42 protein-coding genes and 1 pseudogene (1 of these 43 running past the window's edge) are annotated in these 57671 nt (G+C 38.2%); 25 read left to right on the forward strand and 18 right to left on the reverse strand.

Annotated features, from left to right (window positions below; genetic code table 11):
* Positions 1-105: 105 nt before the first annotated feature.
* The 5 genes from BP97_RS0116000 to BP97_RS0116020 form a co-directional block, all read right to left on the reverse strand.
* Positions 106-405, reverse strand: coding sequence for a DUF960 family protein (locus BP97_RS0116000; RefSeq protein ID WP_028550000.1), 300 nt, complete (start codon positions 403-405; stop codon positions 106-108).
* A gap of 69 nt (positions 406-474) precedes the next feature.
* Positions 475-1212, reverse strand: coding sequence for a Rad52/Rad22 family DNA repair protein (locus BP97_RS0116005; protein WP_028550001.1), 738 nt, complete (start codon positions 1210-1212; stop codon positions 475-477).
* Positions 1202-2182 (reverse strand): YqaJ viral recombinase family nuclease, encoded by a 981-nt coding sequence (locus tag BP97_RS36490; protein ID WP_036745979.1) that lies wholly within the window; start codon positions 2180-2182, stop codon positions 1202-1204. Before BP97_RS36490 ends, BP97_RS0116005 begins: the two co-directional genes overlap by 11 nt.
* Positions 2183-2223: 41 nt before the next feature.
* Positions 2224-2832, reverse strand: a complete 609-nt coding sequence (radC, locus tag BP97_RS0116015; RefSeq protein ID WP_028550002.1) for a RadC family protein — start codon at positions 2830-2832, stop codon at positions 2224-2226.
* A gap of 61 nt (positions 2833-2893) precedes the next feature.
* On the reverse strand, positions 2894-3829 hold the full coding sequence (locus BP97_RS0116020) for a DUF932 domain-containing protein (RefSeq protein WP_028550003.1): 936 nt from the start codon (positions 3827-3829) through the stop codon (positions 2894-2896).
* A gap of 879 nt (positions 3830-4708) precedes the next feature.
* Here BP97_RS0116020 and BP97_RS0116030 point away from each other — a divergent pair.
* The 9 genes from BP97_RS0116030 to drmB all read left to right on the forward strand — a co-directional run bounded on the left by BP97_RS0116030 (position 4709) and on the right by drmB (position 22080).
* Positions 4709-5641: a hypothetical protein gene (locus BP97_RS0116030; RefSeq protein WP_028550005.1), complete on the forward strand. Its 933-nt coding sequence runs from the start codon at positions 4709-4711 to the stop codon at positions 5639-5641.
* A gap of 221 nt (positions 5642-5862) precedes the next feature.
* The gene (locus BP97_RS0116035; protein ID WP_028550006.1) at positions 5863-7062 is read left to right on the forward strand and encodes a DNA cytosine methyltransferase; all 1200 of its coding nucleotides are present in this window, start codon (positions 5863-5865) and stop codon (positions 7060-7062) included.
* 17 nt (positions 7063-7079) lie between these two features.
* On the forward strand, positions 7080-8135 hold the full coding sequence (locus BP97_RS0116040; protein WP_028550007.1) for a DNA cytosine methyltransferase: 1056 nt from the start codon (positions 7080-7082) through the stop codon (positions 8133-8135).
* A 2-nt stretch (positions 8136-8137) separates the two neighbouring features.
* A complete protein-coding gene (locus BP97_RS38875) occupies positions 8138-10207 on the forward strand; it encodes an McrB family protein (RefSeq protein WP_051620638.1) in 2070 nt (689 codons plus the stop codon).
* A 3-nt stretch (positions 10208-10210) separates the two neighbouring features.
* Positions 10211-12511 (forward strand): DUF2357 domain-containing protein, encoded by a 2301-nt coding sequence (locus BP97_RS0116050; RefSeq protein ID WP_028550008.1) that lies wholly within the window; start codon positions 10211-10213, stop codon positions 12509-12511.
* Positions 12512-12961: 450 nt separating this feature from the next.
* Entirely contained in the window at positions 12962-13372 is a 411-nt protein-coding gene (locus BP97_RS0116055) for a very short patch repair endonuclease (protein WP_028550009.1), read from the forward strand.
* A 567-nt stretch (positions 13373-13939) separates the two neighbouring features.
* Positions 13940-16540 carry a DrmE family protein gene (locus tag BP97_RS0116060; protein ID WP_028550010.1) on the forward strand — a complete coding sequence of 867 codons (2601 nt, stop codon included), beginning with the start codon at positions 13940-13942 and terminating at the stop codon, positions 16538-16540.
* A gap of 20 nt (positions 16541-16560) precedes the next feature.
* Positions 16561-20166, forward strand: coding sequence for a helicase-related protein (locus BP97_RS0116065; protein ID WP_028550011.1), 3606 nt, complete (start codon positions 16561-16563; stop codon positions 20164-20166).
* Between the two features lie 6 nt (positions 20167-20172).
* Positions 20173-22080, forward strand: a complete 1908-nt coding sequence (gene drmB, locus BP97_RS0116070) for a DUF1998 domain-containing protein (RefSeq protein ID WP_028550012.1) — start codon at positions 20173-20175, stop codon at positions 22078-22080.
* 99 nt (positions 22081-22179) lie between these two features.
* Here drmB and BP97_RS36500 read toward each other — a convergent pair whose 3' ends face one another.
* Both BP97_RS36500 and BP97_RS0116080 read right to left on the reverse strand, forming a co-directional pair.
* Positions 22180-22446: a colicin E3/pyocin S6 family cytotoxin gene (locus BP97_RS36500; protein ID WP_036745984.1), complete on the reverse strand. Its 267-nt coding sequence runs from the start codon at positions 22444-22446 to the stop codon at positions 22180-22182.
* Between the two features lie 491 nt (positions 22447-22937).
* Positions 22938-23822 carry a hypothetical protein gene (locus tag BP97_RS0116080; RefSeq protein WP_028550013.1) on the reverse strand — a complete coding sequence of 295 codons (885 nt, stop codon included), beginning with the start codon at positions 23820-23822 and terminating at the stop codon, positions 22938-22940.
* Between the two features lie 299 nt (positions 23823-24121).
* Here BP97_RS0116080 and BP97_RS39725 point away from each other — a divergent pair, with 299 nt between their 5' ends.
* The 12 genes from BP97_RS39725 (at position 24122) to BP97_RS38885 (ending at position 40514) form a co-directional block, all read left to right on the forward strand.
* Positions 24122-24295: an AAA family ATPase gene (locus BP97_RS39725; RefSeq protein WP_081824220.1), complete on the forward strand. Its 174-nt coding sequence runs from the start codon at positions 24122-24124 to the stop codon at positions 24293-24295.
* A 53-nt stretch (positions 24296-24348) separates the two neighbouring features.
* The gene (locus tag BP97_RS36505; protein ID WP_028550014.1) at positions 24349-24801 is read left to right on the forward strand and encodes a hypothetical protein; all 453 of its coding nucleotides are present in this window, start codon (positions 24349-24351) and stop codon (positions 24799-24801) included.
* Between the two features lie 65 nt (positions 24802-24866).
* On the forward strand, positions 24867-26753 hold the full coding sequence (locus BP97_RS0116095; RefSeq protein ID WP_028550015.1) for a DNA methyltransferase: 1887 nt from the start codon (positions 24867-24869) through the stop codon (positions 26751-26753).
* Positions 26754-27602: 849 nt separating this feature from the next.
* Entirely contained in the window at positions 27603-28889 is a 1287-nt protein-coding gene (locus BP97_RS0116105; protein ID WP_051620640.1) for an MBL fold metallo-hydrolase, read from the forward strand.
* Between the two features lie 43 nt (positions 28890-28932).
* Complete coding sequence (locus tag BP97_RS0116110; RefSeq protein ID WP_269321913.1) at positions 28933-30444, forward strand: HamA C-terminal domain-containing protein; 1512 nt, start codon at positions 28933-28935, stop codon at positions 30442-30444.
* Positions 30445-30463: 19 nt separating this feature from the next.
* Positions 30464-33019 (forward strand): DEAD/DEAH box helicase, encoded by a 2556-nt coding sequence (locus BP97_RS0116115; protein ID WP_028550019.1) that lies wholly within the window; start codon positions 30464-30466, stop codon positions 33017-33019.
* Between the two features lie 160 nt (positions 33020-33179).
* On the forward strand, positions 33180-33428 hold the full coding sequence (locus BP97_RS0116120) for a hypothetical protein (RefSeq protein ID WP_028550020.1): 249 nt from the start codon (positions 33180-33182) through the stop codon (positions 33426-33428).
* 338 nt (positions 33429-33766) lie between these two features.
* On the forward strand, positions 33767-34351 hold the full coding sequence (locus BP97_RS0116125; RefSeq protein WP_028550021.1) for a hypothetical protein: 585 nt from the start codon (positions 33767-33769) through the stop codon (positions 34349-34351).
* Between the two features lie 243 nt (positions 34352-34594).
* Positions 34595-35122: a DUF1643 domain-containing protein gene (locus tag BP97_RS38880; protein ID WP_051620641.1), complete on the forward strand. Its 528-nt coding sequence runs from the start codon at positions 34595-34597 to the stop codon at positions 35120-35122.
* A gap of 949 nt (positions 35123-36071) precedes the next feature.
* Positions 36072-37007: a sulfate adenylyltransferase subunit CysD gene (gene cysD / locus BP97_RS0116135; protein ID WP_197035475.1), complete on the forward strand. Its 936-nt coding sequence runs from the start codon at positions 36072-36074 to the stop codon at positions 37005-37007.
* Position 37008: 1 nt separating this feature from the next.
* Complete coding sequence (locus BP97_RS36515) at positions 37009-38718, forward strand: GTP-binding protein (RefSeq protein ID WP_051620642.1); 1710 nt, start codon at positions 37009-37011, stop codon at positions 38716-38718.
* An 809-nt stretch (positions 38719-39527) separates the two neighbouring features.
* Entirely contained in the window at positions 39528-40514 is a 987-nt protein-coding gene (locus tag BP97_RS38885; RefSeq protein WP_051620643.1) for an FkbM family methyltransferase, read from the forward strand.
* Between the two features lie 121 nt (positions 40515-40635).
* On the opposite strand, the gene BP97_RS0116150 is transcribed toward BP97_RS38885, so the two are convergent.
* From BP97_RS0116150 to BP97_RS0116195, 10 genes are all read right to left on the reverse strand, one after another.
* Entirely contained in the window at positions 40636-42198 is a 1563-nt protein-coding gene (locus BP97_RS0116150; protein WP_028550023.1) for a glycosyltransferase family protein, read from the reverse strand.
* A 165-nt stretch (positions 42199-42363) separates the two neighbouring features.
* Complete coding sequence (locus BP97_RS0116155) at positions 42364-43086, reverse strand: SDR family NAD(P)-dependent oxidoreductase (protein WP_028550024.1); 723 nt, start codon at positions 43084-43086, stop codon at positions 42364-42366.
* A gap of 3 nt (positions 43087-43089) precedes the next feature.
* Positions 43090-44148 (reverse strand): glycosyltransferase, encoded by a 1059-nt coding sequence (locus BP97_RS0116160; protein WP_028550025.1) that lies wholly within the window; start codon positions 44146-44148, stop codon positions 43090-43092.
* Positions 44145-45185 carry a glycosyltransferase family 2 protein gene (locus BP97_RS38890; RefSeq protein WP_051620644.1) on the reverse strand — a complete coding sequence of 347 codons (1041 nt, stop codon included), beginning with the start codon at positions 45183-45185 and terminating at the stop codon, positions 44145-44147. The genes BP97_RS0116160 and BP97_RS38890 overlap by 4 nt, the downstream gene beginning before the upstream one ends.
* Positions 45182-45895, reverse strand: a complete 714-nt coding sequence (locus tag BP97_RS0116170; RefSeq protein WP_081824225.1) for a phosphocholine cytidylyltransferase family protein — start codon at positions 45893-45895, stop codon at positions 45182-45184. Before BP97_RS0116170 ends, BP97_RS38890 begins: the two co-directional genes overlap by 4 nt.
* Positions 45896-45909: 14 nt before the next feature.
* On the reverse strand, positions 45910-47445 hold the full coding sequence (locus BP97_RS38895; protein WP_028550027.1) for a glycosyltransferase: 1536 nt from the start codon (positions 47443-47445) through the stop codon (positions 45910-45912).
* A gap of 39 nt (positions 47446-47484) precedes the next feature.
* Complete coding sequence (locus BP97_RS0116180) at positions 47485-48087, reverse strand: D-sedoheptulose-7-phosphate isomerase (protein ID WP_028550028.1); 603 nt, start codon at positions 48085-48087, stop codon at positions 47485-47487.
* A 2-nt stretch (positions 48088-48089) separates the two neighbouring features.
* Positions 48090-49400 carry an HAD-IIIA family hydrolase gene (locus BP97_RS0116185; protein ID WP_028550029.1) on the reverse strand — a complete coding sequence of 437 codons (1311 nt, stop codon included), beginning with the start codon at positions 49398-49400 and terminating at the stop codon, positions 48090-48092.
* Complete coding sequence (locus tag BP97_RS0116190; protein ID WP_028550030.1) at positions 49400-50335, reverse strand: NAD-dependent epimerase/dehydratase family protein; 936 nt, start codon at positions 50333-50335, stop codon at positions 49400-49402. The genes BP97_RS0116185 and BP97_RS0116190 overlap by 1 nt, the downstream gene beginning before the upstream one ends.
* Before the next feature lie 16 nt (positions 50336-50351).
* Positions 50352-51290 carry a GHMP family kinase ATP-binding protein gene (locus BP97_RS0116195; protein WP_197035476.1) on the reverse strand — a complete coding sequence of 313 codons (939 nt, stop codon included), beginning with the start codon at positions 51288-51290 and terminating at the stop codon, positions 50352-50354.
* Between the two features lie 337 nt (positions 51291-51627).
* On the opposite strand from BP97_RS0116195, the gene BP97_RS38900 reads away from it, so the two are divergent.
* The 3 genes and pseudogenes from BP97_RS38900 to BP97_RS39730 all read left to right on the forward strand — a co-directional run.
* A complete protein-coding gene (locus BP97_RS38900) occupies positions 51628-54159 on the forward strand; it encodes a CDP-glycerol glycerophosphotransferase family protein (protein WP_051620645.1) in 2532 nt (843 codons plus the stop codon).
* Positions 54160-54212: 53 nt separating this feature from the next.
* Complete coding sequence (locus BP97_RS36540) at positions 54213-55085, forward strand: class I SAM-dependent methyltransferase (protein WP_051620646.1); 873 nt, start codon at positions 54213-54215, stop codon at positions 55083-55085.
* A 96-nt stretch (positions 55086-55181) separates the two neighbouring features.
* A pseudogene (locus BP97_RS39730) lies at positions 55182-55577 on the forward strand (3'-5' exonuclease); the annotation flags it as partial.
* Between the two features lie 175 nt (positions 55578-55752).
* Here the strand turns inward: BP97_RS39730 and BP97_RS0116210 are convergent.
* Entirely contained in the window at positions 55753-57165 is a 1413-nt protein-coding gene (locus tag BP97_RS0116210; protein WP_028550032.1) for a sensor histidine kinase, read from the reverse strand.
* Between the two features lie 440 nt (positions 57166-57605).
* On the opposite strand from BP97_RS0116210, the gene BP97_RS36545 reads away from it, so the two are divergent.
* On the forward strand, positions 57606-57671 hold the start of the coding sequence (locus tag BP97_RS36545) for a C39 family peptidase (protein WP_081824226.1). The gene runs 720 nt beyond the window's last position; only the first 66 of its 786 coding nucleotides appear in the window; the start codon lies at positions 57606-57608; its stop codon lies beyond the right edge, outside the window.

Raw genomic sequence — 57671 nt, forward strand, 5'->3', positions numbered from 1 at the left:
ATGTTCCGCACTTAACGGAAGACCGCTATCTAGCATAGCGTCAATGTGACTAAAGCTATAATATATATTCCAATAGTAAAATCCTGCGTATGCGTTTATACCGTGCTAATATTCGTCAGCGCATAACATCGTGCAATGAATGTCATCGTCAATCACATATATCTTCTCTATTACTATTTTTTTAGCGCATATGATGTATTCTTTTTGAAAGGGAGGCTGCTCTTGTGAATGTACGATTCTTTGCTTTTGATTCCCATTCTCACAAACACATTCCAATTGAAACACTTGTAAATAATCTTTCTGGCCGACTTCCATCGTTTCGATCATGTACCAAAGGATATTTTGCAGAAAAGCGGGAACTTTGTTTTTAATGCCTTGGGTTATATATTTTGCTCCTGTAAACACTTCTCGTCACTTCCCCTCTAGAAATTGCAAACGGTCAGATTCGAGATCTGACCGTTTGTACAGTAACCCTTATGCACTTGCTGTGATTTGTCTCTCTTGTAGCCGTTTTTGCAGCAAATTCATGATTTGTTGATCGGTAACACGCTCTTGACGCTTTTTCGCGTACCATTCATCGAATCCGTCAAGACTACCTGCTAACTCCTGCCATGCCACTTTAATCTGATTTTGTATAGCTGAAGTCTTGTTCTTCAGTTTATCTGTAAGTTCTGATTTTTTATTGGTGCGATTATTTGGCGACTGCGGTTGGGAAGGGATGGTTGACTTCGATTCCCATCCTTTATCACGGTAATACTGTTCATAATTCTCTGGTACGATGATAGATTGCCGCTGTTTATCCCAAGTGATTTTTCCTTTATAGAGATCGCTTCCAACACCTATTCGGCTCGCGCATTTCTTCATGCCATCCGTAATTGCACTCTTCGTTGCATCCCCTTCGTGCATGCCTGGTTTAATTTGCTCGCTACCTGAATCAATGAAGGTAATCCATTCCTGCAATTCGCTATTAAAGAAGCTGAAACGGACATACATTTTCACACGAGAACTTTTTCCGTTTGGTTCCTGAATAATTTTTTCTGTCTCATACAATCCTTCGTACTTCCAATATCCGACACCCAGCACTTCATTTAAACGTTCTGTAATGGATTGGCCTGAGATATAGCAGCGATCTCCAAAGCTATCGTACTGGTATTCGGAATAGGGGAAAGGGGCGTTCAATTTTTGAAAGAGGCTTGTTGAATCATTCGCCATTCTTTACAGCCTCCTTCTTAATGCTGAATTGGCGGAAGTGGGTTGTTTTTAGATATTCTTGATAAACGTTAGGATTAAGCTCTTTGAGTTGTTTGCTGTCTACTCCGGTTCGGCTGCGGTTTTCCCACTTCACCTTATAAGCTCCAGCGATTCCAATTTCATGACTGCCCAATAGAGATTTAATTCGATTTTCGAATTCGGTAATGGCTGACTCCAAAACCTTGAGTTGGCGCTTATTATCGAAATATGTTTCAATGTGTATGATCTCTTCCAGTGGAATGATAGTGCCGTTCTCAGCTTCGGGATATAGTCGATTTAAAAGCTTTGTAGACGCCTCAGAGCCGTCAACAGGAGGGCAGTTACCGACAAGCACATAATGATGCCAAAAATCATAGGCTAGCCGTAGCAGTTGATTTATGAGCTCGTCGTCACGTATGACCTCGTACTCCCTATATTTGTTACCGCCAATGAGCGTAGCAAAATATCCCCAATCTAGTCCGGTGACGAACATGTACCATTGCAGCTGTACGTAATAGTAGTCGGGAATATTGCCATTGTCCCACTCCTGACGCAGGTATTCGCTTGCAGTTTTGATTTCCAGAATGCCGCGGCCGCGGTTTGGGCAAATAATCATACGGTCAAGATTACCAAGAGCCCAGCGATGTTCAGGATGGCAGTAAATGACCTTCTTCTCTGTAATTGCCCACTCAGGATGTTCGCTGGCGAATTTATCTGCAATAAGCGGTTCAAGTCGTGTTCCCCATTCCGCTGCTTCACTGAATTGATCTTCAGGGGCTTCTCCAAGCTTTTCAAGATATACATGCACCGGCGTTCGCCAGTTGGATATACCGCAGATAGCGGATAGATCGGAACCGCCGATACCATTCCGTCGATAGACGAGCCAGTGCTCGTAGGATAGATTTTCAGTTTCAACAAGAATGTCTGCATGAAGTTTTACTGCGGTTATCATGAATGCACCTCCAAAAAATAGAACGAGGGTTAATGTGTGCATCACATTAACCCTCGTTCTTTTAAACTGACGTATTGATAATGGCCGATGACGATATGATCGAGAACATCGATCCCAATTATGGTTCCAGCCTCCACTAAGCGTTTCGTAATCTCTACATCTTCTGGACTTGGATCGGGAATGCCACTGGGGTGGTTATGGACGCAGATAATGGAGGCACTACTACGCTTAATTGCCGGACGGAATACTTCTCTGGGGTGGACAATACTTGCATTAAGGCAACCAATCGACACAGTCTCCCTAGCAATAACCCCATTTTTCGAATTAAGGAACAAACAAACGAAATGCTCTTTCTTCAGGTAACGAAATTCCGGTTCAACAAGCTTGTAGACATCCTCAGGTTTACGAATTTTATATACGGGTGGATTAATTGATAATGACAATTTTTGAGCAAGCTTTAGCGCGGAGATAATTTGCCGCGCTTTCATTTGCCCAATACCTTTAATAGATATTAGCTCCTGTTCGGTCACTTCGAACAAATCTTCTGTGGTAGGAAATCGATTGAAAATTTCTTCAATAATGTAGCTTCCTTGCTTTTCACGCAGTGAATTAGCGAGTAATGATTTTAATTCGGGCTGAGTTTTTTCCATGTAACGAGCGACCTCCATAACCCATTGAATATTTGATCAGTAATCAGAATTACAGAGAGTATCAGGCTGAAGCCAAAATCAACTCATAAGCTTTGTCGAGAAGTGGATTACCCTCCATCGTGCGTAGAAACAGGTTTTCCTTATAGGATGCCGTTTCTCTGAGAGGCTTGGCATGTGTGGCAAAGTCCGATACGGCGTTGATAAATCGATACCCATTTTTACCGACCTGTTTTAAATCCGGAGCTTCGAAATATCTTGCCTGTAAATCATCACGTAGCTGCTGAACATTCTTTTCTTGAAGGTTTGTTGCATTGTCTGGCATAGGTAGGAGGAATTCAATGTACTCCTGAACCTTATGATCTGGCGTTTTGATCTTATGAAGCTTATCCACTTCGGCTCCAAGTCTATCCATATAAAGTTCAGCGTGGAGTAATGTCTTTTTTGCTTCTTCTAGCTTAGATTGAATATTACCAGTATGAATCGTCGTCCATATGCGTTTGGCACTATTAAGAGCGAGATTCAAGGTGTTTTGACAGACGATTCGAATAGGGGTCATTGCTACCTTGATGCTCCCACTTCCATCGTGACTGTTGGAGAACACCATATAAGGAGAGATATGATCCCCAGAGATAATGTAGTTTTCTGGCAACTTGGCAAGAAGCCATACTTTTTTGCCGTTTTGCAAGCTACCGGCAGTTTCAAATCGCACGCCTTCACCAAGCAATTCATCAGCGAAGGCAAATGCTTCATGGTTTTGGACAATCTTATATCTGTCCGTAACGACACCGAGCATCCGTTGGTCAGATGCTCGGATGTTTGCTTTGTAGCCTGGGACTTCAGAAAAATCTTCGGTTTGAATTGATTTTTGAATGACTGTCCAATCTAGTCCTGATGCCTTCAGTGCCTCTTCTGAACTGAGTGCGTGTTCGACTCGTTTTCCGAGTCCGTGCCAAGGCGCTTCCCTCACATAAAACATAGTTTCGACATTTGCTGGCATAATACCATCTCCCTTTGGATGAATTTATTAAACAGCCGTATCGGCGTGTTTTCAAAAGAAAGACATAAAGCAGAACAATTAATTGGTATCGGCTTTTATGTCTTTATCAAGTTAATAATATAGATTTGATTTGTAGTGCTATACGAACTGTGGGAATTTTTCCAGCAAATCAGAATTCTAAGAGATGTCTGTGTATAGTGCTTTTGAAGATACTTCTGAATAATGAAAGGAGCTAAAAATTTTGAATGCACAACAACCAATAGGATCGGCAAATGAAGCAGCTGAAAATCCCCGTTCATATCTACTATCCATTTCTATCAATGATTCACGCTGGGACAAGTTCAAGGAATTTTGCCAACTGCCATCCGATGAAAAGTAGTGGATTCCAATTGCACACTTATAAAAAATACGTTCTAAGCGGGTTTTGATTGCTATTCTGAATGATATATTGATATCATCATGGATCAGCAGGAAAGAATCATATGTTTCGGTATCGCGGTACGACAAGTGAACTATTCGACCAGAAGATAATGACGTTCATGCCTGTTCATGCAGATACCTATGAAAGTTCATACTCAACAATCGGGCAACGTAAGCATGCAAAGTCGGCTATAGAAGAAATAGTTCAACTGATTCTAGGAGATTCCAACGCGGCAGAAAGAATTAGCCTAACCTATAGAGAGTTCTTAGTGTTGCTTTTGAGTACAGTGCCGCGACAACCTTCCGATTTATGGGTTTCAAGAGAAGCTTATGTCAATGCAATGAATGTAATAGAGGCAAAGTACAGATTAGAGGTTGGAGACACGGGTTTCTTGGAATGGAGACCGACATTGCTTAGTCGTTCACCAATGCTAATAGATTACGAGGAGAGTAAATAAAATGAATTGTACCCAATGTAAAAAGGAAACGGATGAGAGATATATTATTGATGCCAAAGGAACGAATTATTGTTCGGAAGACTGCATGGATCAGTATATAGAAAAGAATGATCTCTCTTATGACCCTCATCCATATGAGGATAGATATTTAATTCTGCGACGGGCGTATGTTGATTTACTGAATCGCTGGGAGGAAACGTTAGACAATGTGAAAACCAACCTTGAACGCGAGGTTGACGATCTACTGGAAGAAATCGACGAGTTGATTGATGATCAAGCTGACTTTATTCACGCAGAAGGGGACGACGGTCCTTATGCTTGGGAAATATATCACTATACATTAAAGCTAAGAGAGCTCCAAAAGCGTATTTTTGTATGGCGGCCAAGTAGAAAAATGCTGTACTGGGTTAGTGGAAGTGATGCTAATTATGGAAGTCTGGATGAAAATCAAAAGGGAATCTACGATAAGGTATGCACAGATTTATACTTGTCCGGTTATGAAGAGTTCATTCACTATGTGATTGAACATCATCAGCACCCCTATCATTGGGGATTGAGCTATGTTTTTGATAATCCGGATATGGTCACCGAGGCGTATGAAATATTAAAGCCGTTTTGTGAAAATCACGGAGTTGATATATCAATAGTAGAATCCTATAAATGTGAAGCACATTGTGGGGATATATTAGAAGTTGATGCAGATATGCACATTAACGGTTGGTTCTACTGTTATTCCTGTAAAGAATCGGGGGATCATGGGATCTTTACGTTGCAAGAATTGGAGGCAGAGTTTCGGTTTTACGAAGAGCATGAAGAGGAACGACAAGTGGTGATCTACGAGAGAAGGGATTGGTGTGAAACTTTTAAAAGAAAAATAATACGATCATGCATAAATTTTGGGCTTGAAGTACCTTCGTGGGCTGAAAAGAGATAATGGTCTCAGTTTACGTTAATAATAGTTTTTGAGTTGAATGCGAAGTATTACTAGTAGTCATTAATGTTCTTCCCATTTTGTTTTCCTTTTTATGCGAACGTATATTTGCTATAATGGGGATATTAGTTGACAAGCAGGACTTTTTATGAGATATATAGAAATTTATATCTTGCCCATTATTCGAGTCTAAATACGATATTTCTACATAAGGAAGAAGTGAAATGACGATGAGTACACTAAAAGATCACTTGAATTATATAGATTGGCTTGGAATTCGCAAGGTTCTTAAACAACAAACCTTTGACTTTGTCGATTTTTTCGCAGGTGCAGGTGGAATGTCCTATGGGTTCCACAAGGTTGGAGAAGAGACAGGATATTTCCGTAATATTGGCGCATTCGATTTTGATAAACATGCAAATAAGACTTATGAGACAAACTATGGTGTTTCTTCACATCAATTAGATTTAGGCAACGCAGAAATATCAGATATTGTGGATATTCTAGCGGCTAAGAGAAACAAAAGCAATCCACTTATTGTAATTGGATGTGCACCTTGCCAAGGTTTCTCGTCCCATAGGAAAAAGGATCCTAGGAAAGATTCAAGAAATTCCTTGGTGGGGAGATTTGCAGAAATTGCTGTTGGGTTGAAGGCAGATTTTATAATCATGGAAAACGTACCAGATTTATTGGCCAAGAAACATTGGCACCATTTCAATGCATTTAAGACTGTTTTAGAAGCAGAGGGATATCAAGTTACATCAAGCATTGTCAATATGGCCGAGTATGGCGTCCCGCAAGAAAGACATCGAGCTGTAGTATTGGCCTCCAAACAATTTAGTCCAACAGTTCCAGCACCAGTTCTTTCAAGGGAATCGTTTAGAACTGTCAGAGATGCAATTGGAAACCTTCCTCCTTTAATAGCAGGTGAAGCAAGCAAGGATGATCCTATGCATAAAACCTCCAATCATAGGAAAGAAACAGTTGAGATTTTAAAACAAGTCCCAAAGGATGGTGGGTCTCGTCCACCTGGAGTAGGGCCTGCTTGTTTAGATAAAGTAAAAGGCTTTTATGATGTTTATGGTCGGCTTGCTTGGAATAAACCTGCAATAACAATGACCGCAAGATGTAGGACACCTTCCTGCGGCAGATTTACGCATCCAGAGCAAGACAGAGGATTGTCCATTAGGGAAGCAGCACTTCTACAGAGTTTTCCTCCAGATTTTATTTTTGAGGGTCCGTTTGATGATAAATACAAGCAGGTAGGAAATGCGGTACCACCAGTCTTCTCAACACATTTGGCAGCGCACGTACTTACTATGATGGCTGGCCAGAACCGTAATGAGGAGGAAGAAAATATTGAGCAACCATTCTTTCAATCGTATAGCAGCGTTATTGCTCACTTGAAGCAACAGAGAAATTGAATATTTTGGAGGAAGAGATGAGCAAAAATCAAACTTTTTCCGCTATTGACTTATTTTCCGGTGCTGGAGGAATGTCCCTTGGGTTCTCGATGGCGGGTTTTAACATACTGTACGCTCTTGATAATGATTCAGCCTGTATTGAAACATATAATAAGAATCTTGGTAATCACGGTCATGTTGGCGATATTTATGAAATTAATAAAACAGTAATTGAGGAAACGATTAGTCGTAAAATCGATGGCCTTGATGTAATTTTTGGGGGACCCCCTTGTCAAGGATTCAGCGTTCAAAGAAGAGGCGAGGATAACGACCCTCGTAATCAATTAGTCATGGAGTATATCCGTCTTGTCCTAGAGGTACAACCAAAATTTTTCGTTATGGAAAATGTCGCAGGTTTGCTATCAACAAGAGGGAAACCGGTTCTAAAACAATTGGAACAGCAATGTGAGAAGGCTGGTTATGTTATTCACATACAGAAATTAAATGCATTTGATTTTGGAGTCCCCCAGGTTAGAAAGCGCGTCTTTATTGTTGGGGAAAAAACCGAAGGAGTTTTTACTAAGTTCACGTTTCCAGATCATACTAGGCCTTTTACGAATACTCCATCAACTGTAAGAGAAGCAATCTCAGATTTGATGATAACAACAGATGATGAAACAATCCATAATCATAAAGCAGACAAACTTTCACCAATTAACCTTGAGCGGATAAGATCAATTACCGAAGGACAGGGCAGAGACTCACTCCCTGAACATTTACAGTTAGATTGCCACAAGAACAATAGTACACATAGGCATTTGGATGTTTATGGTAGAATGGCGTGGGACAAGCCAAGTTCAACAATAACAGCACGATTTGATAGTTTTTCCAGGGGCAGGTTTGGTCATCCGGAGTTAGATAGAACGATTACACTCAGAGAAGGTGCGCGCTTACAGACTTTCCCTGATGACTATATTTTTTATGGTACTAAGGTTCAAGCAGCAAAGCAAATTGGGAATGCTGTACCTCCTTTGCTTGCTAAAGCAATTGCCGCAAAAATAAAAGAGATATTGTTAGCGGAAGGTGACGGATAGGTATGGAACATTGGCCTAGTGGCGCTAGGGATACAACAGAGTTTCCTGCTCTAGAAATACAGGTAGCTGCAGATCTACGCGAACATTTACAAAAATTTACTCAGTTAGACGGTCATGAGTGGAATGACTACAGAGGTCAAGCAGCGGCTACAGACTGGGGAGTAGCAGACTCGAGAATTAGAACATATCGAAAAATGTATGAGAAATTCGGGCTGGTTTTCAAAGATAATGATAACAAGTTGAGACTCTCCCGGCTGGGTACAGAAATACGATCAATGGAAAGTAACTTAGAAGAAGAACGGGACAGAATATATTCTCAGGTAGCAAAGTCAGCGATAAGTATTTTATCGCGATACCAATTACGGAACCCTTCAGATAACTATGGCTTGCCAACAAGTTGTGACGTTCTTCCATGTATTTGTATTTGGAAGGCTATGTTTAATTTGGAAAATAAACTTCATTTCGAAGAAATGAATAGAGTGATTCTAAGGATAACAAAGATGGTGGACTTAGATGAGGCTATTCAAAAGGTAAAACATGCTAGGGAACAAATTACAAGTTATTCAGCAACTAGTGAGGAAATCTTACGGAGTCTACTAGGTGAACCTGTTCACACGGAACAACCATCTGCTAGGATAGCGCCTTGGTATTCTTTTGCTGGGTGGGGTGGTCTGATCATCACTCAAAATGCTGATAGCGACGGTTTTCGTCATCTCACTCCGACTTCCCTACCTTCAATAAAGGAAATAATACAGAACCCTCCGAGATACTTTGAGGCACAAAATGAAGAGGAGTGGTTTTCTTATTATATTGGAGATGCCGCGATAACCAATAATTACGATACCGACTCAATTTCCGAAATTGTGTCTGCATTTCATCAAGACCTTGCAGCCGTAGGACTTAACTATAGTGTAGAGTTTATTTCAAGATTTATTGCTAGTTGTTTAGCAAAGCCGTTTGTCATTTTCACAGGACTATCCGGTTCAGGTAAAACTAAGTTATCTCAGGCATTTGCAAGGTGGATATCAGCGAATCGATCAGATACTTCAAGTAATTTTGAGCTAGTCTCTGTAGGTGCTGATTGGACAAGCAGGGATAGCATTCTTGGATATGCCGATGCTTTGGACGGAAATAAATATGTCAGGACTCAGGCATTAAATGTTATTTTAAATGCAACTAATGATGCTATGAACCCATATTTTTTACTGCTCGACGAAATGAATTTATCACACGTGGAACGTTATTTTGCAGATATCCTTTCTGCTATTGAGTCTAATGAACAAGTATTCCTCCATAGTGATTTGGTAGCAAGAGATGGAGTGCCATCGACTCTAGAAAGGTTACCTCGGAATTTATTTATTATTGGAACAGTGAATGTCGATGAAACAACTTATATGTTTTCACCGAAGGTCCTCGATAGAGCCAATACAATTGAATTTAGAGTAAATCGTGAAGATATCAGTTTATATATGGATAATCCGAATCAGATACAAATTGAAACGTTAAATGGTAAGGGGAAAAGATTTGCAGCGGCTTTTGTAGCAGCATCGAGTTTAGATCCAGATAATGATACAATGAGCCGCAGCATGTTAAAGGAAGAAGTCCTATTATTTTTTGATATCTTGAACGAATACGGTGCTGAATTTGGTTTTAGAACTGTTAAAGAGATGGCTCGGTTTATTTATTATTTCGAATTAATATCCCCAATTGGTTCGGCGTTTGAAAAATCAGTTGATGCACAGGTATTACAGAAAATTTTGCCCAAGTTACATGGTTCAAGAAAGAAACTGGAACCATTACTTTGCGCTTTGGCAGCCATTTGCTACGAAGAGCACCTCTGGCAAATGGGTAACAGTCAAGAAATGATTCTCTCTAACGGGGAATCACTTAAAGATTTGGCTACTAAAGCAGCGTATATGGATACTTTTGATGACCATCCATTATCAGTTGATGAACATGGTAGATATATAAAGAATCCACAGGAAGCATATTTAAAATTAAGCTACGGGAAGATTGTAAGAATGCTAAAGCAATTAGAGCAAAATGGCTTCACAAGTTTTGCGGAGGCTTAGTATATGGAGACAGTCGAGGTAACTGAGGTAATATTTGAAGACGAGTCTAAACGGGCTTCTGGAAAGATGGTAATTTACGCTGAGAGAAAAAATTCATTATTCGTTTTAAACCAATCAGAAGAACGCTTATACAACGAAGAACGAGTTCAATTGGTTGAGAACGGAGTATATGAATATGAACTTCTGGACGTGCGTATAGGAATTAAAATCAGGGGAAATTCTGTAATTATTCCAAGCAAGATAACCGGTTCAATTCAAAAAGGACGTATTGAGACGGGATCATATAACGGGCTGTTCCCCCTCTTATTGGAAGATGGTCATGGGAAAGTTGTTGGTCGGACAAGTGTAGAAATAAAGTCCACAAAGATTAACTACAGAGAAGATTACCGTTCAATGTTGCAGTACATTGGTGATAAATGTAATGATTTACTTCTTGATATTAAATCACCTACTCAGTTAAAACTCGCCACTGATCCTAGTAAAGATCCCGATACGATACAACAAAGATTTGCTTTCTTAAAATCGATCATTGAGTCTAGAGAGTTTAAAGATGCAATTCGTAGGATTATTTCAACCGGTCATACATCTATGATTGATGAAAGAATAAACCAAGATATCAGGAAGAATGTCAGGCATACGTCCGATTCTATTAAACAAATCGCGCGGAATCCAAAAAGAATGCCTGTCCCAACTTCACATGGATTACACGGAGTATTGTATTCAAAGGGAGTAAGTACTCCATCAATCCCTACTTTTGTGACTGTCAATGAAAAAATAGAAGTGAATGATACTCCTGAAAACCGATTTATTAAATACTCTCTTCAAGTATACTCCGATTTCTTAAGTAAAATAGAAAAAGTGTTGTCAACAAAAAAGAGAATGGCCGATAAGAGGCTATTATCTGAAGTGAAAAGCCTTAACGAGTATCTTTATGAAACTTTGTCGGCCGATTTTTTTAGGGGTCTACAAGAGCCAACCTACATTCCATATGGCAGTACTGTTCTACAGAGAAAAGCAGGATATCGTGAGTTAATGCAAGCATGGATCAGGTTTCAACTAGCGACAAAACTTATATGGGAAGGTGGCGAAGACGTTTTTAATTCAGGAAAGCGTGATTTGCCACTACTATATGAGTACTGGTTATTCTTTCAACTGCTGAGTTTAGTGTCAAAAAAGTTTAAATTAAGTGAACCGCCTGTAAATAGATTGATAGAAGTTTCGGCTGACGGTTTGTATATGAAACTAAAGTCAGGAAAACAATTAGTTATTGACGGACTATGGGATAATAAAGGTCGAAAACTACGTGTTCAATTCTCGTACAACAAGACCTTTAAATGGACCCCGAACAGAAGTGAACAAGGCTCTTGGACACAACAAATGAGACCAGATTATACTCTGAGTTTTTGGCCGGCGGAGTTTTCAATGATTGATGCTGAAAAACAAGAGCTTATGGTACATATTCATTTTGACGCGAAGTATAAAGTGGATAACATTGAGGGTCTGTTTGGAAGAAGTGACGAGAATCTGGATGATGAGAAAGAGAGACAAAGAGAAGGTATTTATAAACGGGCTGACTTACTAAAGATGCATTCTTACAGGGATGCAATAAATCGCTCTGAAGGTGCTTATGTTCTATATCCGGGGACACAGGATAAAACGTGGCAGGGTTATCATGAGATATTACCCGGTGTAGGTGCATTTGCTATTTCACCGGGAAAAACAGGCGAAGCATCAGGTCTTACTGGTTTGTCAGAGTTTTTGACTAAAGTGGTTGATCATTTATGCAATCGTTCAACGATGAGAGAACGATATTCATACTACAATTATTTAGTTCATAAGGAACAAAGTGAGGGTGCAGTTTTTGCGAATGTCCCGGAAAGAAGATTAATTTCTGGGGAAAGAGAAAAACCTGTTGATGATATTAAAATAATTTTGGCTTTAGTGAAAAACCAAGAAATATTTGACTGGGTTCAATCTACAGGTAAAGTCGTGTCTAATTTAGAGCTTGTAGATGATGAATTAATTATTAATCCTGTCTTGTTTAGTGCGGAGTCTATAATTTTGATTGGTGCGTGGGATAAGAGGACTTTAGGAATATATAAAATAAACAGTAGTCCACATATTTCTAGTTTAGACAGAATAAAATCTCTAAATTACCCCAATATCGAGCGTGACTTTATGCATGTTGTTTTCAATATTGAGGTAGATACGAGATATGATGGCATCGCTTGGGATTTTTCTGATCTAAATCAGTTGATTTCAGTTAACACTTTAGACGAGGTAGTGAAGAAGTACTCAAGTTAAGTATGGCATTGAAGTGAATTAACTTCATTTTTGGGAAAAGCATTAAAGCTTTACAAAAGATTTTTCTTTTCATGCTGCTATTAATAGTCAACTTAGAAAGAAAATGTATTATAATTGGTGACGAATTAGGGACGTGCAATACGCACGACCCTTTTCAGTATTTCCGATGTGCAACAACCAGAACATTCATTTTGGAAATCAACCTCAACTGATAAATTTTATCTGGATTTTATGGCACGGCATACTGATAGATAATGTTAGAAAATGAATACAAAGGGGAGCACTTGATTAACATATTATATAAAACCCATAAGATGAAAGATATGAAATCTTTAATTCAACGTATAAGTTAGAACAGGTAAATGAGGAAAGTCATCTAACAATAACATTAGAAAAAATATTAAAATATAAGTAGCAAGCAATTCAATGTAAGTTGGTGGTGGAATTGGAGTGGATATTTATGATCAGAAAAAAAGAAGCGAGATCATGAGTAAAATATCATCTAAAAATACAGCTCCTGAAGTCATTATAAGAAAAATATTACATTCGATGGGGTATCGTTTTAGATTACATCAAAAAAATTTACCGGGTACACCAGATATTGTTTTGAAAAGACATCAAAAAATTGTTCTCGTCAATGGATGTTTTTGGCATGGTCACGAAAACTGCAAGCGATCAAAGCTTCCCGAAACTAATAAAGATAAATGGGAAGCAAAGATACAAAAAAATAAGCTTAGAGATGAGCATAATCTGGCCGAACTCAAGGTAATGGGTTGGGATGTCTTAGTCATTTGGCAATGCCAATTAAGAGACAGAGAGAAACTAATGGAGCAAATATCCTCTTTTATGACGAATGAATAATTGATAGAAAAACGGATTTGTCATAATCGCGGTAATACCATAATGTGAAATCTCCGTAAGGACAGTTAATCCGGTCATTACATAAACCTTCAACCACGTATTTGTAGAAAATAAGGATATATTTTACACTAAAGTGGCGCGTTTAAAACATTTTGACGTTTCAAAAACTATATCCCCACAACCTGAAAAAACTCCCTCTTACATTAAATGAAATTATGTGGAAACTTCCCAATGCGTTTTTCTAAAGACTATCCTTCAAGTAAATTCCTATTGTGCAAGATACCGTAGACTAATTGTATTATGTAATTTTTTTGGGGTCGATCTGCGCTGACTAGTTTTATGGGGTACAATCCATAATTTTAGAGACTGACAATTTGTTTCTTCATTCTGTCATAAATTTCATCTAATAAAGAACAACGGTATAATCAAGAAATATAAATAGCTATGTTCAGTTGGAGCTTGGCAGCAATAAATAAAAATTTTGTAGAAAAAAGGAAAAAGGGTTTAGTTGCAGAAGTTTTAATAAAGTATGAACTAATAACATATAAATTTTAAGGGGTAATTTTGATGTGTTTAAGCATTTGTGATTCACTTAGTAATGCTTATACAAAATCATCTTTTTATATAAGCGGTAAATCAGTTGGTAAATTTGATCTACTTAATGAGAACTCAAGGATATTTATAGATTTATTGGCTGGTTCTGGTAAACGACGCGGGGTTGTTTTGCATCCTGGTACGAATAGTTTGTTATATATTGCTATTGCAATGGCAGCATATAATGTTTTTCTCTTAGAAGAAAGTGATAACACTGCCTTCTTACAAGAAATCAAAGATGGCGATTTGGTTGTGTACGGCGATAAAAGAGGTAAATACCGTGGGGTCGATGGCGAAGGGAAGATTATTATCGAAAGTGCAGGGAAAGGATCGCCGCTTACAACGTACGTTCCAACAGCTCTTGCCTATAAACTTAGACCATACTACGGCTCTGCAACAACATTAGATGGTAGAGGGATCAGAAGAAATTCAACCGCTAGATTGAAATTCATGGCAAATTTATTTTCTATTGAATTGAATCAAATGAAAAACAGCTTTAGCACATCGGTTGTCATTGTATGTGATAAACAGGATGCTGACGAGTTTATGGCCACTTTTAGAATTAGTGTAGATAATCGTAAATCATTCTCGTTCGGTGAGTTATTTCCCTCTGCTTATTATACTTCTTCGGGTGAAGAAATTAATTATCCAGGGAATTCTGCCAGACTACAATCAATCGTCAAATTTGCTGGAAAGCTTTCCGTAGCTAGGGAACTAATATTAGAAGATAAAAATATAGGCACATTAATTATTAACGGTTCACATTTTTTTAATGACTCAACGGAGCTTGCAAGTTTGTATAAAAGGAATTCGCTTAAAAGTATTGTTATGTTGGCTGAGCTCTCTAAATACATAAATTCTTTTAAATACGATGATTTTGAAAATGTCGAGTTATACGCTTGGACTCGAAACGCATTACTTGGAAAAATCGGTGATTTATCCGATTATTTGAATGATTCTTCGGATATGAGCAAGCTATTGTACGAAATGGCCAATAGTTATATAAATAAAGAAATTCACTTGTCGCAAATAAACGATCCGCTGGGTCGTACTAATTTTTTCGAATGTAGAAAGTTACTATATCAAATTGCAAGAAGTTCTGTAAATGAGGATACCGAGCAATTTGTTATTAAAGGATTTAGTTTATTTAATCATTTTCAGAGATCCATATTTCCAATTGTTGTAATGGACAACATAGTGATGAGTGGCAGGGTTAACTTTTCATTACCAAGTGTTGTTCTTTCAGAAATGGAAGATATTCTAAACCGAAATATCGAAACTGCGATGGCTGATGATATGCTCAGTGTCATAATGATACTCGCTGAGCTGAAAACGGCGTTTTACGAAAATAATCCCAAATTTGAGATTCTTAAAGAAATTGTTAAATCCCACCAATATGGGAAAAAGCGATTGGCAGTAATTATTGCAAAAAATTATTATATTCATATTTTTAAACAGGCTCTGCCGGCATCTCTGACATCAATTGCGGATAAAATAGATTTTTTTACACCAAACAGATTCAATACGAAAAAAAAATACGATGAAGTCATATTCACCGGAGTATTTGATTGGAAAACATTAGATCCCTCTTCGTTATGTAACACTCGGAATGTTCGTGTGATCTTATACGAAAATGAACAAAAACTTTATAGCCAAGCGAAGACACATAGCGAAAACTGTATCAACCATATTGAAAATCTAAGCAAACTCACACAAAATGACACTCAACAAGAACTTTTGGCAAATGAAAAAAATGATTCAAATGAATATGAAGAGATATTTATTGAAGAAACACTTGAAGGACTAATGGGAAAATCTCTGAAAGACTCAATATACATACAGTCCATTGATTCAAATATTAAACAAGAGGCTGACATTGTTAAAATTGCAATCATAGAAACTGGTGAATATGTTTACTTTACCCGTCACTATACCGCTTATGTTTTTGATGTTGAAAGACAGTCGGTTGTAGAAACCGGAGTTACGGAACTAAACGCAGGCGATATGATTATTTTGACTAACTACGACTCGGGAACACGGGATATTGTCGAGAGAATAATGCATAGAATGGTATCAGAGAACAAATGCGACGAAATGTTCAAAGAATATTATCGACGATCTACACACTGGAAAAACATTCTAAAAGAATATATATATCAACACGGACTATCATACAAAAATCTATCCGATAAATTGTATGAAATCGGTAAAGGAAAACATGAGACGACTTTAAGATCTTGGCTAGATGAAGATAGTCATATTGTTGGACCGCGCGACAGTGAATCTTACTATGCAATTGCAATCCTTACCGATGATCCCGAAATGTTGACAGATCCTGATTCATTTCGAGAGGCATCTAAGCAGGTACGCTCAATGCGGGTAAGAATTCTTCGATTTATAGCATCCGAAATAATCAAAAAGTATGGGAGAACCGACAATTCATCAGGTGAGTTATTCACTGACCTGTGGGATGACATTGCCAAGATGTCGATGCTTCTACAGATTGAAAGTATCGTTGAGGTGGAAAATATATCGATTCCTGCTCATTTGGCAAACCGGCCTATCTTGAACTAATTCGGAAGGAGTGTCATTACTTGGATAAATCCGATCAGTTTCTTAAAACGCGGGATGATATTGTAGACGAACTTAGAAAAGAATTGCTTGGACCTGGGTCGGAGTTTTCTTTACCAGATGAAGATCATGAGATAATAACGGATTTACCTGAGATCCGTTATAGTGTGGGTGTTCTTTTCCCACAAAAAAATATCATGAATGCTGATAATAACGAATTACCGACTGTAACTAATACCCTTCAATCTTTCATTGAGGAAGAACTTGGAGAAGGAGAGTCATATTTAGAAAATGACAAAAATGATAATAGAACCGGAAACGTTACGGAGGAAAACGATATTGGATCGTTAGACGAGGATATTGGGCTCTCCATGCAAAATATGCCCTCATCAATGGGATATACATTTTTTGTTAACGGCAACTCTAATGAACTATGCTTTAACGTTTCATTTGGTACTTATAGAAACGCTAAACTTGAGGATTGCAAGTTACCGTTTGTACCAGAAAACCCTCAAGAATACGAATTACCATATAAAGTGAGCGAAATTGTAGCTTATTCGAAGGAAACCGGTCTATTAAAATTAAAAAGTAGGTTAACACGAAAAGAAGTGAGCCAGCTCAAAGAACAAGAGGGCATGGATGATCCTTATTTGATTGACTGCTTGTATAGAATTTGCAATCAATTTGAGAAAGGATTTGTACGAGAACCCCACACGCTTCGAGTTAAAGTAAGCTTTCAATTAATAGATTACTTTGAAATACCTAGGATATGTGATAAAGATTTAAAATTAGTGGCACTTAAAAAGAAAAATAAAACCGGAATGCAATCTATAACCGTACTGCTTGTAAATACTCATCAGGGCGGATATAACGGGAGGAACTCGGTTTTTCAACCTAAGATCGAAATATATACAAAAGAGAATCCTGGATTATTTTTTGAGGAATATTCAAATCGTGTATATGGCAATAACAAGGAAGACGAAGAGATGTCGCTTGAACTGTTGTATCGGGAAAAGCAGATATACGCAACGGGTCATGGAGTATCGGTTGATTGGGATGTCAATGACGATGGTCTTGGCGGTATTTGGACGGAATATATTCCATCCTACGACGTACCTCAAATGGATTTTGAGATCACTCGCAAAGCAATAGATACAAGGGCCTTATCTATGAAGTATCTTTCTGATCTGGACGACTCAGATAAAGCAAACAAACTACAAAGTATTCGGTCGATTGTGGATGCGTATGCTTCATGGATAAAGGATATCAAAACCAAAAGTGAGAAATTGGAGACTAGGTATCGTAAAGCGACGGAACGTCATATATCTGATTGTGAAGAATCTTGCAATCGAATGTACTATGGGCTGCAACTTCTTGAAAAAAAACAACAGGTCTATGCTTCGTTTGAGTTGGCAAATCGAGCTATGTTCATGCAACGAATCCATAGTAAACTCCAAAAAAACGACTATTATCCAAATAATTCAGAGCTTCAGAAAAAGATGGAAGATATTAATTATTTTAAGTTTGATGAGACAGAGCACAAATGGCGTCCGTTTCAATTAGCATTTCTATTAATGAGCATTCGATCAATGATAGAAACAGATTGTGACGAGCGTGATTTGGTTGATTTGATTTGGTTTCCAACCGGTGGCGGTAAAACCGAGGCTTATTTAGGATTGACGGCATTTACGATATTCTATAGACGATTTGCATTCCCGGAAGAATCTGGCGGAACTACGGTTATCATGAGATACACGTTGAGATTACTAGCCGCGCAACAATTCTTAAGGGCGGGCACTTTGATATGCGCTTGTGAATCGATCCGAAAAGACTGCGAGAGAAAACGGCCGAAATACCCTGTATATAAGTTGGGTAAAGAAAAGATAACAATAGGATTGTGGATTGGCGGAACGCATACTCCTAATAAGAACGATGATGCAAAACGAAATTTAAAGAAATTATCTGAAGCGTCGCCAAGTGAACTAAGATACGTTAAGGATAAATATCATAAATTTCAAATTCTAAAATGTCCTTGGTGCGGGACAAAACTCGTTAAAGACCTTGATTCTACCGGTAAATTTTTGTTGGGAGAATGGGGTTATTTAATGAGGAATGATAATCACTTTAGAATATTTTGTACTCAAGAAGGATGCGAGTTCGAATCCACTTTACCGATACAGGTAGTAGACGAAGAACTGTACGATGATCCGCCGACATTATTGTTCGGTACCGTTGATAAATTTGCGATGCTACCCTGGAAAAATGATGCCGGAAGTTTTTTCGGTACTTTAAGCGATAACCGCACTCCAGAGTTGATCATTCAAGACGAATTGCATCTAATATCAGGTCCACTGGGGACAATTGTAGGCTTGTATGAGACGGCAATTGATGCACTTTGTAGTGCTAAAGGCGTGAAGCCTAAAATTATTGCGTCTACAGCAACTATTAGACGTGCCAAAGATCAATGTTCCAGTCTTTATAACAGGGAAGTTAAACAATTTCCGTCGCCCGGGATAGACGCGAATGATTCGTTCTTCGCTTACGAAGCCGATAAAAAGGACAAACCGGGTAGACTATATGTAGGCATAATGCCGGCTGGTAAAACCAAAGCGATGATGGAGGTTCGAACTATCGCCGCCTTGTTACAGCGAATTCATATGATGGATCTACCGTATGAAGTAAAGGACAAATTTTGGACATTGGCTGTATATTTCAATAGCCTACGTGACCTAAGCAAATGTATGACGCTAGTTGACGATGATGTGAAAGATTTTATGCGCAGAACGGCCCTGAGATTCGGCAGGAAAAACTTTATTAGGCCGATCGGCTCGGCAGATGAGTTAACAAGCAGGATTTCTACCTCGCTATTAAATGAGACCTTGGAGAAACTTGAGCAACTTGAATACACCAAAACTAACCAGGAAGCTAAAAAGTATCCTATAAATGTTTTGCTGGCTACGAACATGATCTCCGTTGGTGTTGATGTGGCGAGACTTAATGTCATGTTATTAGTGGGACAACCCAAGTTAACAAGTGAATACATTCAAGCTTCTAGTAGGGTCGGCAGAAGTTACCCTGGTGTGGCCTTTACATTATATGATGGTGCTAAAAGCAGAGACAGGTCCCACTATGAACAATTCAGGGCTTATCACGAATCGTTCTATAGATACGTCGAGCCGACTGGGGTTACTCCGTTTTCTAAACCCGCTCGAGACCGAGGGTTACATGCAATAATGGTTACTTTAATGCGTCATATGTACGGGTTATCCAGAGATAACGAAGCAGCTCTCTTTGATAAAGATATTGAAGGATTGAAGTTAATAGAGGAGTATATCATTAAACGTATTAAAGAAATCAATAGCCGATCGGAATTCGACTTCAAAGATGAGAGTGAAGAAATACTGCAAGAAATAAGCGACTTCTGGTATTTATGGCATCATAGGGTGGAGGATTCGGAGCGTAAAAATTTTTACTATGGAGACAGATTTATTGTAACTCCTCCTCCAGCAGAGAATAAAAGATTGCTAAAAGTGTTCGGACAAGATAGCTCGGACATTGCCAAAGAAACATTAACTTCAATGCGTAATGTCGATCGTAACGTTATTGCCGGACTAATTATATGGGAGTGACCGATTATGGCCGAATTAAAAACACAACGAGCTATCTTGGATCTTAATAAGGTTACACATAGCATTAGAAGTGCTCAAGCCATTTTACAATACGGTGTAGGGGCAATGGTTGATTTCCCTGATCAGACTTTGATGACTGCAGCCCCGGAATATTGGGAATCAAAAGTAACGGCAATTCATGATGAACGACTTGAAAAGTCGTTAAGGGTAGATTATTTCGGTATGCCCGGGCGCGGAGATTCCGATTTCGATTATGGAATAGCATACACAAGATTCCCACAATGGTACTTTTGTCCAAAGTGTAGAAGGTTTGAATCTTTAAAATATTGGGTTGCGCAACATAAAAAACATTCCACCGAGAAACAACTAGAGAGAAATCCGCATATGAAAAAGCCGCGCTGCATGGAATGTAAAAAAGAATTAGTTCCTACTCGAATTGTCGTGGCGTGTGAGAAAGGGCATATAGATGATTTCCCCTGGATAAAATGGGCCCATGATAAAAATTTCGGTGGTTCCGTACCGGTATGTTCCAGCCCAAGTTTAAAGTTTGAAACGGGAGCAACTGCATCAGCTGGACTAGAAGGTTTGGTTGTAAAATGTAGTAATTGTCAAGCTAGAGCAAACCTCTCAAAAGCTTTTGAAAAAAATGCTATGCAAGAAATGGAGCAACTTCATGGTAAAGGCTATTCCTGTACGGGTAACATGCCTTGGAAAAATAAAAAAGTAGATTGTGCTTCATACCCACGAGCTATGCAAAGAGGAGCGTCTTCCCTGTATTATCCAAAGATCGTTAGTTCTTTGGTCATACCGCCATATTCAGATAAAATCAATGGACAGGTGGAAGTGTCGAAAGTATATGCGAAGTGTTTGACTGTTCTCTCAGAATTGGATGAGGAGGAAAGAGTAGATTTTGCCAAGGCACGACTTGATAAATGGAGTGCCGACTTGTCACGGGAGATCTCCGCTAACGTGCAAGTCGTCAAACACATCTTGACTAGACGCTTAATTGAAAATAATGACGATTCATTGGTAATAAACCCCAATGGTATGGGATATCGAATCGAGGAATACGAGGCGCTTGCTGGAAAGATTGTCAGTGATGATTTAGATGGCAATGATTTTGTGAGGGAAGCTACGGAAAAAGAGAATTATAACATTCCTTACCTCAATAGTGTCTCGCTGATTCATAAAATTAGAGAGGTGCGGGCCCTTACGGGATTTACGCGTATCAACCCGCCAGATTCCTATGAAAATAGCGATAATATTTCGGGTTTTATTTCCGTAAAAGAACCTGAGACTAGATGGTATCCGGCTTACGAAGTGCGTGGTGAGGGAATATTTATCGATTTTGACAATGAAAAGATCACGGAGTGGATTCAAAAAACGAACAAGATCCATCAGAGATCTGAGATTTTAAACGAAAATTACAGAAGGTCTTTTCAGGGTCAAGCTACCTCTCGAAACATTTCACCCAAATACGTATTGCTTCACACCATAGCACATTTATTAATTAGGCAACTTAGTTTTGAATGCGGGTATACAGCTGCATCACTAAGGGAAAGAATTTATTGCGACACTGATGAAGGTTATGAGATGTCGGGGATACTTATTTATACTGCCAGCGGAGATTCAGAAGGGACGCTTGGAGGTTTGGTGCGGCAAGGTTACTGGGATTGCTTGCCTCAAACATTCAAGAAGGCACTGCATTACGGTGAATTTTGTTCAAATGACCCTGTTTGTATTTCAAGTAAAGGTCAAGGGCGAGAAGCATTAAATCTTGCAGCCTGCCATACGTGTGCTTTATTACCTGAAACAAGTTGCGAGGATTTCAACGTATTCTTGGATAGGGCTTTCATTACTGGAACATTTGAAAATAGGGATATTGGTCTTTTTAGTAGGTGGTTAAATGAATAGAAGATCTCGTTGAGAAGAATGTTTACTTGGAACCCAGTGTGCCGAATAAAAAGCATATGCAGGGGCACCGTCGGTTCCTGCATATGCTTTATTTTTGCGTTAGAGGATATCTTTTATCGTCCTTCCTTTGACTGCGACTTTCGTCTTATGTGGCGTACCGTCAGGATTTAGGACACCGATATGAATGCCACGTTTGTCGTACGCTTCAATTTCACCGTGCAAGGGGTCTTTGTGGTAATAAGCCTTGTTCACCTCGTCGTAGTAGATGACCTCGTTCTTCCATCGCTTGTTCGTCCGCTTCAGCTTCTTTAAGAAGGGATAGCGTGAAGCCGGGATGTTACACCAATCAGGTTGCACATTTGTCATGTCCGTCGCTCCTTAGGGGGAAATAAAAAAGCACTGGACTACTCCAGCGCTTGCCGCAAATTTTGCAGAAACAAAAAAAGGCCCAAGTGGCAGCCGGACGGACGGCTGGCACTCGGGCCAATGAAAAAAACAATATTTGGAAATAGAAAATTGAAAATGGGTGGAAAACAAAAAAAGGCCCTATGCGGCAGCCGAAATTGGCTGATCGCATAGGGCCTTGAAGTATGTAAATGGAGGAATGGCGGCATAAACGAAAAAAAGCCTCATCTTATAGGATGAGGCTACGGAGCGAAACTTTTACTTGATATAGGAGGACCTTTATAGGGCCTGACGATTATTAAATTATTGATTAATGGGAGCATAAGGTTATATTTAAAACTAGATTAAGAATGAGTCATGCATATATACCGTTAACTTTATCCCTTGTAATCGGTGATTACCCTTTTAGGTTCTCCAACGATTCACCCAAAAAACAGACGTTTTTTATTCGACTAATAATTTTTTTGAATATACGTTAGGATGTTTTGTTCAGCTCTTTTCTTGGTCCTGTGTATGGTCTGTTGTTTTCGGTCGCGCTTGGCTGCAATTTCGTTCTCTTTGTTGGACAGGCTGCCATAGTAAAGTTCCATCGTTAGTATTTGCTTAGGAAATTTTAAAAATTGTTTATGCAGCCCGAGAGCGACAATGCGTTGATAGAAGTACTTCAGAGAATCCTTGGGGATGTCGTGCCCGCTTTTGTGGATGGCTTTGCCGAGTGCAATCAAACGTGCTTCTTCGTCTTCTTCATAATCGATCCCAGGCACAGTTTGCATGAGCATGGCCGCGTAGCGCTCTTCTTTATATCGCGGCCGGCTTTTATCTTTGCCGGGATTTACATACGTCTCTTGATTCCATTGTTTCGTCAAATATCCGCCGATTTTCATCCTGATGAAAAAAAAGAATTTGCCACGGGTTCTATCGTATTCCGGGATATATTTTGTGATGATGGCTGCGAGCAGTTCATCTTCCATGTCTTTAGGCGACACCTTTGTCATGCCTGTCCACTTTTCTTGAATGGAGACTCTGATTGTTGATGAAAAATAACTCTTGAGTGTTTGGTAGTCCTCGGAGCTGCCCATATCATTCCTAATTTTCTCAGCAAGCTCGATAATCGTATCGATTCTTACTGTCTGGACAAAGCGTTGTTTGGGGGGGAGATCGGGATACTCTTCCGGATTAGACAGCAGACCTTGCTGGTATATCTGATACTTTCCTTTTCTTAAGTATCCATGTCTTTTTCGAAAAATCCCCAAAGCATTTTTTTCTGATTCAGCTTCAATAGACTCGTGTATTTCATTGCCGGTAATTAGTGTGCCTGTAATTTCAAAGACGGGCATGAGATGTTTCCCCTTATGTTTTTTCCTTATTGTACTACAGTTGGAGTGGAGAGCGAACAAGTCTCATAGGTTTATTGAATGGAATGGGATATGACTAGGTTCAGAATATTCAAGTTGAATGGGCAAATAACGAAATTATAAAAGTAGCTGCCACTATGAGATTCGGTGTCTAAAACTTATTAATTTTTATGGGACCATATAAAGCCGTTCAATCCAGGAGTGTATGGTATTAAGGGAGGAAACGAATCATTACTGTCGAATATTGGAATATTCAAATTTAATAAAGGAGTTCTCGGAACATGTTCTTATCAGAACTAAGTATATGGAACTTTAGGAAATACGGTTGCGGTGAAATAGATACAGTTAAATCCAAACCCAAACCGGGTTTAAAACTGAAATTCAATTCCGGATTGAACCTAATTGTTGGTGAAAACGATGCCGGAAAAACAGCAATTATTGATGCGATCAAGTAGTTTTGACAACACAGAGTAACGACTTTTTCAAAATCGAGTATGATGACTTTCATATGCCAAATGGACGAACTGAAGAGCAGGATCGTTCCGACCCTCTAGAAATTCAATGTGTATTTCGTGATATGACCCCCGCTGAAGCGAAAAACTTTCTCAAATGGCTAAGCATTGAAACGGTAGATGGCGTGTCGCAGTATTATCTTAAGGTTTTCCAAAAGGCAACGCGTAAGGGCAGGCGCTTTTTTTTTGATGTGAAAGCTGGGGGCGATGACGAAGGCACTCAAATGAGCAGTGCAGCCAGGGCGCTTCTTAAGGCTACGTATCTTAAGCCGTTGCGGGATGCAGAAAACGAATTAACGCCAAGGAGGAACTCTCGACTGTCTCAAATCTTGGATAGCCATCAGGCATTTGAAGACAAGGAGATGCATCATCTCAAGCTAGCAATGGCACATGCCAATGAAATCGATATCATGGAACAAGTCTCCGACTCATCCCAAAAGCACATTTGACAGCGCTTAAGTGGGGATCAATATTAGCAGGGTCCAATTCAATCCACCGAGAGGAAGTACATTTTATGCAATTCATAAGAAATACACTAATTAATAATAAAAATCTAATTAAAATCATGGAATCTATTTTAGATAATCAATTTAATCTTGTATATCTTGATGTACCTTGGCTTACTAGAAACGATGGTTATTTTTTAAACAGAACAGAGAAGAATGAAGACTCAACTACTGATATTAAAAAATATATTGCAACATTGAAGAATTGTGATATTAGAGAAATTACTTTAGAAGATGTAAAGAAAGAACGGCTAAAAAGAAATGCAGTGAAACAAAAGGAAGAGAGAGATGATTATGGGGAATTTATAGCAAAAATATTAGAAAATGCGATGAGAATTTTAGACGAAAAAGGTATGTTGGTATTCAGGGCACCCGCAGATTCAATAATAGATTATAAGCTCATGTTGGATCAAGTTTTCTCAAATTCATATGTGAAGCAAATTACTCTTGAGATGGCAAAGAGACCTATGAATTTAAATAACCCAAATCACATGAATCATGAATTATTGTATTTTTATTCAAAATCTAAAAGTTATACTTTAAATAAAGTATTCGAGAAGCCTGAATTATTTAAGGATAACTATAATTTTAAAGACGAGCGGGGTAGATATAGATTAAATCCAATACTAAGTGGGGGACCTTTAGGACGTTATAGTTTTACTTGGAAGGAAATTATACCTAGCAACAATTTAAAATGGATTTATAATCAGGAGAAATTAAACGAGCTATTTGAAGAAAATAAAATTGTAATTAAAGAAGGTAAAGCATACATAAAGAGATATATGGAAGATAACCCCAGGGAAAAATCTTCAGTTTGGAAAGCTAGTCCAAGTAGTTTTTTTGATATTAAAGAGAAGTGGACATGTACTTTGATGGCAGAAAATTTTATTGATCTTCTCAATATGGTTACAAATGAGAATGATTGGATTTTTTCGCCGTTTGATTTAGATCAGAAATTTCCTGTTATAGCACAAAACATGAATAGAAAATGGGTTACTATTAATTCCTTTCAAGAAGAAATAGAAAACTACAAGGCTTATCTTGATAAGGCTCATTATGATGAAGTAATGGATGTTGAGGGAAACACAGGTGTTATTGTTTATAACTCCTTAATGAAGAATATTGATGATATTCAGGATTTAAAGTTAAGATTAAATAGCCTAAATTCTTCAGTGGCAAGCCTTAAAAACCAATTAGGTCTAGAAGGCGAAAACGAAGAAACTATTATCGAAAAAATTCAGGAAAAAATTGATGAACTTATTGATAAGTCGGATATAGAATATTATATTCCTGTCGTTGAAGAATGGATAAGGCCATACTGGGATAAACTAGAGCCGGAATCGAAATGGTTTTTACCTACTGCGGAGCTCCTTTTTGAAGAGTACACCGGAACACAAGATTTTGATTTATCTACAGCTATAATGCCTTATTGTAAATCGTTAGAAAAAGAAATATATACTAAAATGTTTAAAGGTTACATTAAGAATCTAGTTTCAAAAGGATTAAATGTTAATAAAATATTTCAAAAGGACTTTACTGATAATGAGACTAAGAAGTTTGCTGAGGCAGTTAACCTTTTTACAACAAGATATAAAAATAACGACAATAAATGGCACTTTGAACTAGGTAGAATGGTTTATATTTTAAGAATTGTACTTAATGATACAAGCCCTTATCTGGAACAAGGGAGAATATTTAAAGACTTCAAGAACTTCCTAGTGGGAAAATTTGAATATAGTTTCTTTGATATTGACTTTTTACTTAAGTTGGATGTTGTTGTGAAGCTAAGAAATGATTCTGCGCATCCTAGAATTGTAACACCTCAACGAATACAAGAAGGGAAGGAAATTACAAAACAAAAAATTATTGAATTATTGAAATTCCATCAACAATAAGGTGTAATTAAAATTGAAGCAATTAGGCAGATATAATAATTTTGCAAGTTCAGTTTGATTAATTTTTGTTTTTCAATCATAAGAAAAACTGCCGTCAATAAAATAGGTAGATGACAACTTGTTAATTTTAATGAGTAAACTGAGCCATAGCTGTGACAGAGCTTTACCACCTGACTGCTCATCACATCGAGAACTTCTTGTGTAGAATGAAAGATAATTTTTAGTTCATTTGACGGAAATGCACAACCTCACAAACTCTTGTGGGGTAAGTTTTATTTATTGACTTTCCTTTCTACAATATGGAGAAATTTATATTCATTACCGGCCTGTTTTGCCACGAAGTCACACTCGATTCATTTAGAGGAAATAGGCAGGGCTTTCCAATAGTGCAAGGTCGCCGGTACCAGCCCCTGTTCTAAAAATTTAAGGTAAACACTGCTACATCAATATGTCTGCGATCACCACTCAAGCCATGTGGTAGCATGGATGTCAATGGTGGAGAAGTAAGTGTGTGAAAAGCCTTGTAGGTAAGGGATTTCTGGGTTTTGCGGGTTGGAAACCGCGACTCGGAAATCCCTTTTTCCTTACTCCGTGGAAACACGACCACTGCAGGGGTTTTGATAGATAAGTGAATAAGTTATGTTAGCTCTTAGGGCGGGGGGGATTTCTGTCGTTGAGGTCATAAGTTGTCCAGAGATTTTTATAGGAGCGCATCAACGGCGCAAGGATAAGTTTGATTTGAAGTTGTTACAAAGAATCGTTCCAACATATGGTATAATCTATGAAATGTATGCCTTGTTTAATCGACAAAAAAATAAAACTTATATTCCATAGTATGGAGCGATTAATATGATGAAAATCGAAATGTTCCCAGCATCATATGGGGATAGTTTTTTAATTTCCTGTAATGGAAAAACTACTACGAACATCCTAATTGATATGGGCTTTATGTCAACATATACAAATAGCATTAAGAATAAATTAACAGAAGTAAAATCTAAGGGTGAATCTATTTCACTATTAGTTTTTACACATATTGACGAAGACCATATTGCAGGTGGTTTGAAATTTCTAAGTGAGAATGGAAAAATCGAAAATCCTAATATAGTTGAAATAGAAAATATTTGGTTTAATAGCTATCGACATATACAATTTTGGAAAAGTGATTTCGAAGCAGATGAATCTGATGTCAAGAACGATTCGGTTTTGGAATCCATTATTGGAAAAGGTCGTCCAAGAGAAAAAGGAAATAGAGATGTTCAGAGTGTCGGGGCAATGCAGGGATCAACTCTAGCTTCATTAATGTATTTTAATGAATATATGAATATTTGGAATAGAGATTTCGAATATAGTGCGGTAACTGTTGAAGAAATACTAGATAATGGAGTTGATAATTTAAGAAAAATTACTATTAACGATGAAGTTGGTATTACCGTACTATCACCCGATGAGAACAAGTTAAAGCAACTAGAAACTGTTTGGCAAGAGAAATTGGCCTCGGCGGGTTATAGTAAACAGATAGTTAGTTCAAAATTAATGGATGATGCATTTGAAATTTACACTACAAATATTAACAGTGAAAACCCAAAGCTTCGCAAACTGTACAAGGTTTCTAGTGAAAAAGAAGAAACAGAAATTAAGAACTCTTTAACTAATCCTTTTGAAGCTGATACTACTGAAGTAAACGGTAGTTCGATAGCATTTATTCTCGATTTTGATGGTAAGAGGGTTTTGTTTTTAGGTGATTCTCATCCAGATATCATAATAAAAAATCTAAAAATAATTAAATCGGCTTGGAATTGTGAGAGATTGTGGTTTGATGCGGTAAAAATATCTCACCATGGAAGCAAACATAATACCAGTGTTGAGTTGTTGGAGCTTATTGACTCCGATAAGTTTATTTTTTCAACTAATGGTAGAGGGAAAGGTTTTTCCCATCCCGATATCGAGACTGTTTATAGAGTTATTGCAACACCAAATTCTAAAAAGAAATCATTAATATTTAATTATCGACCATTACATATCATAAGTAAGATAGATAAAGAAGAGTTTAAGGAAAAGTACAATTTTGAGATTAAGTATACTAATGATTTATCCAAATCAATAAACAATAAAAATACGACCATCATTTTATAAAAAGGGGGCAATTATCATAACAACAATAGGGCAAATCTATAGAATAACATGTAAATTATTCGATGGTTATGAAAGTGTTGGTACTGCGTTTTTTATTGATAATAGACACGCAATTACTGCACGTCATTGTGTGGATAAAAACATAAAGGATAGCACTGAAATTTTCTTGGAATTTAGGCTGGAAAATGGAGAAAACAAAACACAAACTGCTAAAGTTATAGATCATGATGAGAAATACGATATCGCTCTTCTTGAGCTGACTTCGCCTATAGAACATATTAATGATTGGCTAAACCTGTGTAGTGATGCTATCAACAAAGAGAGCGAATGGGAGACAATAGGTTACCCGAAAGATTGGAATGAGAATGATGAAGGAACTGATTATTGTTATATTGATGGAGATATTCACTATGTTAGCAGTTTTGATAACCAAACAATCTATGACTTACACCTCTATAGTTCAAAAATTAAGGAGGATTGGCCATATGATCTAGGGGGATTGTCAGGAGCTCCTTTGGTGATAGATGGATCGATATGTGGGATTATTATATTTGAAGAGAATAGCGCGGTTAAATCGCAACTTAAGGCAATAAGCTTTAGAAAATGTGAAGACTTCTTTGTCCAAAACAGTAAAAATATAAAATCTACTTTTAAAAGCGAAAAGAACCGATTGCTTAAACAGCGACTTGAAATGCAAAAAAATTCCTGTGGCGAGTTCTTTCAAAAAATAGATTTCAACACTTCAGTTTCTGGAATAAATTTAACAATTGATTCTTACTTTTTAAAATATGATGCACTAGGTATTAGTAAATTGGAGGAATTAGCAAAATATCTTATAACTGCTTTACACCAATATGCTTGTACTCTTTCAGAAGTGCAAAAGCTCACAGAAGATCCGTTTAAAATGTTTTATGAGATTTCCCAAAAAACAAAGCAGTCGGTAACCGAGTTACATCGTCTAAACAGATTGGGTTCAATCGTTTTATGGATGCTCCTCGAAGGAGTTCTAGAGGTTCCAAAGTTCTTAACAAGGTTTAGTTTGAGTGAAAACAGTAACTTTTTTAACGAAATTCATTTGGGGATGAAAGATAATAAGTTAGTGTTTTATCTAGGTGAAGGCAATCTTAAACCCAATATTAGGGAAGGGATAATCGAAATAGTTCAATTATTGAAGGACTGCTTAAATATTCAAGATGACGCTTTTATATGTGATAATTATATTTTCGAGAATATGGATGATAATCATTTTAAAAAATTAATCCATAAATTTATGGATAATGTAACTAGGGATTGGAATGATGTTGAATTAGAAATTACGATCTTTACAGGATATGACTCTCAAAAAATTAAATTAATTGAACAGAGAGGCGTTCCAGGTAAAGATATTAATGAGTTAATTAAGCAATTTTATATAAAAGAATGTCAAGAAAATCATGAATTTATAACTAATATAATAAGGCTTAATTCTGATGTTAGCAACGCAAAAGTGAATTGGTTTATATTGCCTTTTGTTGACACTTCAGATTTCGAAAAAATGATTATTAGTAACTTTTAATGAGAAAGGAGATGAGTCAGTGAATAATTTAATTGAAAAAGCAGAAAGTAGCAAAAAAGTAATAGAACTATTAAAAAAAATTAAAAAAATTGAAGTGAAAAAAGATCTTTTTGAAACTGTTGAGGACCAGATTGAAGAGGTATCAATAGAGGAAAAGAAAATATTACTGGAATCCGCTCATTTTTTAGCTTCTTCTACGAATGTTGAAAATCAGAAAAAAGCACTAAACATTGCAACAACTCTACCTTTGATCAGCCACTCTAATGGCATAAACCTAGCTTCGCTATTAGTTTTAAGAAAATTAGGGAACTATCCTGCAATATCACTACTTGAACGTCGAAAAGATATAAGCGATTATAAAAGATTGCTTGGAGGATTAACATCAGTTGAAGCTTATGTAGTAGAAAGTCTCAACATAAGAAAGTTCTTTGATAGGGAGTATCTATTAACGAATTTTCAGAAAAAAGTTGTTGATTTGGTTAATTTTGGTGACGGAATTAGTATCTCAGCCCCCACATCTGCAGGGAAATCATTCATATTTCTGAAAATACTTTTAGATATGATAAATAATCAACTTGGAGCAACTGTAATATATATAGTACCTACAAGGGCTCTTATTAAGCAAGTTATGAACGACCTATTAGGATATATTAAAGAGCTGGAACTCAAGAATATTTATGTAGGTTGCTCATCGGAGATAGAGCCATTAGTAAATAAACCAGACAGATCAAACATATTAGTATTGACACAAGAGAGATTATATCAATTATGTGCAGACGTAAATTACTCAAAAAAATTAAACACAAGATTAGTTATAATTGATGAAGCTCATAATATACAAAGTGAAGGTAGGGGTGTTTTACTAGAAAATGCTATTAAATTCGCTCAAAACCTCTGGCCACGAGCGAAAGTGCTCTTTTCTAGTCCTTTAGTTAAAAATCCAGAAAAGTTATTAGAAACTTTCAAAATAGGAGAAGGTATTGGAGAAAAAGAGAGTTTCCCTTTAGTAAGACAAAATTTGATAAAAGTTATTGTGAGTAAAGATAAATTATTGATTAAGACAATTTATGAAGAAGATAACGATGAAATTTTGGTTGGTGAAGTACAATATAAAAATAGCGGGAGAGAAGCTGGATATAGACTGCTAGCTGACGTGACAACTTCACTTTGGAATAACCAAACTTCAATTGTTTATGCAAACGAACCGATGCAATCAACAGATGTAATTCGGACTTTAATGAATAGCGGTAAATTTCAACCATTAAACGATGAAAGACTAAATGAGTTTGCAGACTTTATAGAAGAATTTATAGCTGAGAATTATGAATTGGCTGCTTTCATTAAGTGCGGACTAGCATTTCACTTTGGTTCTTTGCCAGCAATAATAAGGTCGGGCATTGAAGACTTATTTAGGGCAGGGGCGCTAAAAATTGTTTGCTGTACCTCTACATTATTAGAGGGAATGAATATGCCAGCTAAAAATATTTTTGTTTATAAGCCTGAAAAGGGTAGAGGTGAACCGATAGATAAACTAAACTTTTGGAACTTAGCAGGTAGAGCTGGTAGGATGGGAAATGATTTTTCAGGAAATATTATTTGTATCGAAATTGACAAATGGAAAACGAACCCAACAAATGGAGAGCGATTACAAGAAATAACACCATCTTCCGAAAAAAGGCTAAAACTCGATAGTGGAAAGTTTAAAGAGTATTTACTAAATAGAAATACAGCTAGACAGGTTGATGATTACGATGAACAATTAACCTCTTTGATAATTAACGAAAGAGTTCAGGGGAGAACTCTAGTTGGTTCTATATATGAAGATGAAAATAATGTTCAAATACTGAAAGAAATTGATCAAATTTCAGAAACTATGATTGATGAATTTTTACCCCCAAAAGAATTGTTACAGAAGATTCCTGGGATTATGCCTGAAAGGATTAATGATCTGTGGCGGTTTTTTGAATCGGTTCAACTGGATATAAGTGAGTATATACCGTTGTATCCTGTTTATAATTATGGTACCAGCTATCAAAGGTTTATAAATATTTTAGTATTAATAAATAAATTCTTTGAAGGAGATAGCTGGAATGAAAGATTCATTCGTAAAATTAGTTTTACAGGATATAGATGGATGCTGGGCACATCACTTTCACAGATTATCTTTTATAACAAATCTTTTCTTGAAAAAGACCAAAGAAAAATAACTAGTCACCTAAAATCGCAAGTCGATTTTCTCAACAATACGATCAGATATAAAATAGTAAAATATACGCAGGTTTATAATGATGTTTTAAAAATGTTTCTAGGCTCTATTGGTAAGAACGATGAAGTTGACAAAGTTGTTAATTTATCATCATATTTAGAGTATGGAGCATGTTCTATTCCAGCTTTGGAGTTTATGGCAATTGGGCTTCCTAGAGAAGCGGCAATAATCTTATCAAGTAAAATAGGATATCAAGAGATTTACACAAATGATTATTGCATTGATTGGTTGAAAAAATTTAGAATTGATACCCTTGATATCTCTAGTTATCTGAAAAAACAGATCCAATTAGTCCAGTTGAGTCTATAAAATGAATGTTTCTGAAAATGTATAAATTAAATAGCTGCGGCACAGTAAGCATCATCTAATGATGGTGCTTTTTCTTATGTCAGGAGAAATGCAGGAAATATGTAATATTAAATCGAAAATCTATATTATTGCATCATAGAGTCTTTTTGGGGGATACTTCATGAATGTAAATGATTTTGAGAAGTTACTAGAGCAAGTACTAACGCTGTTGATTCAACAGCATGTATCCTCCAACCAAGCAGCTGAGGCTTTAATGGATTCGCATCAAGGAAGACAAAAGAGAATTGCACTTATAAATAAATTAAGTGGTTTTAAACTAAAAGATGTAATCGCTAGTGCTGGACACATTAATTTTTTAACTGAATGGGAAGCAATAGCATACATCTTTGAGGAACAAAGTAGTCCATAAGGGATATCACGGTCAATCCGATATTGATATAAAGGAAACAGTTGAAAGTCTATTGAAGAATTGCATTGATGTATTTGCTTTTCTAAATAATGAAGTAATAAAACTGCAAACTAAGACCTGATTATATTTCGATGAAGAACTGACCTTCTGATAAGACAGCATTCACGCGTCGAGGGTTAAGCCCCTAGATCCGCGAGGATTTTCGACGAAGGGTTAATCAGCGGACAACCCCTCACTGGCTAAGTCGGCAAGCCGACCCGCTGCTACGCAGCTTAAGTCAGCGGGGGTGAGCGAATGCAAGAACGTTATTAGAAATCCATTAAGAACGGAGTTAAATTATGATCTCATTTACATTTGAAATAAGAAATATTGAGTTCCACTACTTGAAAGAGAAAGTGGAGATCGAAGGTGTTATTAGCCATTTAAAGACTCTTGAAGGGATTCATTATCAATTAAGTTGCTATTCGTCAGCAAATAATTATCAAAGAGTCTCCAATCTTGACGAGGTTTTAAAAGAGAAACTTGGTAGCCGTCAGACACTCTCCCCAAACATTCCCGCTAAATTGGGTATCGATTACGACATAGTAACAACAATTAATAACTCTAGAACAATTATTGAAATCGAGAAAGCAAACAAGGAAAAAATATTATACGACTTGTTAAAGGCTCATGTGTATTTAAATGAAAATAAAGATATATTCATACTTATTGTTCCTAAAGAATGGATACACAGTAAAGGGAAAGAATTTTTATTCCAATTAGCGATAGAAAGATTTGAAATGTGTATAGAGTATGGGATGTGCAATAAGGATGTAATGAGCAGGACTATTATTATGGGCTATGATCAATTTATCGATAGTAAACAATTAACAAGAACAGAATATAACCATATTGTGGAGAAGTGTAGGGAGTTCTTATCATAAGGCTTTCTGGTGCATTTGGTGTAATACAAAGAACAAAAGGCATGGACTTCTGATAACACGACATTCATGCATCGGGCCATACGACCCTCGGTCCGCAGAAGTTTATTCGAGGAAGTTGGGCTGCAGACAATCCTGCACCGGTTAAGTCTTACGACCCGTTCGCTACACTCACTTAAGGTGGTAAGGGTTTCGTGAATGCAAGAACGTTATGTGAAATGGCATATGATAAAAACAGGAGGTCTTATGAAAGAGTATTTTGGGACCGTAACATCAAAAGCAATATATGAAGACAGTCAGAGGAAATATAGGTACTATCTCGAACGAACTTGGGAAGGACAAAAAGAAAAAGTAAATAAGACAGCAACAATAGTTATGCTAAACCCAAGTTATGCCGATGAATTCAAAACGGATACATCAATAATGAGAGTAACTAATTTACTTGTAGATATGGGATACAATTGTTTGAGGATAGTTAATTTATTTGCATATGTGGCTACGGTGCATACTGCGCTTAGTAGTACTATTGGTAATACTGGAGATAAAAATAATGAATGGATAACGAAGGCAATAATGAACGTAGACCTTTTAATTATTGCTTGGGGCTCAGATGAGAAAAAACATGTACGACGGAAAAGAGAAGTAACCCAAATTATAAATAATCTTTCGAGGACAGAAAAACCAAAAAAGATTAAGTGGTTTGTTGATGAAGATGGTCGAAAGGGGAGACATCCTAGTCGATTGAAAGAACTAAAACTTGTAGATTATTCATAGGTGTATGCCACTTCACATAACAGCTTTTCACGCATAAGGCATTCAGCCTCGGTCCGTGGAACCAAATTCAGAGATGCTGGTACCGCGTGTAAATGCATTAGCGTGCGCATACTGACTAAAGGGCTATTAATACAGAGTTGTTTTGGTGTTACATATTTTTTGCTTTAACCATGTGGACTGTTAACGTAACGACAGCTAATAAGTCGCCTTTTATCAAACAACGTTAAATTTAACATTAAATTTAACGAAGTCTTATAAAAAGCCGTGAAAAATGATTAAAGATATTTCAGTTAAATATGCTAAAAACCCGCGAAAACCGCGGGTTCGATACCTATTGTTCATGATGTTACAGTATAAGACATAATGGGCGGCACGATGTAATAAAACCGACAATCTGCCGTAAAAATGCCGCAAAAATTCGTGATAAAGTAAAGTAAAGAAAAAAATATAAATATAACTGACTGCAAGAACATTGATTCTATGCGGGAGCAAGTAATTATAACAGATGCCGCGGTAAAGAGATTGCTTCCCGCATACGGTACATGTGTTAGCAAATTGAGAATTATTGAAATTTAAATAATATACCATCTCTTATCTTAGGATTAGGACGAATAATAGTAAACGAAGTTTGGGGACGCGAAATGTTGCGTCCCCAATATTTATTTTACTAGCAGAATATTTAATGTTCGCATGGATAAATGAACAGGGTTCGACTCCCACAACGTAAAGAACCCGCTGTTCAGGCGCAACGAAGTAAGCTCAATTGTGTCACACAGTGATTATTGTTTTAAAGGGAGCGTTATTTTTCGGAAAAATACTACAGTATTCGACCCAAAATAATAGAAACAATGAGAATTTTAGATTCTTCCACTTTGCATAAAAGTTAGAATCTGATAGAATATAAACAAATACTATAAACTTAGTAGGGATTAATAGGAGGCGCCTTTCCATGCAAAAACTGACGCAGCTGGATCAACATGATTCCATACAAGAAATGACGCACTTGGATCAGCTCGAAGCTGAAGCGATTTATATTATACGAGAAGTAGCGGCGGAATGTGAAAATCCCGTAATGCTGTATTCGATCGGGAAGGATAGCTCCGTGATGCTGCATTTGGCGCTGAAAGCTTTTTATCCCGAGAAACCGCCATTTCCTTTCATGCATATTGACACAACGTGGAAGTTTAAAGAAATGATCGAATTCCGCGATCGCAAAGCTAAAGAATTTGGGATCGAAATGATTGTTCACTCGAATCAGGAAGGTGTTGATCAAGGGATCAACCCATTTGATCATGGTGCCTCGTATACCGATATTATGAAAACCCAAGCATTAAAACAGGGATTGGACAAATACGGATTTACAGCTGCGTTTGGCGGTGGAAGACGTGACGAGGAAAAGTCGCGTGCGAAGGAGCGAATTTTTTCATTCCGGAATAAGAATCATGCGTGGGATCCGAAAAACCAACGGCCGGAAATGTGGAAGCTTTTCAACACAAGAATCAATAAGGGAGAAAGCATCCGCGTCTTCCCAATATCCAACTGGACGGAAAAAGACATCTGGCAATACATTCGCAGAGAAAACATTGATATTGTGCCTCTCTATTTTGCAAAAGAAAGACCCGTCGTCAATCGCGATGGACATATGGTCATGGTGGATGATGATCGCTTGAAACTCGAACCCCATGAAAAAGTTGAAATGAAGAAGATGCGGTTTCGCACATTAGGCTGCTATCCTCTTACTGGCGGAGCCGAGTCTGAGGCGGATACGCTAGATGCCATTATCGAAGAAACACTTGGTGCAGTTTCATCCGAACGGACAACTCGGGTTATTGACCAAGAAGAGGCTGGAAGTATGGAAAGACGGAAACGGGAGGGCTATTTCTAAAATGAAAAGTCTGCTTAAATTTATTACATGCGGAAGTGTAGATGACGGAAAGTCCACTTTAATTGGACATATGCTTTATGAGGCCAAGCTTTTATTCGCCGACCAGGAAAGAGCGTTAGAGCTGGACAGCAGACTTGGCAGCCGCGGCGGCAAAATTGACTATTCCTTGCTTCTTGATGGGTTACTTGCCGAACGCGAACAAGGGATAACGATTGATGTGGCCTATCGGTATTTTACTACGGATCACCGTTCATTCATTGTAGCGGATACACCGGGACATGAAGAGTATACACGGAATATGGCAGTTGGCGCATCCTTTGCGGACCTTGCCGTCATTCTTGTGGACGCAACAAAAGGGATAATTACCCAAACCAAACGGCATGCCCGGATTTGCGCACTCATGGGAATTAAACATCTTGTATTAGCCGTGAACAAAATAGATTTAGTGGATTTTGATCAAAAGAAGTTTGATAATATCAAAGAAGATTTCCTCCAAATGACAGCCGAATTTCAACTTCAAAGCATACAAGTGATCCCTGTTTCTGCTACAGAAGGAGATAATATTACAAAAAAATCACAAAATACACCTTGGTATGAGGGCCTTCCTTTATTATCATATTTAGAAAATGTGGATGTTCATAATACGGATGAAGCGAAACATTTTATGATGCCAATTCAGCGTGTATGCCGACCGGACCATACGTTTCGCGGTTTCCAAGGCCAGATTGAGGCTGGCAGTATCGCGGTAGGCGATGAGTTGACGACTTTACCTAGTCGCGAAAAAGCGAAAGTCAAACGCATCTTAGTGACAGACCAAGACCGAGATTCAGCCCATGCCGGACAACCCGTAACCATTCAATTAGATCGTGAGGTCGACGTTTCGCGGGGCTGTGTATTCACGAAAGACAGTCAAATTAAAGAGGCGGATAGTTTTAGCGCCACGATTCTTTGGATGGATGATTCCGTACTAACACCAGGTAAGAATTATTTGGTAAAAGTAGGGACGAAAGTCCTGCCAGGTACCCTGACGGCCATTATGCATAAAATCGATGTTAATACTGGCAACACGGTTTCAGCAGATCGAATTATTAAAAATGAATTGGCAAAATGCGAATTTTCTTTATCGGATAATATTGTTTTTGATTCCTTTGAGGAATATAAAAGCATTGGCGGATTTATTCTGATCGATCGCGTAACCAATATGACATCCGCTTGCGGAGTTATTGATCAAGCTCTTCAAAGTTCCGACAGATTGGTAAAGTTAGATACGGAAGTTACCAGAGAGGTTCGTGCCCAACAAAAAGGACAGAACCCATTAACTCTATGGTTCACCGGTTCAGATTCAGATAAATCAACCCTTGCGAAGGAAGTCGAAAAACGGTTGGTATCGGCAGGCTACCATACCATGTTACTCGAGAATGGTCAGGGAGAATCAGCGCGGCGAATGGTGGAAGTTGCAAAATGGATGAACGATGCGGGACTTATTGCATTGGTATCGATTGATTCCCCATACGACAACGACCGAGAAATCGCGCGAGACATCATTGGCAAAGAATATATAGAAGTTTATGTAAACGGACCGCTTGCAGGCAGCTCGAGCACAAACGATGCACCAGGGAACGCGGAAATAGAAATCGATTCAAGCAGGTATTCAATCGAAGAAGCCGCGAATGTTGTAGCGAAACAAATTATGAAATATTTAATCAATTAGTAGTAAACTTTTAGTCGTGGACTACTACTTTATTCCTCATGTGGATTTAACCTGTGTTTGGTAGCGCAATCGAGCAACGAAATAGTCTTTTGAATATGCCTATATCATCGTGAATAGTGATGTAGGCATATTTTTTTGTGTCCGCGGTTTGGGGCAATGGAATCATATATTTTACAGAACGTGTGAAACCACAGAAAATTATCAAACGGATATGAGTTTTGTGCGGAGCGAACAGGAGATTCTCTATTTTTGGTTCATGTGGTTCCATAATATGAACCCATTTAATAGTTACTTGGTACATGTATCCACTAATGTGCCTATTACTTTTCTATTGGTGTTAAAATCTCTCCTAAACCAAAAAAACGAACATAATACGAACGTCAAAAAGCCAGTAATATCAAGGCTTCAACCCACTATAACAGTTTCTATAAAACTCTCAGATTAATCCGCATACAGTGCATGTGGAGTGTTACTCACTGTTAGTTTGGAGCAGGATCAAGAATACGGAGAAGTAACAGTGTAAAATGAAGAATCCCTTTGCAAATGTAGTAGAATTTCGACATAAACCTACAATTTTAAGTTCGTCTAACCGATATATAATGGTAAAGGATCTCGTGAAGATCTGGGGGATATTAGCAACAAATTTGAATAAAAAGTGATTCATATTCTCTCGTTCAGAGATAAAGAGAGCGCAGTTCTAATAATTTTTCTACTTTTTCCTGTATCCTATATTATAATAATTATATCTTTATTTTGGTATTTGCAAAAGGTGATAGTAAATATTACGCTAAGAATGAGGGGACATAACATTGGAAGGTAAAGATAATTTAGTAATCAATAGAGATGAATTAAAAAATATTTTAGCAAATTCCATTGATAATGGAATTCAATCGTTATTAAAATACAATACTCTTTCAAATTATCTGGATAAACGGCTTGAAGATCCAAGTGAACGTGTTCTATTAAATGATGTCTTGGCTCATCGTATATGGAAAACCCCTATACCTAATATGGAGGATTTTAAACAATTTGCACAGAAAGTAGAAAGTTATTATTCAACTAGTCCATTAGAAGATCCTAGCGGTGGCTATGACAACTTTGGAGTAACTAGGTATTTTAACTTTATGGATTTTGAAGAATTACTGGTCCCAATGCATTCTTGGACGTTTACTTCAACTGCAAAGATAATGTATTCTAACCAATATAACCATCCTAAGGTTCATATTGAAAAAGGCGATTATGTCTTAGATGCAGGAGTATTATTTGGAGATACGAGCCTATGGTTCTCTTACCTTACTGGAGAAAAAGGAAAAGTATTTTCATTTGAATTTACACCGGCTTTTATTGAGCGAATACAAAATAATCTGGAGATCAATTCGGAATTAGCCTCAAGAATTAATATAAATCCATTTGCTTTATGGAACAAATCTGGGGAGAAGCTTTGTTTTACTGAAAAAGGTGGAGCGACTCAGATTAATCAAAAAAATAGTTCGGATGGTGCTGTAACAGCTGAAACAATAACAATTGATGATTGGGTAGAACAATATAATATTGAAAAGTTAGACTTCATTAAAATGGACATTGAGGGTGCTGAGGTGCGAGCATTGAATGGAGCCAAAAGGACCATTCAAAGATTAAAACCAAAATTGGCTATTTGTCTTTATCATAATGATGCTGATTTTGTGACCATCCCAAGTCTTATTGATTCCTTTGGAGTTGACTATGAATTTTATCTAGGACATCATACACCAGCGTTTGCAGAAACAGTATTGTATGCAAAACCTAGAATGAGATAGTTTTTCTTTGTAGTAAAAGAACCGGATATCCTAAAAGTATTTTTAGGATATCCGGTTCTTTTGGTATGATGCAGATGTTTAGTATCTAAATTTAGCAAGGAACTTTATAAGTTATAATGGACTAATAATTTGTTACAAGCTCTGATTCTAATCCAGCCAAGATATCCTCTTTAATACGTTTTCCGCTCAATCCATCAGAGAATGGAATACATTGATGGAATGCTTCGAGCCGTTTTTCTTTTAAAGGATCTTCACCACGTTTACACATTTCGATAAATTGAACCATAGCTTCTGCTCCAGTTCCCTGATAGTAACTATCAACCAAATGGCTAACCGCTTCGGTCATCGGCTCTTTATAATCAGAATTATGAACATACATTACTGGAATGTTCATTGCAGCAGCTTCAATCATCACAGCTGACCGATCAACAATAATATAATTTGCCTGGAATAAAGCAGGGCGATAATCATCATCTTCATACTGGTAGACATTATCTTGTAAGGAAAGTATTGTTTGTAGTTCCGACCCTTTACTTTTATCTTCTTTTAACCATCGGAACATTTCGTAAAACTTTGGATGTGGGCAAAAGACAAACAAGTAGTCGGGGTAATCTATTATTTTTCTTGCAAACGTTAAATATTCATCAATATAAGGAGTAACCATTACTTTTCCTTTTTCTTTTACTTCAAATTCTTTTGGGAAATGTACTTTCCAAAGAATGATTTTTCTTCCTTTTGCTGCTTCTTGGATTTTATTTGAAACATATTCCTCTTTCGAAGTATACAATTTGTCGAATTTAGGATGACCAACGGCCTTAACATTTTGTGCGCCTATTTGAGAATGCATGATATATTGTTCTCTCATTGATTCGGAGATGGTGTACACTCTCCAGCAATTTCTGACGACTTCATTCTGAAAATGTGCCGCACGGGAACTTTCAGTATCACTTATTTCAATACCATAGGGGATGTAAATGACTCTTATACCCATTGATTTAATTTCATCAGCCCATAGATGTCTAGGACGATGCCAATGACTGTAGGGGGTTTGCATGACAAGGATATGCGGTTGGTACTGCTCAATATTAAAGCAATTGTAATCTATATATTGTATATTTTTTTTATCTAAAAACTCTCTTGCTGTTTTTATTTGAGTTTTTTCTTCTACTTCATGATCAAATAATATTACCTTGACTTCGAATCTATCGTCATTGAGGCATTCTTCCCAAAAACTTTCCCATGATGGCCAGAATGAGGCAACCTGGAATAAAAATATGATTTTTATTTTAACTCGAGGTAGATATTTATTTTTATTAATAACATAGGATATGTCGGCAATTCTCTTATTGGTGACTTCTTCATTCAGGTTAGCCTGAGCACCATGATGCTTAATTTTTTGTTGAATGTTGTTTGTATTCTCTATTACTACTTTTTTTATTTCCAGTTCACTTTTCCAAACACGCTCATCTATTAACCTCGTGATTTCCTGTTGGTTAAAATTAGATTCCTGTATTTTCTTTTCAATGAATTCTTTCATATTGTCTTTAAAATCATTCATTTTTTGTTCAATATTGTCCAATAAGGATTTCATCATTTCCTCGATGTGATGCTCTGTAAACTTGAGACGATTATTAATCCCATTCATTATTTTTTTTTCTTCATTTGACATACTATCTTCTATCATTAATAATCACTCCTAATGCTTGAATGGTACCATTGTTCAAGTTGTTACAAGAATATTATACCAATTGGAAGAAAACAGGAGCTGTATCAACAGTCCTGTTTATAGACAACGTGCTTATTCCCTTCATCCCAAATCTCATCAAAATAATATGGCTTATCTCACGAGCTAAGCCATATCATACCCGCCACAAACAGGGATAACAGCTCCATTAATGTAGCTGTTCATGATAACACTATAGCAAAAATCTGCAATTTCTTCTGGCTGCGCGAATCGATGTAAAGCGATTTTGTTTTCGATTCGCTGCCGGTGGTCGGGTGCTTTGCCGAGCTGTGCTGGTGTATCTACAAAACCTGGGCAAACGGCATTGATTCTGATCTGTTTTGCTTCGTAGATTTTGACCATACTACGGCATAGCATATGAAGGGCCGCTTTGGAAACGCCGTAGCTGATAGAGATGGCATGAGGGTATAGACCCATCACAGCACCGATACATACAACTGATCCTCTGTCTGCCATATGATCATACAGTTTCTGCATTAAAAAGAAAGGTATGTTGACATTGGAGTCCATAACATGCTGCCATTGCTCAGGTGTAACCTCTTGGAAATCAGTCTTGTCCGTAGCGTAGCTGTTGAGCACAAGATAGTCTAATCGAGGACAACGATTCGTTATTGTTTCGTATACCGTAGTCAAACTATGCATTTTGGACATATCGGCTTTAATAATATAATAATTGGGGCTAATGGAAGAAAAGATATCTTCTGCAGCACGAGCATTATCCTCATTGTGAGCAAAGTTTGCGAAAACAAAGCAGCCTTCCTCCAGCAATTTTTTGGCAATAGCTAGACCGATACCGGAGGTAGATCCTGTAACAAGTGCGTATTTCACGCTTCAACCCTTCTTTTCTATAACATTTTTAAAATATAGCTGCCATTCAAGTAATTTTTCTTTTCCGTTATACGCGGATTCCGCAAATTTTCTGAAATTTTGCAGAGCCGCTTCATCCATATGACACTCTTTAGCAAAGACAGGCAAAACCTCAGGCTGCAGTGCAACTTCTAGATAGGGCTGCAACCCAAGGTGTGAAATTATAAGCCCGGCGAAATCGCAGGCTTCTTCTAATAGCTGGTTTCTAATCTTGAAAATGTAAATTGCGTTGGCAATTAGGCGCAAAGAAGCCATAGCAAGCAGCGTATCTCCATTTGGGACGCGCTCGGCACAGTTTTGGAACACCTCCCAGCGATGCTGAAAGTCCCGCAAGGTATCCTTAGTTTGTACTGTGTACATTTGGGAGCTTGGACGATTATAGTAAACATAATAAGCTTGGTTCATGGAACCAGCGGAGTCGGCTAAAGAAAAACAACTTGTATTAAAAACGGCATCCTCGCCCATTTGTATCATTTCATTAAAAAATAAATCGTTCTGCTGTAGAAATGCTCTTCGATACAATTTATTCCACACAGGATTAGCTTGAGTTGATAATACCCATTTATACATAAAATTACGCCGTGACGTAAGGGAAGCACGGGTGACTTCCTCCCGGTACAGCATTTGGGCATGTATAGGCTTTGAATCTGCATTATCCCTTAATATTCCGCTCACAGCAATATCAAGTGAATGGGTAGAAGCAAAGGAATATAACTCATCAAACATCTCTGGCATTACGTAATCGTCCGAATCCACAAAGCCGATGTAATCCCCTTTTGCGTATCGTAAACCGATATTACGCACAGTGCTTGCCCCATAAGCCTGAGTACTCAAGATTTTCATACGACTTTCTCTACTACAATACGCCTCTGCGATGCTCCGGCTTTCTTTGTTGGAGTTCCCGTCAATAACTAACAGTATTTCAACGCTGCTAAGAGTTTGTCTACAGAGCGAATCAAGACAACGAGGGAGATAAGCTTCTGCATTATAAATTGGCACGATAATGCTGACTGCAGGACTCATGCAAACCAACCTCTGTCTAAAGTGATTTTTTCCTTTTTCAAGCATAAGGCAAGGAGTTCATCGAATAATTGCTCTTGTTCCGGTTGAATGCCGTGTATACGACAGTAATGCTGGATATAGCCGTTTCTCTGACAGAGAGATAAGTAATATTCCACCTTCTCGCCTTCAAGGAAGCTCGTTAATGATTCTTGCAGCTTATCCTCGGATAGTGAGGCTAACTGTCCATAAAAGACGATGCTTCTTATTCTCGTAAATGCGTAAATTCCTAGTATAGGGGCTACAAACTCCTTATCGGTTCCTTCCAAAAAGGTTCTGGCGATATCAAATACGGAAAAGTAGGTTTTACCCTGATCTGTGTTTTTTGCGGTTAAACGCACGGAAGAGTCTTCTCTTTGAATGTAGTTGTATAGAGCTTTCTCGATGTGCGAGATGCGCGGATGGGAGCAGCTCAGCATCAGATTGAACAGATGGTCTTCACTTGTTAATACATGTCGGAAGAGAATGCCAGTCTGCTGGATAAACTCCCTGCGGTAAAGACGGGACCACGCATAGTTGTTTGGCTTAGGAGCCGCGTTAAACCGGAAATAATAGTCAGCCAGGTTTTCGTCCGAAAGCTGAATCGTACTTTCTTGAAGCCGGGAGAACGATGCGATATGTTTATCCGGATAAACCATGTTAAAGTCACAAACAACAATATCTGCCTTTTCGGTGGTTGCTACAGAATACAAGGCTTCCAGCATATCCGGTTCTAAAATATCGTCGGAATCAGCAAATGAGATATACGGTGAGCGAGCCTTCTCCATACCGAAATTTCTGCCAATACCGCAAGGAGAGAATTTATATCGATTATAAAAAAAACGTTCATCTTCTTTTGCATACGATTGTGCTATTTCAGCAGTTTTATCCGTAGATTCCACATCGACAATAATAACCTCAAATTCCGAGAAGGTCTGTTTTTTAATAGAATCTAAACATCGGGCCAAGTAGGGTTCCGCATTCCACGCAGGAATGATAACACTGATTTTCGGAGTTGTCATCTGGCCAGCTTCACCTCTCTATAGTTCAAGATGCGCTGATAATCCTCAATAAAATCAATTTCCGCCCAGAAATGACCTGCAATATCACTAGTCCAGATGTTACGGCCGGGGATCATATTATATAAAATTTGCTCCCACCAGGCGTTGTGACGCTGAGCTTCAATCATGTAGGTAAGCTCGGCTCTGCATTCCCTTATAAAGGGTCCCTGAATCTTGGCAAGACCGACATATTCGCAGTTCGCTTTATTTTTATCTAGTCCTTTTCCATACTCGCGGACGGCACCATTCTCTACCCGGAATAAATAATCACCTTGCTCTACACGGCTGGAATCACAGAGCATCACACAATCCCGGTCATCTTCCATTAAAATAGGAAGCAGGTTTTCTTCCCAAAATACATCTGCATTGCCTAAGATAATGGTATCCCCACATAACGCATCCTTGGCAAACCATAGGGAGGACAAGCTGTTCGTAACGGAATAAAAATGATTTTCGTGAATCGTGACAGGCAAGTCTTTAAGCGCATCAATAATTCGTTCTTTCTGGTATCCAACAACAATATGTACTTCGATTCCATGCTCCAGGAGCATTTGGACCGTATGCTGGATTAGGGTTGTACCGCCAATATCCAGAGTGCATTTACAATTTCCATCTATATCTCTGCTGATTCTTGTGCCACGTCCCGCAGCCATAAGGATTGCCTTAGTCAAAAGCTTCCTCTCCCTTAAACAAAAAATTCGATATAATCTTCTTGTGGTGCATATCCATAACTCTCCAATCGGTGAGTAACTTCAGGAAAATGCTTATCCATGGAAATAAGTACATAGTAAGATCCGGGGTTCGACTCTAGTTCTTCAAGCCTCATTGCGTGAGGAGATTCGAGGCTTATCTCAAGCTCCTGTAAGCGTTGATCAACAATGCGGTAATCCTTGAATCCCTGCTCCTGCAACCTATATTCCAGTACTTGTCCGTTCCAGCCGTACCCCCAAATGACAGGTATGCGGTTATTTAAGTTTGCAAGAAAAATGGTTTCAGATTCACTGGTATCTGGCGGCAGCAGGTCAGATAAGTCTTCCCGTCCCAACCGGTACTTAAAAATCCGCAATGCGTCTCTATAAGTAAAGGAGTCGATAGTCTTGTTTTGAATAAGATTCAATTCAACTTGATTCAGAGATTGATAGAGTGCAGCCCTAGTGTTACGTTCTAACATGATGCTTTGGATAACTGCAAGGCTTTGATTGTTATTATTCTTTTTTTTAAGAACCTCTATAGAAAGATTTGCTCCTTCTCTACGATATAACAATAGCGTTTCCTGCAGGTTCGCTGTTTTTAAGGAAAATACGACTCGAGCAAATAAGTCTGTATCTTCAGCTAAAACTTCTTCGTTATACCACAAATTATTTTCTATAAATTTCTCCTTACGCCACATTACACTTGGGTGAATAAAGCTGCAAAATTTCAGTGATCTGCATTGGAGCTCCTGGTGTAGGAGGGGGTAAGGCTTGTTATTCCAGTTATTGATCGTTCCAAATGCACGGCATTGTGTTCCGCAGAAGTCTATTTCAGGATGAGCTTGAAGAAATTTAATTTGTTTGAAAAAGCGTTCCGGATGGGCGATATCATCTGAATCCATACGAGCGATGAATGATCCTCTTGCCTGGCGGATTCCCAAATTTAAAGATGCACCTAGTCGAGCTTTTTCTGTTTCCTGAACGATAAACGTACGTGTGTCCTCAAAAACAGATAAAATGGCTTCCAGAGGGTCGCCATTCTGATAGCCGTTCACAAGAATGAGTTCAAAATCCTGGAATGTCTGCTCATACACTGAACGAAGCGCTTCCCAAAGGTATTGCTGTGCCTGATATACTGGCAGTATAACACTAATAAGTGGAGTAACCGCAGCAGGAGATTCAGGCCGATTCAGTAACTGCTGGGCATAAAAATAGCTTAATTCAATTAAATCCTTCAGTCTAACGGCACCGTTAGGAGAAGGGAAGAGATCACGTTCAGCATAAAATGCTTGCAGATTCTTGGTTGACTCTATCCATATGTTATGTAGAATAGCATAGGCTTGTATCGTTGGTATTTGTTGAATGAGAGCAAGGAAGCTGCGCTTAAGCATGAAATCAAACTCCCGGTATGCTTGAAGAACGTCTAGGTAAGGATAGGCGTCCCATTGACCGATCATTCCATTGATCCGATCAAGGATTCGTCGGTCTGCATCGGTTAAAACACACTCATACTGCCACAACTGGTTCATATGCAACCCTCCTTATTGACCGATTGACCTAACAAAACGTTATCCTGCTATTTCCTTCAACTTAATATGAGGTATCCCGCAAAGTGTCCTATAAAAAATTGACATAATTAAATGGTCTAGAATCAGATGAATATCTTCGGTAATCTGCATACTATCGATCGGTACGTGTAAAGAAATATCAGAGAGCTGTTTTAGTTTCCCACCATCATACCCTGTCAGACCAATGATTTTATTTCCGTGTTCCTTCGCAAACTCCACCGCATTAATAACATTCCTGGAGTTACCGCTTCCTGAAATGGCCATAACTATGTCGCCAGGCTTAATACGACCTCGAAGTTGGAAACGGAACACCTCTTCAAATCCTATATCGTTGGCAATCGCCATCATTGTTGCGATATTATCATTGAGACACTGGAAGTTGAATTTCTTCTCAACGTACTCGGAAATGCCTTTATTGAAATCATTCTGATAGTGTGATGCCGTAGTAGAGCTGCCGCCGTTACCGAAAATATAAATCGTATTCTCAGCTTCGTACGTCTTCATAATCAAATTCATTGCATCATTAATAGCATTAATGTCCAAACGTCTTAATGTATTAATTTCGTGTTCGATATAAGTTTGAATATCCGCTCTATAGTCCATTATCAGCAGTCCTTTATCTGTAATATAGCTTTCACGGCTTCTAGTAAATGATTGCTCGTCAAATCGGATTGAACATCGTATTTCTTGTCCTTGCCTGCTTCTCCAGTCAGTACTAAAGCCGTATGCATTCCTGCATTTTTCCCGGTTTGAATATCAACGGTTGTATCTCCTATAATCCAAGAAGATGCAAGGTCGATATTATACTTTTGAACACAGATATCAATTAATCCCGTATCAGGCTTTCTACAGGTACAAGCGATCTTATACAATGGGTTTTCTTCCGGGTACCCTTTATCCGGGTGATGCGGGCAGAGAAGGATATCATCAAGCAGCACGCCATGCTGCCCCAGAAGGGTTTGCATTTTGTTGTGGATGTGGATAACATCAGGAATATCGCAAAGCCCTCGCGCCACAACGGGTTGGTTGGTAACAACGATCGCGAGATAACCTGACCGATTAATTAGCTTAATTGCTTCTACTGTATGGTCCTCTAGAACAAAATCCTCTTCTTTATTAATAAGTCCTCTATGCTGATTGATCGTCCCGTCGCGGTCGAGAAAAATGCATCTTTGTTTAATCATCAAATTTCTTGATGCTACGAAACCGGTAGATAATTCTTCCGCTGCAACTTTAATCCGCTCAGGAGTCCCTACATCCTTAATGTATTCCGGGGATTGATAAGCGTAGATCGAACCGCGCTTTGCAGCTAGTGGCATTAGCAGGTCTTTCTCCAGATCTGTCTTATCGTCTTTATTAACCATATCGCAAATTTCTCTGCCTATAATATATAGACCTGCGTTGACACAGTTGTTATACCAGTAGTCCCGTTTGCTATGCTTGGAATCAAATCCAATGACCCTTTGTGTTTCATCCATTACAACTAAATCAGAGTCATAGGGGTGAGAGTTCGGATGAACAAACAATGTAGCACACGACTGCTGCTCAAGATGGAATTTCTCCATCCTCCTTAGGTCAATATCGAAAAGAACATCCCCGTACACAAGAAGAAAGTAATTCTCTGTCAGCCACTCTTTCAGATAAAATAAAGCCCCTGCCGTACCGAGCGGCTTCTCCTCGCGATAGTAAGTGATGTCCACACCGTGACGGGATCCATCGCCAAAATGCTCTTCGATCTTTTCTCCCAAATGACCGGTTATCATTAAAATCTTGGATATATGATTTGCCTTTAGGCTCTCAACCTGCCACTCAAGTATCGCCTTTCCATGGATTTGGGCCATAGGCTTTGGAATATCATCATTTGTAATCGACCTAAGACGTGTTCCCTTACCGCCAGCCATTATGATAGCCTGCATCAAATGACCTCCTCAACCGTCTTAGCAACCGCCTCATCAGAAGTCCATCCGGCTTGCCAACCTATCGAATGAATTTTATCGAGATTATACGCGAACACCGGAACGTCTCCTTTCCAGCCCCCGCGTCCACCAGTATAGTTATACTTTACACTGGTAAGTCCCATCTTTTGGCATACAATGTCGGCGATTTTAGTAACTGTCGTCTGCGTGTTAACCCCGATGTTATATAATAAGACGCCTTCTTCAAGCTTATCCTTGAGCATGACGATCCCGTTAATCAGATCAGATACATGCATATAGGGCTTAGCCTGAGTCCCGTCCCCAAGGATCAGCAGTTCATTGGGGTTTTCCCTTAGTTTCCTTATGAAATCGTAGATTACACCGTGGGTAAGTCTAGGACCAATGACGTTAGGGAAACGGAAAATCAACGCTGACATTTGATTCATGTAGCTATAAGCGGATATCAATGCTTCCGATCCAAGTTTAGCGGCACCATAGTAAGAAATGGGTTCCAGAGGGGTGGAACTCTCAGTTACATGGACTCCATCTTTTTCCCCATAAACAGCAGATGTAGAGGCGAAGAATAATTTCTTAACTTCATGAACCCTCATGCATTCCAACAAATTAAACGTCGTTGTGTAAGTTTTGTGATATTCAATTTGCGGATTTATGGCACTTGCCTGAATGTCCGAATTCGCGGCAAGATGAAATACAAAATCGAATTTCTCCTTGTTGAATACACCAGAAAGCGCTTCGAAATTACAGAGATCCTGCTCATAGAAACTAAAGTGGGGATGATTTTGCAGATGTTCGATGTTTTTCCTTGTACCAATAAAAAAATTATCTATGCAAACTATCTTGTGCCCTTCCTCGAGCAGAGCGTCGATGAGATGACTACCGATGAATCCGGCTCCTCCAGCTACTAGCATTTTCATGATTTTGTCCTCCAAACTATGAATGGGACCAATATTTATCTCCAATGTAGATAACAGAAGACCCGTCATATTCGAATGTAATATCCATTTTTTTGAGGCCTATGGCTGCCCTTACCTTTTCCTGATTCTCAGGCTCACAGTAGAACAGAAGAAATCCACCGCCTCCGGCGCCTAGAAGCTTACCCCCTAATGCGCCATGTTCCATTGCAGTATCATAAGCTCTATCGATCTCCGGATTGGAAATTCCCGACGCGAGCGTTTTCTTTAAATGCCATCCCCGATTCAAAATATGACCAAACGAGGACAAATCGTTATGTTCGAGAGCAATTTTCATTTCCTCTGCAAGTCCGCACATCTGAAGCAGGTTGTTGGCTTTGTCGTCTTGGCTAATATTTTGTTTTTGTTCACTGAGAATCGTATTGGCAGAGCGCGAAGTTCCTGTGTAAAACATCATCAAGTTATTTTGCAGCTTTGTGTATGTTTCCGGTCTCATGACAATAGGCTCGACCGATACGCTGCCGTTTCTATTAAAACGTATAAAATTAAGCCCTCCGAAAGCAGCAGCATATTGATCTTGTTTACCAATGGGGGCTCCTAATTTATTGATTTCAATATCACAGGCTTCTTCAGCCAGTTTCGCTTTCGATATATATTTACCTTTATAACAAGATAAAGCATGCAGTAACCCTACAGTAAAAGTGCTGGATGATCCAAGACCTGTTCCGGCAGGTACATCCGCAGTGCTGGTAATTTCGACACCGGATATATTTTTTTGATTCAGTACGCTATTAAGAATTTTATGTTTGATTTTCGAGATATCATTAACTGTTTCATTTTCTGAGTATTTGAGGGCGGTATATCTCGGGTCAAAATATGGATGAATGGATATGTACATGTACTTATTGATTGAAGCGCTTAGGACACAGCCTCCATGACTTTCATAAAATGATGCCATGTCGCTTCCGCCTCCGCAGAAACTTACACGGAACGGGGTCTTGGTAATAATCACAATAAATTCCCCCATTGGATATGTAATGTTGTTTTGATGCTTAAGAGATGAGGTCTAAATTCCGATAATAGAATATATACTCTTTTTACTTATATCGACATGTTTCGAGGAAAACATTAGCTATAATAGAAATTGCATATATTTACCTACTTAAGTAGTACAAACTGTGTGACAAAGCGATTTAGGTCAGATATAATGTGTGCAAAGCAAGGAGAAATGTCGAAAAAAGTAAGAAACGGTAGTAGTTAATATATATTTAGACAAAGAAAGGAAGAGTGTTCCTGTGCGAATTGAGCATAAGAAACAAGTCTTGGAACTCACCGATACGTTAAAGGAAGCCCTTCTGTTCTTAAACACACCGGAAGCCATTACAGCAGAGTATTTAAAGGATGACTGTCTGGCATGCATTGCTCATATCGCATCAGAATTGGGAGAGGTGCAGGACAAGGAGTACATCTCGTTTTGCGTGGCCTGCCAGGAAGATATTAACAAGAGGAACTTTGCGGAGGCATACAAGTCGGCAGATATGCTGTCAACGTGGATTGAAGAGTGTGTCCAAGTTCACTATGAAATTGCCTTTTTACCCTATAAGGCTGAAATGTGGGATGCTCTTGATAGTGTGTGGCGTGCAGTTAGTGCGGATCCAAGCTGTATAGTTCGAACGATTCCCATTCCCTATTATACCTTTGATTCACAGGGGGAGGCAGTGTCTGCAGAATATGATGGAGACCGGTTTCCCTCATATGTTGAAGTCACGCATTATAACGACTATGATTTAAGTTTGCAGCGGCCAGATGTTATTTTTATTCATAATCCATATGATGATTGCAATACAGTGACAATGGTTCATCCCCATTTTTTTAGCTCAAATTTGATTAATTATACGGATAAGCTGGTTTATATACCTTACTATGTTTCATTAGGTAAGCTCGTTCATTCTTTCCGTCTTCCTAGTTACAAAAATGCCTGGAAAATCTTTGTCCAATCGGAATCGACTAGGCAAGAATTTCTGGAATCCGGAGAGGTACAACCAAGTCAAGTCGTTGCTTTAGGTTCACCCAAAATAGATTATGTATACAATAGAATGCAGGAAGGTACCGCAATGTCCCTAGAGTGGGAAGCGGCTCTGAAAGGAAGAACCGTATTTTTGTTCAATTCCACTCTAGGTAGGCTCTTGAATGAAAAAGAGGATATCATTAAAAGCATGGAGGAAATTTTCCGTTTCTTTCAAAAAAGACAGGACATTGCTCTGATCTGGCGTCCACATCCGTTAAGTATAAAGACATTACAGTCTATGCTACCGCACCTTTTGGATTCATATTTATCGCTTGTTGAAGAATTCAAAAAAATACCGAATGCCGTTTATGACGAATCCCAGGACATGCATACAGCCATCATTCTCTCGGATGCTTATATAGGAGATTTTAGCTCGGTTATTGCTCCTTATGCTGTTACAGGAAAACCGATACTCAAGCTTTTCCCGAATATTAAATCCACCTTAGATAATTGGGGAGTTCATCCAGCATGGTTAGACTATAATGAGGAGTCCACTATGCCTATTACAGTTAACCAGGGAATCGTATCCGACAATTTATTGATATTTCCTTCAAATAATCGTGGAGGATTTTTCTCACTGGATCTCACAACGGAGAAATTATCCCACATACATGACTTCTTTAATAGGAGCTATATCGATCCTCAGTTATTTGTTAAGGTATGTAATTATCAAGATATCTTATGGTTCGTTCCTGGTCGTTCCTCTGAAGTCATAAATTATTACCGTAAAACAGATGAGATAAAATCACATCCTCTACCACCCATATCGAATCTGGGAGAAAGATGTTTTAGTACTGCGGTGCAGTATGAACATTATTTATGGATGCTTCCTGCTCAATCTACTACGATGGTTCGACTTCACATGGAAACAGGAGAGATGTTAGCGTACAAGATAGTCCCAGATGATTTCATTGGTTTAAATCAGGAGGATGTATGTTTGAGTGGTACAATCCATAATGATCTTCTTTGGGTAACATTACGTGGAAATAGATCGCTTATACAGATAGATCCTGTCTCTGGAGATATGGTAAAGCAAGATTTGGATTTTCTCCAGAATCTTGTCAGAGCCGTTGTTTCTGATGGACAAGCATTGTGGTTAATTACAGAAAATTCCTCCGTGGTGTACAAATGGAATCCTCAAACCAATGCAGTGGCTTTATATGATCAGTGGCCGGAAGAATTTGATGGAGGTAAACAGCCTTTTTCCAATGCAGTTTTTGATGGTGAGCATATCTGGCTTGTTCCGCATGATGCGAATATGATTATAAAAATCTCTACAAAAAGCGGTGAGATCTCTGCCGCATACTCTGGTATAAAAAAATGTAACTGGGCCATTGTTAACTCATGGTACCCGTTTCACTCTATTGAGCGTAATAGGGCTATGAAGGCAAATGATACTTTGTATTCGGGAGCCGTTCTTTGTGATGATTGGATTTGGTTTTGTCCTATTACCGCTCCGACGTTAATTGGGATTCATTTAAGAACTGGAGAAGTCAGGGAGGTCCTTGTTGCATTACCAAGAGAGCAGGATGAGCAACGAAATGCTGTGTGTCGATACCCACATCCTCCAAAAGAAGGAGTAGATTTGAGAAGCACCTTTAATAGTTCATCTTTTCCTCTAGGATCATTCGTCAATATGGTTAGCGGCAGTTATGAATGGAGTGAGAAACAACGTAAAGAAGTTTGTTCCAGTTTGGCAAATGCTGAAGGAACAAGCGGTAATGAAATATGGGAATATGTGATGGGTCATATTGAATGATCGACGGGTTGTTACAAAGTTATTTAAATAGTTTTATAGAGGAGCAGGTTTAATTGTCCATTATTAATAGGATTAAGACGAAATTTAAATCGTTTCTAGTTGATTCAATTCGAACTGCGGTAGATGAAACCTGCCAAAACCAAGCTAATGTTATGGAAAAATCCATACATGATGGCATAAAAAAGTTCTTTAATGAAGATTATCAAATAATTAACCGTATGCTGCAAAACTCAAAAACACACACAGAGTTAGCACGATTTATGATGGAAGATTTCAATCCGATGTATAATCCATATATACTTTTGAAACAAAAAGCTGCCAAAGAGTCAGCTGAATATATAGAACAAAATATGAAAGAAGCAATGATCATTCCCATGAAGACTTGGGGAGAAAAACTAAAAGTGCTGGAGCATTGTCTAAAGTATATTCCACAAAACAGTTTTATTGTAGAATGTGGCGTTTATGCAGGTAAATCTATTAATTTTATGGCGGACCGCTTTCCAGCAGCGCAAATTTACGGGTTTGATTCATTTGAGGGTTTGCCAGAGGACTGGGATGGCTATTTTTTAGAAAAGGGAACATTCAAGACTAACATTCCAGAAGTTAGATCAAACGTGACGTTATTTCAAGGTTGGTTCGACCAAACTTTGCCAGCATTTGCGGCTGAACACAAAGGTAAAAAAATTGATTTACTACATGTAGATTGTGATATCTACTCATCTACTGTAACTATTTTTGAAAATCTTCATAGGTTACTAGGAGATGGGTCAGTTATTGTGTTTGACGAATACTTCAACTATCCTAACTGGAAAGAACATGAGCATAAAGCATTTAAAGAATTTTGCGCGAAATACAATGTACGCTATAAGTATGTGGCTTCTGGTATGCAACAGGTAGCGGTAATGATTGAAAGTATTAACCATTAATTCTGTAAAAAGGAACAAGGTACTTGAGAGGGGATCTGAACTTTTTTAATGGTCTGGGAATCGTTTTTCATCGGTTATTAGGTTATTTCAGGACATGCCATCTTATATCGGGTAAAAAACAGTCATCGTTCTTCATACATTGATGAAATTAAGAACAGCTTAGAACAGCATGAATTGCCGTATACGTGGATCACAGAAAATGCGGAGTCCAAGCGTAATTTCGTACGAGATGAAAATACGATAAAGATATCTACCATCGATAGCGCAAAAGGTCTTGATTTTCGGACTGTGTTCATTGTCAATGTTGATAGCATGCCTTTCCCCCTTGAAGAAGTAGAAGAAAGGGAAGTCTCTCTTTTTTATATTGGGATGACTCGAGCATTGGAGTGGTTGTTCTTGACTTATAGCGGGGAATCCAAATTCACATAGTACTTGGACGATGTTACGAAGAAAAGAACTGTGCAGGAATCATCACATACACGGTCAGGATAAGACTGAAGCTTCAAATTGATAAGGTGAATTTTTAACATCTGTACATATGTAGGCGAAAACCCGTACCAGATAAGGGTTTTCTCCACTTATGTCTTTACTTTAGAGCACTAATTCAGGTTAATTGCCCTGCCGGCCAGAGATGAATTAATCCTTGTCCCAAACCATCCCCACCAACCTAGCCACCAACAATCCCTTCATAACAAACCGCTGGCAAAGTAACCCTAATCTCAGTTCCTTCCTCACTACTCTTCAAAATCTCAATATTCCCACCGTGAGAATTTACGATACGCTGACAAATAGACAACCCCAGCCCCATGCCTGCATCTTTTGTTGAATGAAACGGTGTAAAGATGTTTCCCCATGCTTCCTCAGGAATCCCTGAGCCGCTATCTGCAAACAGGATATGGATCTCATTGCTACTGCTGCTGGTTCGGATTTTGATGATTTTGCGCTCTTTTTCCTCCATGGCTTCGATGCTGTTATTGATCAGGTTCATAAAGACTTGCCTGATTTTATCTATATCTACGATGGCTGTAATCTGTTTTTCTTCGTTCAGATCGATGTATACGTTCTTCTCTTTAGTTTTAATGGACGTTAATACAAGAGCTTCCTTAATAATTTCCGTAATATCAGCTTCGGATGCATGGATTTTTCCGCTTTTGATGAACTGTTCGTAATTGGTGATCACGCTGTTCATATGCGAGCCCGCAACTTGAATCTGGTTCACCATTCCTAATGCCTTACTATTTAATTCATCGTTTCTTGCCAAAATATCCGAGTAGCCTTTCACAATAGTCAGCGGATTTTTTATTTCATGGATGAGGCCGGAGGTTGAGATTTCAATTTGTTCCTCTTGCTCTTTTCTTTTGATAATTTGATTGGTTTCTCTTATCATCTTTGTGTTCATGTGGGTAAAAATAAAGAAAATGAATACAGAAAAGATCATGACCGCGATTTGACTGGAATAAATGAAGGTCATTTCCTGCAAATTCATGACTCCAACGATATAGGTTAGTAGAAAGGCCGAGCTAAACGAGGTAAGAAAAAATTTCACATATTTATCGATGACTTTTCGGCTCGCAATGAGTGTCAGAAGAATGCTAACAATTAGCAGCTTGATATGATTGGCAAATAAGAATCCCCACTCACCGTACTTCGGGAAGAGCACAACGTCAGCGCTCCCAAAGCCTGCAATGGTATTCAGGCCTAAGACACCCAGGTCCGTCCAGTTGATGATATAGATGAAAATAGACCAGCAGTAATAAGCCGTTAAGGTATATTTATTGATAATCCACTTCATCCAGTTCCCTTGTTCTTTGGATAAGTGCTTTAAGGCCATATAGCCTACATATAAAAAGGCCGGAGGAAGCATGATAGAGCCGATTCGCAAAAGTCTGAAGAGAAAAAATATCGTTTCTTCACGAAATAGATCGATGCTGTATAAAACACTCACATCCAACTGCCATAGACTCATGAATATCATAAAAACGAGCATGGCGTTAGTAAGCTTTGTTTTGAAAATCATTTTGCTGGACATTCCTAAAAACAAGGGGACCAAAGACATGGCTGCCATCAGTATAAAATTCATATCTTTTCTTATCCTTCCCTTGATACCCACAGTTGGTTGGTATTGCTTCCGAACTTTTTATGAGAGTTCTCTTCAATTCTGCATTATTCTTACATACATATTTCGACATGATTTCACAAATTCAATATAGCATGTTTTATAAGAAAATATAGTGGATTCGTAGGAATAGTTTATAGAAAAAATAGGAAGTGACTTATTGCTAAAAGTCTGCAGTCTGTCCTGCACCCCAACCATTGTCAAGAACAGGATTTTCTTTCATTTTCTGCTGCGCGGCCAACAAAAATGGATCAGATGAATCAGGATGCTTTGAATACTACTTATCGTTAATTTGTGAACTGTGAATACGGTCAGCAAGGTGCTTTCTATTAAATTGACAAACATTAGAGGTAGCTGTTAAATGAAAATTAGTACTATTTCTCTGGGAAACGTGGTGAGTTTCTATGACTATAGCGCGTAGTTTGTGTATGGGTTTCCTCTATATCGGTTTAATGCTGTACCCAGAAGAT

Source organism: Paenibacillus sp. UNC451MF (assembly GCF_000686845.1).
Classification (GTDB): Bacteria; Bacillota; Bacilli; order Paenibacillales; family NBRC-103111; genus Paenibacillus_S.

Excerpts from the sequence above, each read along its gene's own strand:
- BP97_RS0116005 (WP_028550001.1), bottom strand. The coding sequence starts at position 1,212 with ATGGCGAATGATTCAACAAGCCTCTTTCAAAAATTGAACGCCCCTTTC.
- BP97_RS36490 (WP_036745979.1), bottom strand. The coding sequence starts at position 2,182 with ATGATAACCGCAGTAAAACTTCATGCAGACATTCTTGTTGAAACTGAA.
- radC (WP_028550002.1), bottom strand. The coding sequence starts at position 2,832 with ATGGAAAAAACTCAGCCCGAATTAAAATCATTACTCGCTAATTCACTG.
- BP97_RS0116020 (WP_028550003.1), bottom strand. The coding sequence starts at position 3,829 with ATGCCAGCAAATGTCGAAACTATGTTTTATGTGAGGGAAGCGCCTTGG.
- BP97_RS0116030 (WP_028550005.1), top strand. The coding sequence starts at position 4,709 with ATGAATTGTACCCAATGTAAAAAGGAAACGGATGAGAGATATATTATT.
- BP97_RS0116035 (WP_028550006.1), top strand. The coding sequence starts at position 5,863 with ATGACGATGAGTACACTAAAAGATCACTTGAATTATATAGATTGGCTT.
- BP97_RS0116040 (WP_028550007.1), top strand. The coding sequence starts at position 7,080 with ATGAGCAAAAATCAAACTTTTTCCGCTATTGACTTATTTTCCGGTGCT.
- BP97_RS38875 (WP_051620638.1), top strand. The coding sequence starts at position 8,138 with ATGGAACATTGGCCTAGTGGCGCTAGGGATACAACAGAGTTTCCTGCT.
- BP97_RS0116050 (WP_028550008.1), top strand. The coding sequence starts at position 10,211 with ATGGAGACAGTCGAGGTAACTGAGGTAATATTTGAAGACGAGTCTAAA.
- BP97_RS0116060 (WP_028550010.1), top strand. The coding sequence starts at position 13,940 with ATGTGTTTAAGCATTTGTGATTCACTTAGTAATGCTTATACAAAATCA.
- drmB (WP_028550012.1), top strand. The coding sequence starts at position 20,173 with ATGGCCGAATTAAAAACACAACGAGCTATCTTGGATCTTAATAAGGTT.
- BP97_RS36500 (WP_036745984.1), bottom strand. The coding sequence starts at position 22,446 with ATGACAAATGTGCAACCTGATTGGTGTAACATCCCGGCTTCACGCTAT.
- BP97_RS0116080 (WP_028550013.1), bottom strand. The coding sequence starts at position 23,822 with ATGCCCGTCTTTGAAATTACAGGCACACTAATTACCGGCAATGAAATA.
- BP97_RS39725 (WP_081824220.1), top strand. The coding sequence starts at position 24,122 with ATGTTCTTATCAGAACTAAGTATATGGAACTTTAGGAAATACGGTTGC.
- BP97_RS36505 (WP_028550014.1), top strand. The coding sequence starts at position 24,349 with ATGCCAAATGGACGAACTGAAGAGCAGGATCGTTCCGACCCTCTAGAA.
- BP97_RS0116095 (WP_028550015.1), top strand. The coding sequence starts at position 24,867 with ATGCAATTCATAAGAAATACACTAATTAATAATAAAAATCTAATTAAA.
- BP97_RS0116105 (WP_051620640.1), top strand. The coding sequence starts at position 27,603 with ATGATGAAAATCGAAATGTTCCCAGCATCATATGGGGATAGTTTTTTA.
- BP97_RS0116120 (WP_028550020.1), top strand. The coding sequence starts at position 33,180 with ATGAATGTAAATGATTTTGAGAAGTTACTAGAGCAAGTACTAACGCTG.
- BP97_RS0116125 (WP_028550021.1), top strand. The coding sequence starts at position 33,767 with ATGATCTCATTTACATTTGAAATAAGAAATATTGAGTTCCACTACTTG.
- BP97_RS38880 (WP_051620641.1), top strand. The coding sequence starts at position 34,595 with ATGAAAGAGTATTTTGGGACCGTAACATCAAAAGCAATATATGAAGAC.
- cysD (WP_197035475.1), top strand. The coding sequence starts at position 36,072 with ATGCAAAAACTGACGCAGCTGGATCAACATGATTCCATACAAGAAATG.
- BP97_RS36515 (WP_051620642.1), top strand. The coding sequence starts at position 37,009 with ATGAAAAGTCTGCTTAAATTTATTACATGCGGAAGTGTAGATGACGGA.
- BP97_RS0116150 (WP_028550023.1), bottom strand. The coding sequence starts at position 42,198 with ATGATAGAAGATAGTATGTCAAATGAAGAAAAAAAAATAATGAATGGG.
- BP97_RS0116160 (WP_028550025.1), bottom strand. The coding sequence starts at position 44,148 with ATGAGTCCTGCAGTCAGCATTATCGTGCCAATTTATAATGCAGAAGCT.
- BP97_RS38890 (WP_051620644.1), bottom strand. The coding sequence starts at position 45,185 with ATGACAACTCCGAAAATCAGTGTTATCATTCCTGCGTGGAATGCGGAA.
- BP97_RS38895 (WP_028550027.1), bottom strand. The coding sequence starts at position 47,445 with ATGAACCAGTTGTGGCAGTATGAGTGTGTTTTAACCGATGCAGACCGA.
- BP97_RS0116180 (WP_028550028.1), bottom strand. The coding sequence starts at position 48,087 with ATGGACTATAGAGCGGATATTCAAACTTATATCGAACACGAAATTAAT.
- BP97_RS0116185 (WP_028550029.1), bottom strand. The coding sequence starts at position 49,400 with ATGCAGGCTATCATAATGGCTGGCGGTAAGGGAACACGTCTTAGGTCG.
- BP97_RS0116190 (WP_028550030.1), bottom strand. The coding sequence starts at position 50,335 with ATGAAAATGCTAGTAGCTGGAGGAGCCGGATTCATCGGTAGTCATCTC.
- BP97_RS0116195 (WP_197035476.1), bottom strand. The coding sequence starts at position 51,290 with ATGGCATCATTTTATGAAAGTCATGGAGGCTGTGTCCTAAGCGCTTCA.
- BP97_RS0116210 (WP_028550032.1), bottom strand. The coding sequence starts at position 57,165 with ATGAATTTTATACTGATGGCAGCCATGTCTTTGGTCCCCTTGTTTTTA.